The following is a 57671-nucleotide window of genomic DNA, read 5'->3' on the forward strand; positions in this document are numbered from 1 at the left end:
TGGTATCCGCCGAGATAATCCGGCAGGGCCAACGACATCGAGAATATCTCGGCCTCGGTCTTGCCGTTGAACGCGCTACCCTGGATCGCCTCGTTGACGATCCGCTTCGGGACGTCGAGGGACCACCAATAGAACGGCAGCGAGCCGACCACGAAGGCCAGCACGAAGATCTGTTCGCGCCGGCTGTGGCGCCAGACATATCGGAAGAAGCTGCCGTACAATCCGCTTTGCGCCTTTCAAGCCGCGCGAGCCGTAGTAAAAGTAGTCTTCTGCTCGCGCTTATTCAAACTCGGGCGGGACGGCGGCTGTCCGTACGGCACATAGGGGGGGTGAATGTCTTACGCGATGTCGGTGCGCCGGTCCGCGGCGGCCCTGTTGATTTCTGTCTTTTCTTCCGCGACGGCGCTGGCTGAGGATACATCTCAGCTCAAGCTCTACGATAGCCTCCAAGGCAGCGATTTTGCGCCGGAAGGTGGGCTCTTCTACAAGAAGAACGAGGAGCAAAGCGCCGGCACGGTCACTTTTCAGAGCGAGGCCGACGGGCATAAGGCGCTGAAACTTTCCGTGGAAGCCAAATGCGTGACCGAGAAGAAGTCGTGCAGCGAGCGGGCCGAAGTCTGGGAAAAGCCTGCGGTCCTGGCGCTCTACGACAAACCGCTTTGGTACGCATTTTCCATGATGCTGGATCGTCCTGTTCCGACCGTCCGGCACCGCTATGTCATGGCGCAATGGAAGCGGGAGATCATCCCGGGGGCGGAGGGTGATTACAGTCCCTTTCTCGGCCTGCGCCTTCTCGAAGGTCGCCTCCTGATGACCGTCGATACCGACGAGGCGTCATATGAGCCGATCGGCACGCCGGAGCGTCCCGATGGCTGCAAGCCCGGCGAAGCGCTCGCATCTGAACCGGACGACTATAACCAGGTCAGAATTCTCGCAGTCGCCGGACCCATCCCCGGCAATCCGCCGGTGCGCGGCTACAATGGTTGCACGGCCGATCTGCAAGTGACGCTGCGCGGCAACGAACTGCCGCCCGCGGATGCCGGTTGGATCGACTTCGTCTTCATGGTGAAGCCGGGCCCTTCGGGTGACGGCCACATCGAGATCGCGGCGAACGGAAAGTGGATCGCAACTGTGAAAGGTCATGTCGGCCATCAGGGGCCGGGCCTCGACGAGCATCAATATTTCAAGTTCGGCCCTTATCGCGCGGGCCAGTCCGTACCGTGGACGATTTTCTACCGGGATTTCAAACGCGGGCCGCAATGCGCCGATGTCGCCGGACCTGAGCTCTGCGGCACGATTCGTTGACCCGCGCGTCATAGCGCGCGCTGGACCTCGCACGGCGCTTTGTTACAAGAGCGTCATGGATACTTGGGACGAGCAATATCGCGCCGGGCGCTGGGAACATTTGAGGGCGATCAAAGAGGTAGCCCGCTTCGGCATCGTCTCGGGCTACGTCCACCACTTCCTCGAAAACGGGAGCGTGCTTGACGCTGGTTGCGGCGAGGGCCTTCTCCTGCCGTTCCTCGATCGATCGCGGGTCGGCCGCTATGTCGGCTTCGACATCTCTCCGAGCGCTCTCGCCAAGGCGCCCGTAGACCGGACGCGCGACGAACTCGCGGAAGGCAGCCTCGAATCGTACCGCACCGACGAGCAGTTCGACGCGGTTGTCTTCAACGAAGTCCTGTTCTTCGCCGAGAGCCCCGCCGCAACGGTCGACCGCTTCCGGGCCAACCTCAAACCGGACGGCGTGATGATCGTGTCGATGTATCAGAAGCACAGGCCGGAGGGCGGCCTCGGCGGCATGACGCGACAGCTCTGGGATCATTTCGACGCCGGCTGGGACGTCCTCGACGAGGTCGAACTGACGAATGTCGTCAAGGACATCGTCTGGCGCCTGCGCGTCGTGCGCTGATCGGCAACGGGCTGATTCGGTTATTCAGCGATCAACAGAGAGAATTGGTGGAGCCAATCGGAATCGAACCGACGACCTCTTGAATGCCATTCAAGCGCTCTCCCAACTGAGCTATGGCCCCACACTGGGCGCCGGTGTCGGGAAGACCGGCGCGTGATCCGTTCCGAACTCAGCGACGAAGCACCGGCCCGGAACGGAGCGCTCTAGAACCACAGATCGCGTGGAACCTCAAGCCTCTTCATCGTCGGCGATGTCGGCGTCCAGAAGATCCTCGACTCCGACGTTCTCGTCCTCTTCCTCGAGGAAGGTATCGTCGTCATCATCGGCGGCGATCTCCTCGTCCTCGATCTCGAGGTCTTCGTCGGCCGCGACCTGCTTCTTGCCCGAGGCGTTCTCGTCCTCGTCGGCATCTTCCAGGCTGATCAGCTCGACATCGCCGGCCTCGGCGTCGAGCAGTTCCTCGCCCGCATCCGGCCGCGTATCGGCCGGGGTTGCAGCCGCGGCAACGCCGCGACCACGCGATACGGCCACTGCCGCCAGCGGGACCACCATGCCGGTATACGGCGAGATGATCGGGTCCTTGTTCAGATCGTAGAACTTGCGGCCTGTCGTCGGACAGACTCGCTTGGTTCCGAGTTCGGGTTTAGCCACGAGCAACACCGCTATGTGAATTGAAGGGGCGCTTCCTGACGCGCCGGGTCTGGGCTGTCAAGTAGAGAGACTGCGGATCGAGGGCAAGAGTCAAAAGCGCCTTCCAAAGCATAGCGGGGATGACAGGCCTGTGATAGACGCAGCCGCCTCCCCTGAACCAAGGCCGACGCCGTGTCCCATTCCGCTGCGCCCACCCCCCTCACCGCCCGCCCCTCGGGTCCGCTGAAGGGCAGGGTCCGGGTGCCTGGGGACAAGTCGATCTCCCACCGCGCGATGATTTTTGGCCTGCTTTCGGTTGGCGAGACCCAGGTCGAGGGCCTTCTGGAAGGCGAGGACGTACTGGCCACTGGTCGTGCCTGCGCCGCACTCGGCGCAAAGATCCAGCGCCATGGCGAGGGTTCATGGACCGTTTCCGGCGTCGGCGTCGGCTCATTGCTTGAGCCGCGTGAACCTCTCGATTTCGGCAATGCCGGCACGGGCTCGCGCCTGATGATGGGCGTCGTCGCCGGCCACGGCATTTCCGCGACCTTCGACGGCGACGCCAGCCTCCGCAAACGGCCGATGCGCCGCGTCCTCGACCCGCTTGTCCGGATGGGCGCGGAGGTCACGGTGCAGGCGGAGGGCGGCCGCCTGCCGCTGACGCTCAGGGGCACGCAGGACCCGCTGCCCATCTCGTATGAAACCCCAGTGCCATCCGCACAGGTGAAGTCCGCCGTCCTGCTTGCGGCCCTCAACTCGCCGGGCCGCACCACGGTCATCGAGCGCGAGGCGACCCGCGATCATACCGAAAAGATGATGGCTCATTTCGGCGCCGACATCGAAGTCACGCCTTCAGGCGAGCATGGCCGCCGCATCGTCCTCGGCGGCCGCCCGGAACTCCGCGCAAGCCGCATCGTCGTTCCGGCGGACCCCTCTTCGGCGGCGTTCCCGCTGGTCGCGGCATTGATCGTGCCGGGCTCGGACGTCGTCATCGAAGGCATGATGGACAACCCGCTCCGCACCGGCCTCCTGACGACCCTCCTCGAAATGGGCGCCGACATCGAAGTGCTCGACCGTCGCTCGGAAGGCGGCGAGGACGTGGTCGATCTCCGCGTTCGCGGTTCCGAGCTTCACGGCGTCGACGTTCCGCCGGAACGCGCACCGTCGATGATCGACGAATATCCCGTGCTCGCGGTCGCCGCCTCCTTCGCCCGGGGCACGACCCGGATGAAAGGGCTCGCCGAGCTCCGCGTGAAGGAAAGCGACCGTCTCGCCGCGATCGCGGACGGCCTGCTCGTCTGCGGGGCGGACGCGGTCATTTCGGGAGACGATCTCACCGTCGAAGGCCGCACCAGGGTTACCGGCGGCGGTCCGGTCGCGACCCATCTCGATCATCGTATCGCGATGAGCTTCCTCGTCATGGGTCTTGCGACAGAGGATCCGGTCACGATCGATGACGCAAATATGATCGCGACCAGTTTCCCGGCCTTCACCGGCCTGATGACCGGCCTCGGAGCCAAGATCGGCGCATGATCATCGCGATCGACGGACCGGCGGCGTCAGGAAAGGGCACGCTCGGAAAGCGCCTCGCCGCCCATTATGGCATGGCCCATCTGGATACCGGCCTTCTCTACCGCGCGGTCGCCAAGGCGCTCCTCGATGCCGGCCTGCCGCTTTCCGACGAAGACCATGCGGTCGAAGCCGCGCGGACGCTCGATCCCGACAGACTCGACGAAAAAGCGTTGCGCGGCGCGGCGATGGGCGAGGCCGCCTCTGTCGTCGCGGTGTTGAAGCCGGTCCGCGCGGCGCTCATCGACCTGCAGCGGAACTTCGCCGCTCGGCCGCAGGGGGCAGTTCTCGACGGCCGCGACATCGGCACCGTCATCTGCCCGCATGCCGACGTGAAGGTGTTTGTCACCGCTTCGGCCGAGGAGCGCGCGCGCCGCCGCTACACCGAGCTTGCGGGCCGCGGCGTCAACACCACATACGAAGATGTTCTGGCCGATATCCGGCAACGGGACGACCGCGACATGCATCGCGCGGTCGCGCCCCTGCGTCTCGCAGAGGACGCGCGCTTGCTCGATACCACGGAACTCGATATAGACGCCGCGTTCCGCGCGGCTATCGCCATTGTCGATGCCGTGGGCAAATAGCCAGGGCTCAAGGCCCGGCATTCGCCATCCGGAACTGACCACGCGTCCCGATCCGCCGTCTGAGCGCCGGCCCGCCCGCCTTCAAGGCAGCGGTCCATGTTTGGGCGGACCGGGGCGTATCGCAACACAAACCGCCGGTGCTGAAGGACAACCACACCACATGAACGCAACTGCTACCGCCACCCGTAACCCGAGCCGCGAGGATTTCGCCGCTCTCCTCGAAGCGAGCTTCGCCGACAACGACATGTCGGAGGGTTCGGTCATCAAGGGAACCGTCACCGCCATCGAGAAGGATGTCGCGGTCATTGACGTGGGCCTGAAGACCGAGGGACGTGTTGCACTCCGTGAATTCGGCGGCCACGGCCGCGATCACGGCCTGAGCGTCGGCGACGAAGTCGAAGTTTACCTGGAGCGCATCGAAAATGCGCTCGGTGAAGCCGTCATCAGCCGCGACAAGGCCCGCCGCGAAGAGAGCTGGGTCAAGCTCGAAGTGGCCTTCAACGCCAACGAAAAGGTCGAAGGCGTCATCTTCAACCAGGTCAAGGGCGGCTATACCGTCGACCTCGACGGCGCCGTGGCGTTCCTGCCGCGCTCGCAGGTCGACATCCGTCCGGTCCGCGACGTCGGTCCGCTGATGGGCATTCCGCAGCCGTTCCAGATCCTCAAGATGGACCGCCGCCGCGGCAATATCGTCGTCTCGCGCCGCACGGTTCTCGAAGAGACCCGCGCCGAGCAGCGTCAGGAGTTGGTGCAGAACCTCGAAGAGGGTCAGGTCATCGACGGTGTCGTCAAGAACATCACCGATTACGGTGCGTTCGTGGATCTCGGCGGCATCGACGGCCTGCTGCACGTCACCGACATTGCGTGGCGCCGCGTGAACCACCCGACCGAAGTTCTGAACATCGGCCAGACGGTCAAGGTCAAGATCATCAAGATCAACCACGAGACCCACCGCATCTCGCTCGGCATGAAGCAGCTGCTCGCCGATCCGTGGGAGGGCATCGAGGCCAAGTATCCGGTCGGCGCACGCCTCACCGGCCGTGTGACCAACATCACCGACTACGGCGCGTTCGTGGAACTGGAGCCGGGCATCGAAGGCCTGATCCACGTCTCCGAAATGTCGTGGACCAAGAAGAACGTGCACCCTGGCAAGATCGTCTCCTCGTCGCAGGAAGTCGAAGTGCAGGTGCTCGAGGTCGACGCTTCCAAGCGCCGCATCTCGCTCGGCCTCAAGCAGACCCTGCAGAATCCGTGGGAAGCTTTCGCCGAGAAGTTCAAGCCCGGCACCGAGGTCGAGGGTGAGGTCAAGAACAAGACCGAGTTCGGTTTGTTCCTGGGTCTCGAAGGCGACGTCGACGGCATGGTCCATCTGTCGGACCTCGACTGGAACCGTCCGGGCGAGCAGGCGATCGAGGACTACAAGAAGGGCGACATGGTCAAGGCCGTGGTCCTCGACGTGGATGTCGAGAAGGAGCGCATCTCGCTCGGCGTGAAGCAGCTTGGCGGCAATCCGTTCGACGAGGCTTCGACCGGCGAAGTGAAGAAGGGCGCCATCGTCACCGCCGAGGTGATCGAGGTCCAGGACGGCGGCATCGAGGTCAGGCTCGTCGACGGCGGCCTGCAGGCTTTCATCCGTCGCGCCGATCTCGCCCGCGACCGTGCCGATCAGCGCCCCGAGCGCTTCTCGGTCGGCCAGAAGGTCGATGCCCGCGTGACCCTGTTCGACCGCAAGGCGTCCAAGATCTCGCTCTCGATCAAGGCGATGGAAGTCGCCCAGGAGAAGGAAGCGATCGCACAGTACGGCTCGACCGACTCCGGTGCTTCGCTCGGTGACATTCTCGGCGCCGCCCTCAAGCAGCGCGCCGAGTCGTCCGACGAGGAGTGAGGTGGTCGCCCCTGGCTTGACCAGAGGATGACAAAAGAATGCAGGCTCGCCGGGTTTTCCCGGCGAGCCTTTTTTCGTTAGAATAATCCGCTGGTTCGGAGGTGCGTGATGCCGGTGGATGTTGATCAGATCGTCGAACGCAGGCGCCTTCGCCGCCGGGTCTCCTTCTGGCGGATCGCCGCGCTTGTCCTGCTTGCGGTCGCCGTTATTGCTGTCGGCTGGCAGGTTACCGGCATCGGCGCGACCAAGACCTCGACCCATGTTGCCCGGGTCAATCTCAACGGCATGATCCTCGGCTCGGACAAGCGCGAGAAGATGTTCGAGGAGATCGGCAAGAGCGGCGCGACCGCCGTGCTGATCGAGATCGACAGTCCCGGCGGCGGCGTCACCGCGTCCGAAGAGCTCTACGATGATATCCGCGCGCTCTCGGCCAAGAAGCCGGTCGTTGCCGTCATCGGCTCGGTCGCCGCTTCCGGCGGCTATATCGCCGCCCTCGCCGCCGATCGCATCATTGCCCGCCAGACTTCGCTGACCGGCTCCATCGGCGTGCTCGCCCAGTATCCGGAGGTCTCCGGTCTGCTGGGCAATCTCGGCATCAAGGTCGAGGAGGTGAAGAGTGCGCCTCTCAAGGCTGCGCCGAACATGACATCTCCGACCACGCCGGAAGCCCGCGCCGCTCTCGAATCTTTGATCATGGACTCGTTCGCCTGGTTCAAGGGCATCGTCTCTGAGCGCCGGAACCTGAATGGCGAAGCGCTGGACAAGGTCGCCGACGGCCGTGCCTTCACCGGCCGGCAGGCGCTGGAGCTTGGGCTGATCGACCAGATCGGCGGCGACACAGAGGCGCGCGCCTGGCTGCAGCAGACGAGAGGCATCTCGACCTCGCTTCCAGTGCGGGACTGGGCGCCTTCCGGCGGCACGCTAAGCGACCTCGGTTTCGCGCGCAGCGCCATCGCCGGACTGGCCGACGCGCTCGGTTTTCCCGTGCTCGCACAGCAGCTTCGTGGCTCGATGGACCTTCACGCGCTTGACGGCCTAGTCGCTATCTGGCACCCTTCGCTTTATCGGTAAAAACATTAACAATATCCGCAACTTAGGGCAGGCAACGTGATCAAATCAGAGCTCGTCGGCCGTGTCGCCGCCGCAAACCCGCATCTCTATCAACGCGACATCGAAAATGTTGTGAACGCCATTCTGGACACGATCTCCGAAGCACTGTCGCATGGGGACCGGGTCGAACTGCGTGGCTTCGGCGCGTTTTCTGTGAAAAGCCGCCCCGCCCGCATGGGCCGGAACCCGCGTACCGGCGCGCATGTTTCGGTCTCGGAAAAGGCCGTTCCCTTCTTTAAAAGCGGCAAGGAAATGCGGCAGCGGCTCAATCGCGAGTCCGCTAGCTAAGCCAAACCAGGACTCACCCGCGTGCGTAATCTGTTGACGGCCATCGTCGTGATCCCGCTCGCGGGCATTCTGATCCTGCTTGCGGTCGCCAACCGCACGCCGGTCACGCTTTCGCTCGATCCGTTCACGCCGGACGTCTCGGCGTATTCGATCCAGCTTCCGTTGTTTCTCGTCATCCTGTTGGCGATCATGCTGGGCGTGATCGTCGGCGGTATCGCCGACTGGGTGCGACAGGGCCGCTACCGTCGGGAGGCGCGGCATGGCAGGAGCGAGGTCCGTCGGCTGGAAAAGGAAGCCGCCGAACTTCGCCGCACCTCGGGCAATGCGGACAATCTGCCCGCACCCTATATGCGCGGGAACGGCCGCTAAGGGTCTCTCCCGATCGCGGCGCACATGGACAAAGCCCGGCGTCCATGTGAGAGGTTCCGCCATGTCAGTCGAAGTCAAAATCTGCGGACTGAGCACGCTCAAAACGCTCGACGCCGCCCTCGACGCGGGGGCGGACTATGTCGGCTTCGTCTTCTTCGAGAAGAGCCCGCGCAACGTCGAGATCGATCGTGCCACGACACTCGTCGCTCACGCGAAGGGTAGCGCCACGACCGTCGCCCTCGTGGTCGATCCGGACTGGCCCCGCCTTGACGAGATCATGGGCAAGGTCGCGCCGGACGCGCTGCAGTTCCATGGTTCGGAGAGCCCGGATTTTCTGAGGCAGGTCCACGCGCGCTATCCGGACACCGAGATCTGGAAGGCGCTTCCAATCGCCTCGCAGGATGATCTTGGCCAGCTTGCGCTCTATCTCTCGCTGACGGATCGCATTTTGTTCGACGCGAAGCCACCGAAAGGCGCCGACCGGCCGGGCGGACACGGACGGTCGTTCGACTGGAGTCTCTTGCGCGATCTTGACCCGGAACTCGGCTTTATGCTTTCCGGGGGTCTCGATCCCGACAACGTGGCCGATGCGATCCGCATGACCCATGCGATGGCGGTCGATGTATCGTCGGGGGTCGAGAGCGCGCCCGGCGTGAAAGACACGGATAAGATACGCGCCTTCATCGCGGCCGCGCGCGCGGTGCGGCGGGAGAGAGCCCTGTGAACGTTCAGCAGCCGAATTCCTACCGCACGGGGCCCGACGAGAACGGCCGCTTCGGCATCTATGGCGGACGGTTCGTCGCCGAGACCCTGATGCCGCTTATTCTCGATCTCGAAAAGGCCTATGCCGACGCGAAGGCGGACCCGGCCTATTACGCCGAGATGAACGGCCACCTGACCCATTATGTCGGTCGACCGAGCCCGCTCTATTTCGCCGAGCGGCTGACAGAGCATTTCGGCGGCGCCAAGATCTACCTGAAGCGCGAGGAGCTGAACCATACCGGCTCCCACAAGGTGAACAATGTGCTCGGCCAGATCCTGCTGGCTAGGCGCATGGGCAAGCCGCGCGTCATCGCCGAGACGGGGGCCGGTCAGCACGGCGTTGCCACGGCGACGCTCTGCGCGCGCTTCGGTCTGAAATGCGTAGTCTACATGGGCGCGGTCGACGTCGCACGTCAGGCGCCGAACGTGTTCCGCATGAAGATGCTCGGCGCCGAGGTGGTGCCGGTCCAGTCGGGAGCGAAGACGTTGAAGGACGCCATGAACGAGGCGCTCCGCGACTGGGTCACCAACGTCCACGACACCTTCTACTGCATCGGAACGGTCGCCGGCCCGCATCCCTATCCGGGCATGGTCCGCGACTTTCAGTCGATCATCGGCCGCGAGACCCGCGAGCAGATGCAGGAAGCCGAAGGCCGCCTGCCGGACAGCCTGATCGCCTGCGTCGGCGGCGGCTCGAACGCGATGGGCCTGTTCCACCCGTTCCTCGACGACCCTTCCGTCGAGATCTATGGCGTCGAAGCGGCCGGGCATGGCTTGGACAAGCTGCACGCAGCATCGATCAACGGCGGACGGCCGGGCGTCCTGCACGGCAATCGCACTTATCTCCTGATGGACGGCGACGGCCAGATCGAGGAAGGCCATTCGATTTCAGCGGGCCTCGATTATCCGGGCATCGGGCCGGAGCATTCTTGGCTGGCGGATACCGGACGCGCGAAATACCTCACCGCGACCGATGACGAGGCGCTTGAGGCCTTTGGCCTTCTCTCACGCCTCGAAGGCATCATTCCGGCGCTCGAAAGCGCCCACGCGCTGGCCAAGGTGGCCGACCTCGCCCCAACGAAGCCGAAGGATCACCTGATGGTGGTGAACCTGTCCGGACGCGGCGACAAGGATGTACCGCAGGTCGCCGAGATCATGGGGACGAAGCTGTGACGACCCGCATCGACAGCCGCTTCGCGGCCCTCAAGGCCGAAGGCCGTTCCGCGCTCGTCACTTTCGTCATGGCGGGCGACCCCGGTTACGAGACCTCGCTCGCCATCCTGAAGGCACTGCCAGATGCCGGTGCCGATGTCATCGAACTCGGAATGCCGTTCTCCGACCCGATGGCCGATGGCCCGCCTATCCAGGCGGCTGGGCTCCGGGCGCTGAAGGGTGGCCAGACACTTAGGAAAACGCTCGACCTCGTCGCCGCCTTCCGCCAGGGCGATCGCGACACGCCGATCGTCCTGATGGGCTATTACAATCCGATCTACATCTACGGCGTCGACCGCTTCCTGAAGGATGCACTCGACGCCGGCGTCGACGGCCTGATCGTCGTGGACCTGCCGCCGGAAGAGGACGCCGAGTTGTGCCTGCCCGCGCTCAGAGCAGGCCTGAACTTCATCCGCCTCGCGACGCCGACGACCGATGACAGACGCCTGCCGACCGTGCTCGGCAACACGTCCGGCTTCGTCTATTATGTCTCCGTCACCGGCATCACCGGCGTAGCCACCCCGGACTTCGATGCCGTTGCGACGGCGGTCGCCCGCATCAAGCGGCACACGGAACTTCCGGTCGCGGTTGGCTTTGGTGTGAAAACGACCGAACATGCCCGCGCCGTTGCAGAAGGCGCCGATGGCGTGGTTGTTGGCTCGGCGCTTGTGGAAGCGGTAAGAACAACCCTCGATGCGGACGGCCGTGCCACGGAAAAGACGGTTTCAACCGTCACGGAACTCGTTTCGTCACTGGCCGCCGGGGTGCGGGCGGCCCGGGCCATCGCAGCCGAATAAGAGGGCTAGGGAGTGAGTGAAGCCATGAACTGGATCACCAACGTCGTCCGGCCTCGCATCAAGGGCCTGCTTACGCGACGCGAAGTCCCCGAGAATCTCTGGATCAAATGTCCGGATACGGGACAGCTCGTCTTCCATAAGGATGTCGAGGCGAATCTCTGGGTCATCCCCGGCTCCGGCTATCACATGCGAATGGGCGCCGAGCAGCGCCTGAAGAGCATGTTCGACAATGGCGAATGGGACGAGCTGTCGTTCCGCGACGTCGTCCCGGACCCGCTGAAGTTCCGCGACGAGAAGAAATACGTCGACCGTCTCAAGGACGCCCGCACCAAGACCTCGATGAAGGACGCCGTGCGCGCGGGCGTTGGCGATCTCGACGGCCTTGAAGTCGTCATCGCCGTCCAGGACTTCGAATTCATGGGCGGGTCGCTCGGCATGGCCGCCGGCGAGGCACTGATCGCGAGCCTCGAAGAAGCTGCTCGCCGCGGCGCGCCGTTCATCCTGTTCGCGGCCTCCGGCGGCGCCCGTATGCAAGAGGGCATCCTGTCCCTCATGCAGATGCCGCGCGTGACCGTGGCCGTGCAGATGCTGCGCGAGGCGAAGAAGCCCTACATCGTCGTTCTGACCAATCCGACGACCGGCGGCGTCACCGCGTCCTACGCAATGCTAGGCGACGTTCAGATCGCCGAGCCGGGCGCGTTGATCGGCTTCGCCGGCCCGCGTGTTATCGAGCAGACGATCCGCGAAAAGCTTCCCGAGGGCTTCCAGCGCTCGGAATATCTCAAGGATCACGGCATGGTCGACATGGTCGTGCATCGCCACGAAATCCGCCCGACACTCGCTCGCCTCTGCCGTATCCTGACCAAGGCACCGGCGCTTCAGGTTGCAGAACCGATCCGCGATACCGATGTCGTGACCGAGGAAGAGCTGCCTGAACTCGAGGCGCGCGCCGCCGAGTGAATCTCCAGTTCAGCCTCATCCTGAGCCGGACGCGGTACGCGTCCGCGCCGAAGGATGGCGACAGGCTCCAAATTCTTGACCATCCTTCGACACGGGCCTTCGGCCCGGCTCAGGATGAGGCTTTGATCCCGAAATGAACGACAGCAACGCCATTCTCGCGCGGTTGCTGACCCTGCATCCGCGTGTAATCGACCTTTCGCTCGGCCGGATGACCCGCCTCCTGGATGCCCTCGGCAATCCGGAGCGGAGCCTGCCGCCGGTCATCCATGTCGCCGGCACCAACGGCAAGGGATCGACCGTCGCTTTCCTGCGCGCAATGCTGGAAGCCTCGGGCAAGAGCGTCCACGTCTACACCTCGCCCCATCTCGTTCGCTTCCACGAGCGCATCCGCCTCAATGGCAAGCTGGTGGACGAGGAGGCGCTCGTGGCCACGCTCGAAGAGGTCGAGCGGATCAATAACGGCGAGGCGATCACCCAGTTCGAGATCACAACGGCGGCGGCCTTCGTTCTTTTCGCGAGGCGCCCCGCCGATGTGCTCCTGCTGGAAGTCGGCCTTGGCGGCCGACTCGACGCCACCAACGTCGTCGATAGACCATTGGCGTCGATCATCACGCCGGTGTCGATGGATCATTCGAGCTATCTCGGCGAGACCGTTGAGGCGATCGCCATCGAGAAGGCGGGCGTCCTGAAGCGTGGCGTCCCCGCCATCATCGCCGCGCAGATACCGTCGGTCCGCGACACGATCGAGGCCTGCGCCGGCGTCGCCCGGTCACCGTTGCTGATTTCTGGCCAGGACTGGCAATCGCGTGAGGAACGCGGACGCCTCGTCTTCGAGGACGAACGCGGTCTGCTCGACCTGCCGTTGCCGCGCCTGCGCGGCCGCCATCAATATGAGAACGCCGGTGCCGCTATCGCGACCCTCCGCGCCCTGCCAGAGCTCGGCATCACCGGGGCGCATATCGAGGCGGGCCTGCTGAATGTCGACTGGCCGGCGCGCCTGCAGCGCCTGACCAAAGGTAATCTGCTCGACCTGCTCCCCCCGGAGACCGAGCTTTGGCTCGATGGCGGCCATAATCCCGATGGCGGCCGCGCCGTCGCGGCGACCATGGGCGAGCTGGAAGAGCGCGTCGGCCGCCCGCTGATCCTGGTGGCGGGCATGCTCAACACCAAGGATTCCGAGGGCTTTTTCGAACCCTTCCGGGGGCTTGCCGCGGGCGTCCATGCAGTGCCGATCACGTCGAGCGATGCCGGCCGCAGCCCCGCCGAAGTCGCCGAAGCTGCCGACTGGGCAGGGCTGCCGGCGCGACCTCACGATTCAATTGAGGACGCGCTCCGGTCGGTGATAGTCGAGGAAGGCCATCTGCCGCCTCGCGTCCTCATCACCGGATCGCTCTACCTCGCGGGCGAGGTCCTCGCCCTGAACGGAACGCCACCGGTCTGATGACAAAAAGGCCGGCGAAACGCCGGCCTTTTCTTCTTTTTGGCGTTCCCGGCGATCAAACCGCGCTGTCGATCCACTGCTGGAGGCGAGCCTTCGGGGCAGCGCCGACGTGGTCGGAAACCTTCTGGCCGTTCTTGAAGACCATCAGGGCCGGGATCGAACGGATGCCGAACTGGGCCGCGATGGCCTGATTCTCATCAACGTTGACCTTGGCGACCTTGACCTTGCCGGCCATTTCGCCCGCGATCTCCTCGAGCGCCGGACCGATCATGCGGCAGGGACCGCACCATTCAGCCCAGAAGTCGACGACGACGGGAATGTCCGACTTGAGTACGTCAGCCTCGAAGCTGGAATCGGTAACTTTCACGGTTGCCATGATCTGAAAACCTCATTTGGCCGAGAATCTCGGCGAAGTTGAACGAAAGGTAGGAAGCCGTCATTCGAGCGTCAAGGAATGCGGTGCATGCGCAGTACGCCGTCCAGTGCTGCGTCCAAACGGTTTGTGCCGAGCACATCGAGGCGGCGCGTCTTGGTCCAGAGTAGCGCCGCCTCGATGACCTTGCCGGGGAAAACCTTTGCCAGCACAGCGCGATAAAGCGCGAGCTGGGCGACATAGGATTCCGGCGGAGCGGCGGGCACGGGACGGTCGCTCTTGAAATCGAGGATCAGCACGCGCTCGGGTTCGATGACGAGTCGGTCGATGCGCCCCGAGACGAGCACTGGCGGGCGACCAAACCGGGCGATCTCGCCCGCGACCGGCACTTCCGAGCGGCCCGGACCAGTGAACAGAGGCAGCAGGGTGAGATCGGAGACGATCTCCAAAGCTTCGTTCATCAGCGCCAGCCGGTCGGCCTGGGGCCAATCGCCCGCATCCCGGGCAAGATAGCGCTCCGCCGCCGGGGTGCGGTCGTTCGGCGAAAGCCTGGGCAGTTCTTCGAGCAGACGATGCAGCAGGGTGCCCCGGTTGCGAGCGGGGCTCGCGGCGGCTTCCACCTCGACCTCGAAGAGATGCGGCAGCGCACGCGACGGCGCCAGCCATTCGGCCACGGGTCGCTCGGCCGCCAATGGCCGTTTTAGCCACCCGGGCAGGTCGATCGCCGGTTTTTCAGGGACAGCGGAACGCGCCGCGACTGCTCGTTCGGGCGTCTTGCGGAATATCCGGATATCGCCGTCGAAGGCCGGAACATGGATCGGTTCGCTGACCTCTTCGAGACCCGATCGGATCAGCGCGTACCAAGAGCCTTCGGGAGCTTCTTTCTTTCTGGGATCGCCGAGATGACCGGTGACGATCAACCGATCCGCGGCACGGGTCATGGCCACATAGAGCAGCCGGCGATGCTCACCCTGCTCGCGAATATCCTCTGCCTCGCGCGCCGCCTGAAGCGCAGGTGGATCGTCCGCCTTCTTCCCAGCCCACAATGGCAGGTCATCTACATGGAACACGGCCGGAGCGAGGCTCGCGGCGCGCGGCTTCCCGAGATCGGCCAGTACGACGAGGCGCGCTTCGAGACCCTTGGCGCCATGCACAGTCATGACCCGAACTTCGCTGCCGCCGGTATCGAGATCGCGCTTGATGACTGCCGGCGCCTCGCGCATCCAGGCGGCGAAGCCCGAGAGCGTCGCCGTCTCCGTCTCGCCATAGGTCATCGCAAGACGCAGGAACTCGTCGAGCACGTCGTCGACCTCACCGCCGAGCCGTGCGCGGAAATCGCGGCGACCGCTTTCCGCGCCGAGGATCGCGGCGTAGAAATCGAACGGTCGGAGATGCCGCGCCGACGCGGTCCAGCGATCCAGTCTTTCACCCGCAATCGCGAACTTCGCCTCCGCCGATATGCGGAGCGCCTGTCGCAAGCTGCCTATGCGTCCTGGAGCGAGGCGCATGAGATCGTCATCGTCGAAGCCGAACAGCGGGCTCTTCAGCACACAGGCCAGCGCCAGATCATCCTCGGCGAGTAGCACCGCATCAGCCAGAGCGAGAAGGTCGAGTACCGCAATATGCTTGCCGACGTCCAGGCGGTCGGCGCCGGCGACCGGCACGCCGGCATTCTTCAACGCCCGCAGGATCGCTTCGAACAGGGTTCCACGGCTGCGAACCAGAACAAGGATTTCCCCTGGCGGAACCGGGGTGCACGGCCCGGCAACATCGCGCCCCGCGATCCAGCCCTGCACCGAAGTCGCGATGCGGTCCGCCAACCGGGCCACCGGGCTCCGCTCCGACACGGCGTCGAATGGCGCGTCCCAGGCGCGGTCGCTGTCGACACGCTCGTCGGCGAGGACCAAAGGCCAGAGATCGACCCGCCCCGGCGCATCAGGACGGGCCGTCTCGTGGACAGTCTCGACCTCGTCGAACGAAAGACCACGGTAGGCTGCCGGCTGAGCGAAGACGAGATCGACCGCGCCGAGCACGTCGGCCGTCGAACGGAAGCTCTGAGTCAGCTCGACCGCGTGGAAGTCCATGCCCGCCGCCTGATAGGCGGTCGAATAGAACCGCCGCGTGCCGACGAATTCCTGCGGAGCCGCGCCCTGGAAGCCGAAGATTGACTGCTTCTCGTCGCCGACTGCGAACACAGTCCTGACGACATTCCGTGCCCCCTGCCCCGCCGTGAATTCCTGCGTCAGCCCGCGCACGATCTCCCATTGCTCTGGCGAGGTGTCCTGCGCCTCGTCGATCAGGACATGGTCGATGCCCTGGTCGAGCTTGAAATGCACCCAGGCCGCGCCGGCGTTACGGATCAGCGCGCCGGTCTTGGTGATGAGATCGGAGAAGTCAAGCGCGCCGCGTCGCGCTTTCTCGACCGTGTATTGGTGCCAGATCGCGTCGGCGATGGTCAGCAGCGCCTCGGTGCGTTCACGGACGGTGGCGGCGTTGCGGCGTTCGAGCAGGCCCGCCAACCGCTCGAATTCGTCGTCGATCCGTTGCGCCAGATCAGGCCTCGACGCGCGGAGCGCCTTGGTGACCAGCGCATTTCGCGAACGTAGGGTCTTTCCCTTGGTCAGGCAGAGACCGAGATAGACGGCGCGGCGCGCGTCATCATCGCTCGCTGCCTGAGCCGCGCGAAAGCAATCGGCCAATTTGTTGTCGTTCGGGCCGCCGCCTGACAGCCAGAAGATGATCTCGGACCACGACGCGATCTCGATCGCCTCGTCGAGGACGCGTGCGTTTATCGTCTCGCAGTTCTCGTTGTCGCCGAGCCCTAGCGCCAGAGCCAGCCGCCGCGAGACGCGCGCCGAAGCATCCTCGCCGTTCGGCCGCATCAGTTCAGTCAGGCCTTCGCCGTCACGCAGCACCGCATCGAGCGCCTTCGCGAGCGAACCGTCACTGGTTTCGACAATCAGTCGCGACAATGCCCGGCCGATCGGTCCATCCCCGTCGGCGGCTCGGCTCAGCATGTCGTGCCTCGCCACAGCGACAAGCTCCGCCTGCTGGCGATCGTCGAGCACCGTGAACGCTGCTGGTACGCCGGCCTCGAACGGAAACTGATGCAGCACGCTTTCACAAAAGGCGTGGATGGTCAGCACCTTCAGCCCACCGGGGGTCTCCAGCGCACGAGCGAACAGCCGCCGCGCCCGGCGACGAAGCGAGGGGCTTCCGGCCGGTTCGCCGATATCCCGCAGCGCCTTGTCCAAGGCTTCGTCGGAAGCCGTCGCCCATTCCGAGAGGACGCCGAAGACACGGTTCGACATGTTCGCCGCCGCCGCCTTTGTGAAGGTCAGGCAGAGGATCTTCGATGGTTCGACGTCGTGGAGCAGGAGCCTGATGACACGGTTGGACAGCACCCGGGTCTTGCCAGAGCCGGCATTGGCCGCGACCCAGGCCGAAGCGCCTGGATCGGAGGCGCGTCGCTGCCGCTCCTGCGTCAGCTGGGTTGGCTGGAGCCGCTCGTTCACTCGCTACCCTCGTCCGCATCGGGCGCGAGCGACCATTCCGCGAGACGTGCGAGATGGTCGTAATCGCCATTCGGGCGTCGCTTGAATTTCGGATGCGTGCCGGAGCGATAGGGCTGCATCGGGTCTTCGAAGCGGTCGATCAGCGTCTTGAGTTCCGCCAGAGCTTCGTCCGCAACCTCGGCTGCGGTCTTATCCTTGACCGCGACTGACCGGGACTTGCCTGGCTCAGCCTGCCCCGAAAGCTGGACATAGATCAGATCAGCCGTGCCGCCCGCCGGAGTATCATCGAAGGCGCCCGCCGCGAGCATCGCCGCTTCCAGCGGCAGTTGCGGCGCGAACCCGCTGCCGACCTCCTTGTCGGTCGGCGCGCGGCCGGTCTTGTAGTCCAGCACCGCATAGCCGCCGTGAACGCTATCTATGCGGTCGGCGCGTCCACTGAGCGTGAATTCCCGCTTGGCGGAGGTCGTCCACGTTATCTTGCCGCTGCGTTCAAGGAACGTGCCGGATATCTTCCTCCGTCGTTCGCGCTCCCAGTCGACGAACCAGCGGGCGATGCGCTCAAAGCGCGGCCACCACAGCGCGCGGACATCGGGATAGTCCCAGATCGGCTCGAACGCCTCGCGGCCAATGGCACAGAGGCGCTCGACCGCGTCGGGTGCAAACGGGTCTTCCTTCTCGACGTACTCGGCCAGCGCGCCGTGCACGATCGTGCCGCGATCCGACGCTTCCGGGCCGGTGCCGACGGGGTCGAGCGGGCGCAGTTTCAGTACGTGGCGGGCGTAGATCGCATAGGGGTCGCGGATCAGGGTCTCGATCTCGGTCACCGAAAGCCGCTTCGGCCGAAGCTCAGTCGGCGGGCAAGGGGCCGGGGCGCCGATACGTTTCGTCTCCGCCTCGTCCAGCGCCGAGGCATAGGCAAGCAGCGTCTCGCCGCGTGCCTTCACCGGCTTCCACGCCTCGCCCGAAACCGCCGCCAACCTTTGCAACCAGCGTGCGGCGACGGTCGGCGCGCCGCCCGCCTTCAGTGCCCGCGTCACCACGACATCGCCACCACCGAGCGCCTGTTCGAAATCGTGTGCCGACAGACCGACGCGCCATTCCGGCGGCGGCAGGCCGAGCGCGCCTCGCATCGGCCGGGAGAGGAAGGCGTCATTGCGCGTCTGCGGCGGCCAGACGCCTTCGATAAGTCCGCCGAGCACGGTGCGGTCGAAGCCGAGCAGGCGCGCTTCGAGCGTACCGAGAATGCGCAGGCGCGGATGACCGGGACGGCGAGGCCGCGAGGTCCGCCCGCGCAGCATGGTCTTGAAGACGGCCGGATAATCGACAAGGCGCAGCCGCATCCGGGTGGACGCCGCGAGAGCCTCGTCGAAAAACGCGCCGAGCGCCAGGCGATCCGGATCGACCTCCGCCTCCTCCGCTTTTGTCGCAACGGCGGCCAGCGCCTCGCGGTGCGCCGAGAGGAAATCGACCAGCAGCGTTTCCCTGCCGCCCCGGCCGAGCGCGCAAAGGGGTTCGAGCGCCTGTTCCAGGCGCGCCACCAGATCCTCGGCCAGGGTCCAGCTTTCGGCCGCGAGCTCACGGCGACTCTGGTGCATGTGCCGGTCTTCGCCGGCCGGCAGCCGCGCGAGTGCAATCGCCTCGCGCAAACCCTTTGCACCAGGCGGGGGCGCGGGTCCGCGCAGAACGCCGATTTCCAGCACACCCGCCGCACGATGGCGGGCCTTGCCGTCCATGCCGAAGCAGGCGTCGGGGTGCTTCAACAGCGCCAGCAGTTCCGCAGGTCCGAGATCGCCGACGGCCGTCTCGACCACGAGGCGAGCGAGGATGCCGGCCTGGCTGTCGGCGAGCGGCCGGCCGGCGCTGTCCTCGGCGTGGATATCCCAGCGCTTCAGTTCCGCGACGACCCGACGGGCCAAAGTCCGATCGGGGGTGATGAGCGCGACCGTCCTGTCCGGCTCCTCCAACGTCTCGCGCAGAGCCAGCGCGATCGCGAGGGCCTCCTCCCGCTCGTTGGCCGCCTCGATCAGCGTCACTGCATCGAGCGCCGGTCCCAAAGGCAGCGGACTATTCGCCCATTCGTCGGTGCGGTCGGCCGGCAGCAGCGCGCGGGACACCAGCGCACGGCGGGCGTCGCGGGCTCTGTCTTCCTTACCGAGAACACCGACCTCACCACGCTGCACGTCGAGTTTTTCGAGCAGGCGATGGAAACCGTATTGCGGGTGTGTCCATGTCTGCGGCAGCACCGGGCCGGCATCCCGTTTGCCACCGATCTCCTTCCAGATGTCGTCGCTCGCCTCGGTATCGAGACCCTGCAGCACGACCGCTCCGAGCGGGAGATGCGCGACGGCTTTCATCAGTTCCGCCGTCGCGGGATTGGAGCCGGTAGAGCCGGCGATGATGAACGGTGTCGAAGGCGGGTTCTCCGCCAGCCGCGAGGCAAGCGCGGTAAGTTGCTTGTTCCGCCGGGCCGCGCCACCGATGAGGCCGCGCTCCGCCAGACGCGCCGGCCAGACCTCAGCCGCTATGTTCAGGAACCGCGTGGTCAGTTCCCAGATCCTGTCATGCTCCGGCGGCACGAGGCCGGCCAGCTTCTCCCAAGCCACGCCCTCGGTTTCGAAGCTGTCGATCAACCCGCCGAGTTCGATCGCGAGCGACATCGCCTCCGACGGCGAGGTCGAAATCAGCTCCACCTCGCTCGCATCGCCCCGGAGCGCACCAGAAATGCTCCGCGCCCATGCCCGGATCAGGTCGGCAAGGGCCAGCCGCCGCTCCGTCTCGCTGATGGCGGCCTGCGGTCCCGGCAATCCGTCCGCGTCACTATCAAACGGGTCGTCCTCTTCGCCAAAATCGCCCAGCGCCGCAACGCGCGGCAGGATCGCCGCGCCGCCAAGCCGCTCGGTGAAGATCGCCTCAAGTTCACGGACAGCACGGCGGGTCGGGAGATAAATTGCGACATCGGCGAGGCCGAGCGGATCGACATCGAGCCTGACGCCCGGCAACAGCCCGCCCCGCAGAAGATCGTCGGCGATCGTCTCCAGGAACGGGACGCCAGCCGGAACCGTCAGGACGTTCGCCCGGCTGCGCGCGTCAGGCGACGCTTTCGACATAGCAGGTCTCCGCCTCGGCAATGGCCTCGGGCGTTCCGACATGCATCCACAAGCCGTCCAGGCGCAAGCCGAACAGGCGGCCCTGCTCGATTGCCCTGTCGAAAAGCAGGTTCAGCGAGAATGGGCCGTCCGGCGTATTGGCGAAGAGTTCGGGCCGGAACACAGCCGCGCCGGCATAGACGAAAGGGGTCACCAGCCGCTCGGTGCGCCTTTCCAGGCGGCCTTCGGGATCGACGAGGAAGTCGCCGCGCCCGTCATAGCCGCAACTCGTCGCGGTCGAAGCGAGAAGCAGTAGACCGTCCATGCGCTCGGGATCGAAATAATCGGCGAGCCGCAGGAGATTCGGCTTGAACCCCTCGATCCAGATCGTATCCGCATTGATCGAAAGGAACGGGTCCTTGCCGAGCAGGGGCAGCGCCTTCTTCAGACCGCCGCCGGAGTCCAGCAGAGCGCCCCTCTCGTCGGAGACGACGATCTTCGGCTTCCTGCGGCCTTTCAGGTGCTTTTCCAGCAGGTCGGCGTGGTGGTGGACATTGACCACGGCCGTCTCGACTCGAGCTTCCACAAGCCGGTCCAGCACATGATCGACAAGCGGCTTTCCGGCGACTTCAACCAGTGCTTTCGGCTTCGTCAGCGTCAGCGGTCTCATCCGTGTGCCGAGCCCGGCGGCAAGAACCATCGCTTTACGGATCATGACGTCTTCACATCGAACGAGCCGAGGGCGGCCAGATACCAGTCGCGCAGATCCGCCATGGTGGGATGGGAAAGATCGCGGTCGAGATAGGCCATTATTCTCGGAATGTGACGAAGATAGCCCTGCTTGCCGTCGCGGGCGGCGAGGCGGACGAAGATGCCGAGGATCTTCGTCGCGCGCTGTGCGCCGAGTACGGCATAGGCACGGGCGAACTGGGTCGGCTCGAACGCGGGATCGAGGCCCAGACGATCGCCGATATACCGCGAGAGCAGCGACATTTCGAGCTGCTCGGGCACGTCGACCCGCGCATCCTGAAGGAGCGAGACGAGATCGTAGGCCGGATGGCCGATGACAGCGTCCTGAAAGTCGAGAAGGCCGATCTTCCTCAGACCGTCGCGGTCGGGCAACCACATCAGGTTCGGCGAATGGTAGTCGCGCAGGGTCCAGGTTGCGGGTTCTTCCGTCACCGGCGCAAGGACGGCCCGCCAGAGATCGAGAAAGCCCGCACGGGTCGAAGCAGAAATGCTTCGGCCTATATGCGGCAGATACCAGTCGACAAGAAGCTCGGTCTCGACGAGCAGCGCTTCGAGATCGTAATCCGGGATCGTGTAGAAATCGTCCTCGACCGGCAAATCACGCGGCAGATCGGCGACGTGGAGCTCGACCAGGACGTCGGTTGCGACCTGCATCCGCTCCGGCACGTGCATACCGGCGATCAGCATCGTCTCATGGCCGAGGTCCTCCACCAGCAGGAGACCGCGATCGAGGTCCTGGGCCAGGATCTTCGGAGCGGAGAAGCCCTGCCTGATCAGCCCGTTCGCCATCGCGACGAACGGCACGACATCCTCGGCAAGCCTGGCGATCCGGCTGTAAGGCAGGCCATTGCGGATCGCCGGTCCGTCGGGACGGCGCGGCGAGTCCATCAGGATGGCTGAACGGCCATGGTCGATCAGTTGCTCGTAACGCCGCGACGACGCATCGCCCTGCCGGTAGATGCGACGCGCGCCGGACCAGCCGGCGGCATCGAGGAATCCCGCGATCTCGAGCGCCCGCTGGATACGCTGCGGCCAACGACCATAGGGTTCGATAGTGACGTAACGGCTGCGGTTGGGATCGCTCGGGTTGAGTTCGAAGCGCAGCGCCAGGCGCTCGCCGGACAATTCCCCCCCCGCCCGCTCGGGCCATTCGACGAGCAGGATCGAGGTCGCGCCCGCCTCGTCCCAGCCGATCTCGGCCAATTCGCTGACATCGCCGACGCGATAAAGGTCGGCGTGAACGACGAGGCCGCGCGCCGCCTCATAGGTCTGAATGATGCTGAAGGTCGGACTCGGGACGTCGAGATCCGGATCGGCGGCGAGGAGGCGGATTACCTCGCGGGCGAAGGTCGTCTTGCCGGAGCCGAGATCGCCGGACAAAGTGACGAGGTCGCCGGGAGCGAGCAGCGGCGCCAAAGCGGCCGCGAGCCGTGCGGTCGCCCGCTCATCGGCCAGCACCACCCGGTGCGCTCCTTCCTCCACCTCGACCATCACCTCATTCCGCAGCGACGCGCGCCGCACCGCCACCCAATGGGAACACGCAGGTCACGGTCGTGCCGCGACCGAGCGCGCTGTCGATCGAAACCGTACCGCCATGCAGTTCCACGAAGGAACGCACGATCGAGAGGCCAAGCCCGACGCCACGATGGTTCGCGCCTTCGGTATGACTCTCGAACCGGTCGAATACCTTTTCGACCATTTCGGGAGACATGCCGCTGCCGCGGTCGACAACCTGGAACACGATCGCATCCGCCTCGCGCCTGGCGACGAGCGTCACGGGCGAACCCTCCGGGCTGAAGCCGATCGCGTTCGACAGCAGATTGAACAGCACCTGCCGGATGCGCTTCTCGTCGGCGACGAAAGAACCGATCTGCGGCGGAACTTCGAGATTGAGTGCGATGCCGCTCTCGGTCACACGATCGCGCACGCCCTCGACTGCCGCATTGATGGCCGCCGGGATGTTCACGATCCCAAGATCGAGTTCCATATTGCCGGCATCGATCGTCGCGAGATCAAGGATGTCGTTGATGATCGCATAGAGCGCGGTCGAGCTGTCGAGCACATGCCCGGTGTATTCGCGCTGGCGGTCGGTCAGTGGTCCGGTCGACGGATCGGCAAGCAGCTGGCTGAAGCCGATGATGTTCGTCAGCGGCGCGCGAAGCTCATAGGAGACGTGCTTGACGAAGTCCGACTTCAGCCGCGACGCGGTTTCCAGCGCCTCGTTGCGGTCAGTCAGCGCGCGCTCGACCGAAACGCTGGCGGTCACGTCCGAGAAGGTGACGAGCGTTGCGCCGTCCGGCAGCGGCACGGTCGCCATGTCGATCGTCGACTGGTCCACACGCTCGATGCGGCCCGAAACCGGAACGCGGCTCTCGGGAATGGCGGTGATCGCCGTCTTGAGGAGGTCCCAGGGCTCCTGCGGCTCGTGCAGAACGCGGCACAGCGAGAACACCCGATCCGCATGCGGCTTGGTGTTGAGCTCCGATGGCGGCAGCTTCCACATCTGGACGAAGGCGGGGTTATGGAGCGTCAACCGCCCATCCGAACCGAACACCGCCACCGCGTCGCGAAGATTGTCGAGCGTCTCGCGCTGGACGCTGGTCAGGGCATTGAAGCGGCTTTCGAGATCGATGCGTTCGGAGACGTCGTCGAAGAGATAGGTGACACCGCCCTCGGGATTGGGCGTCTGCACCACGCGCATCGTGCGGCCGTCCGGCAGATGCCACCAATGCTCGCGCGGCGTGGTCGCGCGGTAGGCTTCCTGAAGCTGCGCCTTCCAGGCTCGGAAGTCGGCGGGCACCGGAAGCGCCTCTTCGGCGCGCAGCCGGTCGAGGATCGTGGAATCCGTCGGCTGCGCGTCGAGGAAGGCGTGGTCGAGCCGCCAGAGCTTGCCGAATGCCTGGTTATGGAAAACAAGCGTTCCGTCCGCCTGGAAGATCGCGACTCCGGTCGCAAGCTCATCGAGCGTCTTGCGGTGGCTTTCGACACGGCGGACGAGATCGCCGCGCAGCCCGGCGAGTTCGCTCATGTCGGTGGCGATGCCCGCGCTGCCGGCTGTCTGCGGCACTTCGACGACGTCAAAAAGCTTCTTCTGGCCGCCGCTGACCAGCGGAACATTGGCGTGGAACAGCTTGCCCGAGGCGAGCGCGTCGAAGGCATCTCGCTTGGTGGGATTGTCGAGAAGGTCGACCCCCGCAGTCACGGCCTCTTCGCCGGACGGGCGATCGAAAGCCTTGCCATAGGCGGCGTTCGCCCAGGAAATCTTGCCATGAGTGTCGCGCAGCCAGACCGGCTGCGGCGCTCGTTCCAGCAGCGATTTGAAGCGGCCGAATTCGCGCTGCATTTCCGCATGGCGGGCGGAAAGTTCGGCAAGCTGCAGGGCATGCCCTTCGAGACAGCGAATGCGAAGCACCGCCTGACCGCCAACGGCGCGACCGTCGATCGCGACATGCTCGCCCTGCCGGGTCTCGACCGTCATCTCGAAAGCCTCGCCCCGAATGCGCAACCTCGCGACGTGCTCCTCGAGTTCCGTCGCCTGACCGGCTGGCATCCAGCTTCCGAACCCCAACACGCGGCGCCCGGCGGGAACGGGCGCGTCGGTCGGCAGCAAGCCGGATATTTCGGGCTCCTCGCCAGGCCCGCCAAACGTGACGAGGAGCTGATTGCTGGAGGAGACCAGAACTTCGGCGCGGTCGAGCTTCGAGCGGAGCTCGGCGACCATTCCCCGGAGCGTCGCTTCCGCCACTCCCGCGCGGCTGCGGACGCGGGCCAGCAGGAAACCGCAGGACAGGGTGACGAGCAGAAGACCGAGCGAGACGGCATATGAGCCGAACGTCGGCGACGCCGAGACCGGCCCAGCCCATGCGGCTGTCGAGGACAGAAGCGCAGGCGCGAGCATCAAGCCCGTCACCGCGCGATCTCCCCGAGACCGGTCTGCCATAAAATCCCCTCATCGACCGGAAGCGCATCCCGCCGTGACGCCCCGAATCAGCTCAATCTACCCGCATCGTGACTCGCGCCCAATGGTGTGGGAGTCACGGAGTCAACAAAAAGAACGGGCCCGGTATTTCCGGGCCCGTTCCTGTGGATAGCTTGTTTTCTTCGCGCGACGCGGAGTCTTTCCGCTCAGTAGCGGTAGTGCTCGGGCTTGAACGGGCCCTGCTGCGGCACGTTGATGTAGGCCGACTGCTTGTCCGACAGCTTGGTCAGCCTGGCGCCGACCTTGTCGAGATGCAGTGCCGCGACCTTCTCGTCGAGGTGCTTCGGCAGCACGTAGACGCCGATCGGATACTTGCCCGGGTTCGAGTAGATCTCGATCTGGGCCAGCGTCTGGTTGGTGAACGAGGCCGACATCACGAAGCTCGGATGGCCGGTCGCGTTGCCGAGGTTCACCAGGCGGCCTTCCGACAGCAGGATGATGCGCTTGCCATCGCCGAACTCGATCTCGTCGACCTGCGGCTTCACATTGTGCCACTTGAAGTTCTTCAGGCCGGCGACCTGAATTTCGGAATCGAAGTGACCGATATTGCAGACGATCGCTCGGTCCTTCATCGCCCGCATGTGGTCGACGGTAATGACGTCGAGATTGCCGGTCGCGGTGACGAAGATGTCGGCGCGCGGTGCGGCGTCTTCCATCGTCACGACCTCATAGCCTTCCATCGCGGCCTGCAGCGCGCAGATCGGATCGATCTCGGAGACCAGGACGCGGCAGCCGGCATTGCGGAGCGAGGCGGCCGAACCCTTGCCGACATCGCCGAAGCCCGCGACCATCGCGACCTTGCCGGCCATCATGACGTCGGTGCCGCGACGGATGCCGTCGACCAGCGATTCCTTGCAGCCGTAGAGATTGTCGAACTTCGACTTGGTGACCGAGTCGTTGACGTTGATCGCCGGCCACAGGAGCTCGCCGCGCTTCTGCATCTCGTAGAGGCGATGCACGCCCGTCGTGGTCTCCTCGGTGACGCCTTTGATCGCCTCGGCGCATTTCGTGTAGAAGCCCGGATTCGACTTCAGCCGGCCCTTGATGGCGGCGAACAGGACTTCCTCTTCCTCATTGGTCGCGCCTTCGAGGAAGGCGACATCGCCGGTTTCCGCGCGCTTGCCGAGATGGATGAGGAGCGTGGCGTCGCCGCCGTCGTCGAGGATCATGTTCGGCACGCCGCCGTCGTGCCATTCGAAGATCCTGTGGGTGTATTCCCAATAGTCGACAAGGCTTTCGCCCTTTATGGCGAAGACAGGGGTCCCGGTCGCGGCGATCGCCGCGGCGGCATGATCCTGCGTCGAATAGATGTTGCACGAGGCCCAGCGGACATCGGCGCCGAGCGCCTTCAGCGTCTCGATCAGGACGCCGGTCTGGATGGTCATGTGCAGCGAACCCGCGATGCGCGCGCCCTTCAGCACCTGCGCCGGACCGTATTCCGCGCGAGTGGCCATCAGGCCCGGCATTTCGGTTTCGGCGATGGTGAGTTCCTTGCGCCCCCAATCGGCAAGCTTGATGTCGGCGACGGCGTAATCGTTCTGGGCGGCCGCGAGGGCGGTGTTGACGGTCATACGGGCTCTCTCCGTGGATTTGGCGGCTGTCTAGCACGCTCGGAAGCCCGGAGCAACCGCATATAAAGATGTCTTTATGTGCTCTAAACTGGAGCCTTTCCCGCAAAAGCCGCCGCAACCTCCGCCCGCGACCTGCGTTCTCCTCACCTGTTCAAACCGGAGGAGCCGCGATGGCTGAGATGAGCATGTCCGATCTGTCGGAGAAAATGCGCGATATCGATTTCTGCATCCTCGCCACCCATGGCGATGGCGGGCAGATCGCTGGGCGGCCGATGAGCAACAACCGCGAGGTCGACTATGGCGGCGACAGCTTCTTCTTCACCTGGGAGAAGGCGCGCATGATCTCCGAGATCGAGCGCGATCCGAAGGTCGCCCTGTCCTATCAGGGTTCGTCCGGCATTCTCGGCCAGCGGCCTTTCATGGCGCATATCGAGGGTCAGGCGGAGCTCGTCCGCGACAAGGGCCGCTTTGCCGAGCACTGGACGAGCGATCTCGACCGCTGGTTCGAGCAGGGGGTCGATACGCCCGGCGTCGTGATGATCAAGGTCCATGCCGCTCGCGTCCATTACTGGGACGGCATGGACGAGGGTGAGATCGCGGTCTGACGCCGTGATCACGGCACCCGCGCGGAAGCCGGGCCGCCATATTGGTTGGTGCCCTCGTCGCCTTTCTTGATCATCCAGTAGAGCAGCACGATCCAGCCGATCAGCGGGATGAAGACGATGAGGACCCACCAGCCCGAATAGCCGGTATCGTGCAGGCGGCGCACGGTGACGGCGAGGCCGGGCAGAAACAGCGCGAGCGAGACGAGCAGCGTGAGGAGCTGAACCGATCCCTCGTCGACGCCGAAAATGACGGCATCGACGACCGAGGTCGCGATCTGCAGCAGGATCAAGAACAAGGTCCACCACCAATATTCCGAGCGCAGCGCGCGGCCGGAAAACGTGGCGTATTTCGATAGCACGGCGCGGATTGCATCCCCAAAGCCCATTGCCCTCTCCTCGTTTCTTTCCGCGCTTGGCGCCGACGATATGGAGCCCGGGAAACCTTGCGTAAGCCAGAGGGTTGGTCGCGCTGTCCACGGCGAAGGTTTGCGCAGGAGTGAATTGGGCGGGATGCGTTCACGCACGGACGATATACGCGATTACAGACCGGGTAGGTTTCAGTCCATTACGGTTCCTGGTCTGCTGTCCTCGTACATTAGCTCGCGGAACTCCAAAGGCAGCCAAGCACGTTGCAATCCATCTATGACCTCGTGGCGTCGAAGGATCAGACCCATTTCGGGAGCCGAAAGCTCACCGTGCTGACTAACGTCCACACCAACAAAAATCTGCCATTCGGGAAATAGATCGAGCAGTTTCCTTAGCCCTTGCATGATTGTCGGCTGCAGGAGGAACAGATTCGAAACAACTATCTGCTGGGAAGGAAATCCATAGTCATCCTCAAGGATCCAATAATCTTGATCCTCGTCATAGCCCCGATTAGAAAAATATAACTGGATAGAATCAAAGAGCAGCTGCCATTCATGGAGGCGCGTTGATTCAAGGCAATCTTCACGCCCGAAGCACTCATCGCCAGATTCCAATTATCCACCTCGGAATCAAGGACGGCTTACGCCAAGTAAGCGCATAATATCAGCGAACCCTCGTTCTGAACATATGCATAAACCGACGCATGATGGCTCGACGATTGAAATCGCGGATCTTTGGATTTTCGGATCGCTGAATCTCCCGGATGAAATCTTCAGCCTCTTCGGTCGTCATCAGTTCCATGACTATGCCTCTCCGACGAATAAAGTCCTTAAACAGCTCCTCCACGGCATCGCTATATTCCTTGTGCGCTTGGCTCCAACCATGCCCCGGGAACGCTCCCGTCGTAGCCAATCGAAAAATCTTCTTGGCGGCTTTGCTCAAAGGCAATTTTTTGAACTTGCCCACGGGGAAAAAGTGATGGCCGACCGCGGCAAGGAGAAAGTTCTCGTCTTCGATACTTAGCTCGTCCTCCCCCTCAAAAAAGCGATCTAGCCAAGGACGAGACGGCTCCTTCTCAATCGTCACCCGTAGCGGCGGCTGATCTCCCGAATTCGGCGGAGTTTCCGAGCTCGCCCGACCTGTCTGCAGGGGTCCTCCAGTTCCACCTGCCCTACCGCCCGTATCCGTCCATTGCCCGCCGTCGGCATTGCCTCTCGGCACGCGCGGCTGGTTGGGGTCGAAGTTCGCCTTGCCGTGCAGTGCGTCGAGCGCGTTCCAGAGGTCGCGGGTCGCGGCCTTGAGTTGGCGGCTTCCTGCGTCGTGAAGCTCGGCCAGGCTCGGAGGCGGTGGATTCCGGCGCGTGTCTGCGAGAAGGGCGCGTATCCCAAGGCGGAGCAGCAGGAGCTTTTCGTGAACCTCGGATAACTGCCCCATCTGCCCCTCATCTCCATGTCATCGGTTTATTTTCCTATTACGGGATCGGGAAACCTGTCAAGGATTATATGCCTAAATCATGCAGGACGGGTGAGGGGCACGGGAGCGGTGACGAAGCACCGGGCGATCTGGAGGTGCCTCACAGCCCTCACCCGGTTCGGCTTCGCCGACTCGACCTCTCCCATGAATGGGAGAGGCTGCGCGCGCCTCCGACACGCTCCGCCTTGGCTTTTTCGTCATCCTCCGGCTTGGCCGCACGATCCATGCCACTCGGCGGGCGCCCTATGGGTCCTCCGATCGAGTCGGAGGACGACGACGGTGGGGAGGAGAGGCACCGGCGCGCTTCATCCTCGCCTGCCCAAAACAACGATGTCGGAAAGGTCGCCCCTCGGAGGGGCGGGGGATGCGGTCGCATCCTCTGAATGGTTTGTGTGTTGACGCGATCCGCATCCCCACGCACGGCGTTTCTGTCCGGAGGAGGCGGGCGCTTCCACAGCCGATGGCCGTCGAAGGTTTGAGAGCCTTCGAAGACCACGGCTCGTCCCCAGTGCAAGGCACGGACGGGTCATGGTGCCCGACGGGCCCGCTCGTCGGACGCCTCGCGGCCGTCCTACATCCTCCGGCCTCCCGGGAGCGGGGTTCCGGACCCCGCCCGCAGGCGCCGCTCCTCATCCCACGCCGGCCGGCCGGTACCTGGCAAGCGCCCCTCGCAGGGTGAGGATGAGCGGAGGATAAGCAGATGATAGGAATATTGTCAAGAGTCGAGTGCCGCGGCGCAACCCAGACGATTGTTTTGGTTAGATCGGACAAACCTTCGGATGGTTCAACGGGCATCCCCCCGAGCCTAAGTTTTTACTCAAGCACGGTTTCCCCGCCGTCCGGGGAATGACCCTGTGAACCGAGACCTTCGGCGACCTCCCGCCCTGCGGGATGGCACTCAAGGGGAACCGACATGAACCCGACACCAGAGCAGGGCCGAATACTCACCATCCTCCAGAGGGCCAACGGGCGCTGGGTTTCCATGCGGTGGCTGGACACCACCCCCCTGCTTTTCGAGGACGATTTCCCGGTCGTTCCCAGCCTGATCGAGAACGGATGGGCGCAGCACAAGCTCCGCTCGATCCAGATCACGCCGGAAGGGATCGAAGCGCTGGAGCGCGCCAGCGCGCCCGTTCAGCGCGATTGGCCGCCGAACGTGGGCGGACTTGATTAGTCCGCCGTCGGAATTTCCCTCGGCACTCGCGGCTGGTCAGGTCGATTTTTTCCTTCACTTCGTCATGCCAAGGCTTGGCCTTGGCATCCACGAGTCACAGCGTGGTCGAGAGGAAAAGGACGTGGATGGCAGGGTGGATCCCCGGATCAAGTCCGGGGACTGCCATGTCGGAGCGTGGCTCCCTCAAATCGTCGCCTTGATGCTGCAGGTCATCTGCGGCTTGCCGGGCATGGTCAAAGTGGCCTCGGGGCCCTTCTGCCAGAACTCAGCGGTGCCTGCGGCCGTGGTCGCGGTGTAGCGCGCGCCCGAGCCGGACTGGGCTTGGGTGAAGACCAGCGAATTGCCCGGCCACGAGAGATAGGCATACATCGGATCGATGTTGATGAAGCTCGCCGCGATGTCGGCGTCGATGCCGGGGCAGCGCATGGCGAACGGGCCGACGCTGGCGCCCATGGCGTCGCCGGAGAGTACATCGGGATAATCCTGCCTGAGCTCGCTGATCCGGGTGACGTAGGCCGTGATCACGCAGGCGCGCTTGTCGTCCGCCTTCGAGCAATCGTCGCGCCCCTTGATGAAGCCGCGCTCGATGGCGACCAGTTCCTTGCGCTTGTCGGGCGTGAGGCTCGCCCCGTCTCGCGCCAGCCGGAACAGCCGTTCGGTCTCCCGATCGAGCGCGGCGAGCTGGTCGTCCTTGCAGATCATCTCCTCGGCGGCATTGGCCGGCTTGTCGCAATTGAAGCTGGGCTGGGCCGCGACGGCGGGCAGCGGGACGGCCGCGATGGCGGCGAGGAGGGTCAGACTGGCCAGGATGCGTGTGGTGGACATGGTTTCCTCCCGGTGCCGCTCTCGGCGGCGGTTATTGTCTCGGCGCCATCCGTTCCAGCGTGTAGGCCAGATCTTCCGGCTGCAGGCTGTGGGCGCCTCGGAACGGCTGGTCGAGCACGGCGACCATGTAGATGACGAGGCCGATGAAGAGGGACAGCACCCCGCCGATGATGAAATGGGTGAGGCGCTTCAGGTCGAACAGCCAGAGCACCAGGATGTTGAGGCCGGCGCCGATGAGCACGACGTACCACATGATGGTCGGGATGGAGGTGCGCGCCGCCTGGATTCGGGTGCGGCGGGCATCGACGAAATCGCCGAACCGCGTCAGCACCTGGGCGTGCAACACGTCCTGCCCCTTGTCGCGGTCGGGGCTGAAGCGGAGCAGTGCGTGGCCGATGCGGTCGACGATTGCGCTGCTTGCGGGAGAGGTTTCGCCCCGGTTCTGCGACGCCCAGCCGGGGCCGCTCTCCTCCCTGGCGTAATCGCGAAGGAGGTTCGTAACCTCGACGCGCAGCGGCTCTGGATAGCCGTCGACGAGCCGGTAGAGCGTGAACAGGCCGGCGGCCTCGCGGCCGGCGACGTCCTCCGCATCGAGGTAATTGCCGTAGACGGCGATCGACAGCAGCGCGAGCAGGACGCCGTAATAGAGCGAGAAGGTGGAGAGGAGCAGACCGAGCGAATCGTTCGGATTGCGCTCCTGGTGCACCATGCGCGCAACCGTCGGCTGGAGCAGCACCGTGCCGACGAGCGTCGGGATGACGAAGCATGCCGCGACCAGCGCGGCGCCGGGCAGGATCGGCAAGGTGTGCAGCCAGTCGATCACGCCGCCCTCCCCGCGTGTGATGCGCGGCGAGACTAGCAACCAATGCGGGTGAGTGCGAGCGATGCCTCTCCCCCACGAACTCGGCTGTTGCCGAGTTCGTATGATGGCCAGGTCGAGAACACCCGACTTGGCGGGAGAAGGTCGACTCGCTGCGGCACGCAGCGAGCGGGTTGAGGGGAGCCAGGCTATACCGTGTTTCGGAACGCCTTCGGCGTCCCCCACTCGGCTCGGCCGGTCGCCGAGTCCGCTCTCTCCCTCGTTGGGGAGAGAGAAAGCACGCGGTCATGCCCTAGCCAAGCACCGCCGTCATCAGCCCCGGAAACCTTTCGTCCAGTTCCTTGCGCCGGAGCGCGTTCATATGCGTCACACCCTCGACGCGGGTGTGGACCAGGCCGGCGTCGCGCAGGACGCGGAAATGGTGGGAGACGGTGGATTTCGGGCGGCCGCCATCGAGGGCCGAACAGGTCTGGTCTCCCTCGCGATGGAGCTGGCGGACGATGCCGAGACGCACCGGATCGCTCAGGGCGTGGAAGATCTCTTCCATGGTGACGTCGTCGATCGAGGGATGCTTGTAAGCGCGCATGACGCATATCTAGCATTCCGCATGCAGGATTGCGATAGTTCGTAAAATATCGAACTATGGAACTTGAACCTGGCCGGACCCGGCTTAGATGCCGCCCGAGCCAAATCTTTCAAGCTTCCGAAAGGCATAAGCATGCCCATCGCCGTCTATGCGCTGACCGCCGGGGCCTTCGGCATCGGCACCACCGAATTCATCATCATGGGCCTGTTGCTGCAGGTCTCGGCCGATCTCGGCGTCTCCGTCTCGACGGCGGGGCTGCTTCTGTCCGGTTATGCGCTCGGCGTGTTCGTCGGCGCGCCGATCCTGACGCTTTCGACCCGCAAGCTGCCGAGGAAGACCGTGCTGATCGCGTTGATGGCGATCTTCACCGTCGGCAATCTCGCCTGTGCGCTGGCGCCCGACTATTGGAGTCTGATGGCGGCGCGGGTCGTGACCTCGCTCGCTCACGGCACCTTCTTCGGCGTCGGCTCGGTGGTGGCGACCGGGCTCGTCGCGGCCGACCGCAAGGCAAGCGCGATCTCGGTGATGTTCACCGGCCTGACCGCCGCGACGCTGCTGGGCGTGCCGTTCGGCGCCTGGATGGGCTTGAACTGGGGCTGGCGCGCGCCGTTCTACGCGGTGGCCGCGATCGGCGTGCTGGCGATGATCATCCTCGCGGTATTCGTGCCGTCGGTGAAGGAGAAGGCCGAGCCGGTGGCGCTCGGCGACGAGGTGGCGGTGCTGAAGGACCCGCAAGTGCTGCTGGGCCTCCTGATGACCGTGCTCGGCTTTGCCGGCGTGTTCGCCTTCTTCACCTATGTGCAGCCGATCCTTACCCGCATCACCGGCTTCTCGGAGGCTGCGGTCTCGCCCATCCTGCTCGTCTTCGGCGGCGGTCTCGCGATCGGCAACCTCCTCGGCGGCAAGCTCGCCGACAAGGGGCTGGTGCGGTCGCTGTTCCTCACCGTGGGTGGGCTCGCTTTGGTGCTCGCCGCCTCAGCGGTGGCGGTGGAGAGCGAGATCGCGGCGGTGGTCGCGGTCGGGCTGATCGGCATCGCCGGCTTCGCGACGGTGGCGCCGCTGCAGATGCGGGTGCTGGAGAAGGCCGGAAGCGCCGGCCAGAACCTGGCATCGAGCCTCAACATCGCGGCGTTCAACCTCGGCAATGCGCTCGGCGCCTGGGCCGGCGGCTTCACCATCGACCATGGTCCGGGCTTGCAGGCGGTGCCGCTGACTGCGGCGGCGATCACCGTTGTGGGGCTGATCGTGGTGTTCTGGAGCGTGCGGCTGGACGGGCCGCGCGGGAAGCTGGCGCCGAGATTGGGGTGAAGCGTTCCGAAGCGGGAGAGGGTCGAGTCGTCGTCAGACGATCGGGGTGAGGGCAAGCACGATGCTCGTTGCTGCAATCATGCCCTCACCCGCTCGCCTTGCGAGTCGACCTCTCCCGTAAACGGGAGAGGCAAAGCTCACTCCGCAGGCGCCGCCGCGAGCGGTCCCTCGCCTTCCAGCGCGGAGGGGATCGGCACCGTGATAGCCGCCGCGCGGGGCATGCGGTTCCAGGCGTCGAGGGCGGCGATCTTGTAGGCCTCGGCGAGCGTCGGATAGTTGAAGGTGTTCTCGATGAAATATTCGAGCGTACCGCCGAGGTTCAGCACCGCCTGACCGATATGGATCAGCTCGGTCGCGCCCTCGCCGATGATGTGGACGCCGAGCAGCTTCCGGCTGTCGATCGCGAAGATCATCTTCATCAACCCGGCATTGAGACCCATGATGTGGCCGCGCGAGGTCTCGCGGAAGCGGGCGATGCCGCATTCGTAGGCGAAGCCCTTGTCGCGCGCCTCCTGCTCGCTCATCCCGATCGTCGAGATCTCCGGCACCGCGTAGATGCCGTAGGGGAAATATTGTGGCGCGGGCGGCAGCGGCAGGTTGAAGGCGTGGCAGGCGGCGATGCGGCCCTGCTCCATCGAGGTCGAGGCGAGCGAGGGAAAGCCGATCACGTCGCCGGCAGCATAGATGTGCGGCACCTCGGTCTGGAAGGTCTTTGGATCGACCGCGATGCGGCCGCGCTTGTCGGTCGAGATGCCGGCCTTGTCGAGGCCGAGATCGGCCGTCGCGCCCATACGGCCGGCGGCGTAGAGCAGCATTTCGGTGCGGATGCGGCGGCCGTCGGCGAGCTCGGTGACGACCCAGTTCTGGTCGTCGAGCATGACCCGGGTGACCGGCGTGCCGAGGCGGATGGTGACGCCGCGGTCGCGGAGCTGGTGGACGAAGTCGTCGATGATCTCGCGGTCGATGAAATCGAGAAAGCTGTCGCGCGGCTCGATCAAAGTCACCGGAACGTCGAGCGCGGAGAAGATCGTCGCGTATTCGATGCCGATGACGCCGGCGCCGACGACCGTGATCGAGCGCGGCACGCGTGGCGTTTCGATGACCGCGTCGGAATCGACGATGTGTTCGCCGTCGAATGGAACGTTCGAGGGATGGAACGGCACCGTGCCGGTGGCGATGACGATACGCTCGGCCGTAACCGGCTGTTCGCGGCCGTCCGGGCACGAGACGATCATGCGGTGGGGATCGATGAAGCGCGCGAGCCCGGCGAGGCAGCGGACGCCGTTCCGCTGGAACTGGTGCTCGAGGATCTCGACCTCGTGCTCCAGGGTCATGGTCAGGCGGTCGCCGAGGTCCGAGCCGTCGATGTTCTGCTTCACCCGGTAGGAGCGGCCGTAGAAGCCGCGCTCGCGCCAGCCGGTGAGGTTGAGCACGGTCTCGCGGAGCGTCTTGGAGGGGATCGTGCCGGTATGGACAGAGACGCCGCCGACGCGGCGCCTGTTCTCGACCACCAGAACCGATTTGCCGAGCTTCGCGCCCTGGACGGCGGCGCGGCGACCAGCGGGCCCGCTACCAATGACGACGAGATCGTAGGCTTCCATCGGCATATCCCCCGCCCGAGCTTTGCAGGAGCTATGCCAACAGGCAAATGACGGGGATGTGTCAGGGTCCCCTCTCCTGCGAAGCGGGAGAGGGTCGAGTTGCCATCAGGCAACCGGGGTGAGGGCCAGCACGATGCTTGTTGCCGTCGTCCTCCGGCTTGACCGAAGGACCCATAGGAGGCCTGCCGTTTGGCGTGGATCTTCCGGTCAAGCCGGAGATGACGAGCGCTGCGGCTGCCCTCACCCGCTCGCTTCGCGAGTCGACCTCTCCCGTGAACGGGAGAGGCAGGAACGCCTTCGGCGCCCGCCTCACTCGGCTCGGTCGTTCCGACCGAGTCCGCTCTCTCCCACCAAGTCGGATGTTTCCGACTTGGTCATGCTTAGTCCCAACTCGGCAACAGCCGGGTTGGGGTGGGAGAGAGTCAGGGCGTCGCGTCCATCCTCTCGTCGGCCGGGCGGCCGATGACGTGCTGGATGATCGCCGCCGCGATCTCGCGCTCGCCCATGATGACCCGCGTCGCGCCTGCCTTGAGGAGATGGTCGACCTCCTCGTCCGAATGGGCGCGGGCGACGACGTCGAGCGCGGGGTTCGCCTCGCGCGCGGTCTCGATCAGGCTGCCGGATTCGAACGGGTTCGGGATGGCGCTGACGAACCAGCGTGCCGCCTTGAGATTGGTCGCCCCCAGCATTCCCGGCTCGTTGGCATTGCCGGTGAGCGCGGGTATGCCGCGATTGCGAAGCTCGTCCACCGCTTCTGTCCGCTCGTCGCTGACGATCAGGGGGATGCCGGCCTCGATGAACGCGTCGACGACCAGTCGGCCGACGCGGCCATAACCGATGACGACGGCGTGACCGGTGAGCGTCGTGTCCGGGATGTCGCCGTTCTGGACGTCGGAGAGGGCCGCTTCGGCGGGCACCGCCTCAGGCTCGGCGGGCTGCTTCGGTTTCGCCTTCTGTTCCGGCGGCGCGATCTTGTCGAGCACGGCGAAGAAGACCGGATTGAGCAGGATCGAGATGATCGCGCCGGCGAGGATGAGGTCGCGCCCCTCCTCCGGCAGCAATTCGAGCCCGACGCCGAGCCCGCCGAGGATGAACGAGAATTCGCCGATCTGCGCGAGGCTCGCGGCGATCGTCAGTGCGGTCGGGCGATCGTGACCGAAGGCACGCACGATGAAATAGGCCGCGACCGATTTGCCGGCGATGATGATCAGCACCGTGACCAGCACCGCGATCGGGTGGCTGACGAGGATGTTCGGGTCGAACAGCATGCCGGCCGACACGAAGAATAGGACGGCGAAGGCGTCGCGGAGCGGCAGCGTCTCCTGTGCCGCCTGATGCGATAGCCGGCTTTCGGCGAGGATCATGCCCGCGAAGAACGCGCCGAGCGCGAAGGAGACGCCGAACAGGGAGGCCGCGCCGAAGGCGATGCCGAGCGCGATGGCGAGGACCGCGAGACGGAAGAGTTCGCGAGAGCCGGTATGGGCGATGTAGTGCAGGATCCACGGGATCAGCCGCCGACCGACGACGATCATCAGGGAAACGAAAACGAAAAGCTTCAGGGCGGTGACGCCGAGCATCTGCCACAGATTGAGCGGGCCGAGACCGAGCATCGCGACGAGACCGGCGCCTTCATCTGCCGGAGCCTTGCCGCCGAGGACGCCGGAGAGCGCCGGCAGAACGACGAGCGCGAGGACCATTGCGAGATCCTCGACAATCAGCCAGCCAACCGCGATGCGGCCGCGTTCTGTCTGGACGAGGCGGCGATCCTGCAAAGCCTTCAGAAGAACCACGGTCGACGCGACCGACAGCGCGAGACCAAGGACGAGGCCGGCTCCGAGACCCCAGCCCAGCGCCCAGGCCAGACCCATGCCCATGAGCGTCGCAATGGCGATCTGGCCGATCGCGCCCGGAATGGCGATGGCGCGGACGGAGAGTAGATCGCCGAGGGAGAAGTGCAGCCCAACGCCGAACATTAGCAGGATGACGCCGATCTCGGCGAGTTCCAGGGCCAGCTCCTGGTCCGCCACATAGCCGGGCGTGAAGGGTCCGATCAGCACGCCCGCCAGAAGATATCCCGCAAGGGGCGGCAGTTTCAGCCGCTGGGCGAGCGTGCCGAGTATGAAAGCGATACCGAGACCGGCGACAATGGTGGCGATGAGCGGCGTGTGATGCGGCATGGGCTCCGGCGGGATGAGGAAGTTTGCCCTACCCTAAAAGGTAGGGTCCACCGGTGAAAGTCGTAAGAGCCCTCATCCCGAGCCGAGCCGAAGGCTCGCGTCGAAGGATGGCAGCAAGTTCAGCGCTCGTGACAATCCTTCGACACGGACGCTGCGCGTCCGGCTCAGGATGAGGCCGTTACTCCTCCTCGCCGAATTTCTCGGCGAGCAGACCTTCGAGCGCGTCGAGGCATTCGCGGGCTTCCAGGCCCTTGGCCGTCACTGTGATGGTGGAACCGGGGCCGGCCGCCAGCATCATCAGGCCCATGATCGACGTGCCGCCGACCGTCTCGCCACCGCGCGTCACCTTGATCTCGGCTTCGAACAGCTCGACGCACTGGACGAACTTGGCCGAGGCCCGGGCGTGAAGGCCGCGTTTGTTGATGATGGGAAATTCGCGGCTGATGATGCCGTCCTCCGCGGTGCCGGCAGGCCAGCCAAGCGGATCGATCATTTGCCTGCCAGAACGCTGCTGGCGACGGAAATGTATTTCCTGCCCGCATCCTGCGCCTGGGTCACGGCCTCGACCAGGCCGAGTTCGTGGCGGACGGAAGCGAGCTTGATCAGCATCGGCAGATTGATGCCGGCGACAACCTCGATCTTCTTGCCGTTCATACAGGAGATCGCAAGGTTCGAGGGCGTACCGCCGAACATGTCGGTGCAGACCACCACGCCGTCGCCGGTATCCACCCGGCAACAGGCGTCCATGATGTCCTGCCGACGACTTTCCATATCGTCTTCAGGGCCAATCATGATTGTTTCGATTTGCTGCTGAGGACCCACGACGTGTTCAAGCGCCGAGCGAAACTCGCAGGCGAGACGCCCATGGGTCACTAATACTATGCCGATCATTAATTCCTCGGGCCGCCGTCTATATGTCGGCGTGCCGGACCCGGCTTCAAGGTTGCTTACTCTTTCCATCTTGATGCAAGGGCGCAAGAGGCTCGTGACAATCGATGACGGCACCAGCCTGTCCAAACATAGTTAATAATATGTCTAAGCCGCGTTCAGGTGTCGCCGCAAAAGCTCGCGGCATTGTGACGCCAGCGATTTCCGTAGTCAGGAGAATGGGTTCTGGAAGGCGCGGCAACTCGCTGGGCGGAACCAGGTCGATGACTACTCCAAGACACACGTCCTGCAGATTCGGCATATGAGCTATGCCCAGTCCGCGTATCTCCAAGAGACCCTTGAGGTTGTCCGGAGCGGAAGCACGCACTTCCCCGCCGTACCGCTCCAGCAAAACCCGGTCGTCGGCGACGAGGATCGCCTCGCGTCCGTAGAGCGGCGCGCGGAGAATGATCATATGCGCGAGCTGCGATTTGCCGGCTCCTGATGCGCCCCGGATCAGCACGCCCTTGCCGTCGAGCACGACGCAGGAGGCGTGGATGGAGCTCACCGGACTGCGGCGGGCAGGCGCACGACGAAGCGAGCGCCGATGATCTTCGGTTGGCCGTCCTCGTCCTTCTCGCTGCGCGAGACCCGGTTCTCGGCCCAGATGCGTCCCTTGTGCGCCTCGACGATCTGCTTGGAGATCGAGAGACCGAGACCGGAATTCTGGCCGAAGCCCTCGCTCGGGCGGTCGGTGTAGAAGCGTTCGAACACACGCTCCACCGCATCCGGCCGGATGCCTGGGCCTTCGTCCTCGACCGCGATCTCGATCTCGTTCTTCAGGCGACGGCAGATGACGCGGACTTCCGAACCCTGCTCCGAGAACGAGCGGGCATTGTCGACGAGGTTGGTGATGACCTGGCCGAGACGGGAATCGTGACCGAAGACGAGCAGCCTGTCCTTGCCCTTGGCGTTATCCGCGATGATCAGGCGGAGCGGGACGCCGGATTCAGAGCGGATCTCGTTCTGCAGGCCGACGACGGCGGTCAGCAGACGGCCGACATCGATCGGGTCGCGTTCCTGAAGCTGAAGTTCGGCATCGAGGCGCGAGGCATCGGAGATGTCGGAGATCAGCCGGTCGAGGCGGCGGATATCGTGCTCGATGACTTCGAGCAGGCGTTTCCGCGTCGCCTCCGTCTTCGCCAGCGGCAATGTCTCGACGGCGGAGCGGAGCGAGGTCAGCGGGTTCTTGAGCTCGTGCGCAACATCTGCGGCGAAGGCTTCGATCGCCTCCATGCGATTGTAGAGCGCGTCGGTCATCTCGCGGAATGCCTTCGAGAGATGGCCGATCTCGTCGCTACGGTCGGAGAAGTCCGGCAATTCGGTGCGGCTGTTGATGCGGTTCCGCACCCGCTCGGCGGCATTGGCGAGGCGGCGCACCGGTCCCGCGATCGTACCCGCGAGCAGGATCGACAGCACGATCATCACCACGGCCGCCACGAGGAAGACGCGGACGATGGCCATGCGCTCGTTCTGGACGATCTTGTCGATGTCGCCGCCGAGCGTGGACAGCAGCAGAACCCCCGCGACCGACTGGAAGCGCTGGATCGGCACCGCGACCGAGACGATCATCTCGCCCTTCTGATTGCGGCGGACCTCGGAGGCGGGAGCGCCCGCCAGCGCCCGGACGATCTCCGGATAGTCCTGTACGCCGGCCAGCTCCTTGTAGGGCGGCACGTCGCTCCAGAAGATCCAGCCGCGCACCGTATCGAACAGCCGGCCGAGCAGCGTCATCTCCTGCGGGGTCGGCGGCGGCGGCAGGTCGAAGCGGAGGATGTCGCCGCGGTTGTAGAGGCTTTGGGAGTCGAGCAGGAGAGCGCCGTAGGAATCGTAGATGCGTGCGCGGGTGCGCGTGGGGCTGACGAGGCGGCGGAGAAGCGGCGCGACGCGCTCCGGATTGATCGGAAATTCGAGATTGTCGATCGTGTCGCCGCGCTGGGAGAACATCTCCCCGGGCGAGATGTTCATCAGCTTGTCGGGATCGACCCAGACCGAGGAATTGTCCGCCGTGCCGGAGGCCGCGATCGCGCCGGCGATGATCTCGCCCTGGATCAGCATGCTCTGCGTGCGTGCCTCGATGAGGCCGGCGCGGAACTGGTTCAGATAGAGGATGCCGCAGAGGAGCGCGACGAGGCCGGCGAGGTTGAGGACGACGATGCGCCGGGTCAGGCTCGATCCGAACGGGCCGAACAGGCGAGACAACCGGAAGCCGCGGCCATGCTCCTCGGCGGAGCTGTCCGCGTCGCCGTCCAGATAGACGTCGGAGCGATCGGTCTCAGCGGTCATGGCGTGCGAAATTGCGCCCGCGGGCGCGCAACGTCAAACCCGGCTCACACTTCCTTGAAGCGGTAGCCGACACCGTAAAGCGTCTCGATCATGTCGAAATCGTCGTCGGCGACCTTGAACTTCTTGCGAAGCCGCTTGATGTGGCTGTCGATCGTGCGGTCGTCGACATAGACCTGATCGTCGTAGGCCGCGTCCATCAGCGCGTTGCGGCTCTTCACGACGCCCGGACGCGTGGCGAGCGCCTGCAGGATCAGGAACTCGGTGACGGTGAGCGTCACCGCCTCGCCCTTCCAGGTGCAGGTGTGGCGCTCGGAATCCATCACGAGGTTGCCGCGCTCCAGCGCCTTGCCGGCGCTCTCGCCGACCTTCGGCTGGCCGGTGCCGTCCCGCGAAGCGGCGCGGCGAAGCACGGCCTTCACGCGCTCGACCAGGAGGCGTTGCGAGAACGGCTTCTTGATGAAGTCGTCGGCGCCCATCTTCAGGCCGAACAGCTCGTCGATCTCCTCGTCCTTCGACGTCAGGAAGATGACCGGCAGCTCGGACTTCTGGCGCAGACGGCGCAAGAGTTCCATGCCGTCCATGCGCGGCATCTTGATATCGAAGATCGCAAGATCAGGCGGATTGGCCTTCAACCCTTCCAGCGCGGCGGCGCCGTCGGTATAGGTCGAGATGCGATAGCCCTCGGTCTCAAGAGCGATCGAGACGGAGGTAAGAATGTTGCGGTCGTCATCGACCAGCGCGATCGTGGGCATCGAAGATTCTTCTGCCTCGGTTCGAGTTGCGGCCTTGAACGCGGCGCAGATGGCCGAAATAAGGCCGACTCCCTTGAAGGATCATGGAGCGGTTGGTGTCAGAAGTCACCTCTCGTCCGAGAAAATCAAGGGTTGTGGAACACTATTCTTCGGAAAGGGAAGGTTTTGCTGAACTCCTCCGGCGACTTCGATGCCGCATCTGTGGCGCGAGAACTGCTTCGAAAAGCACGCAAAGGTGCGCTGGCGACAAATGACCGCGACTCGCATGCACCCTATGCCTCGCTCGTTGCGGTTGCAACCGACGCCGACGGCTCGCCGCTACTGCTTTTGTCCAACCTGGCCAAGCACACGATGAACGTCGACGCCGATCCGCGCGTCTCGCTGATGGTCGAGGACGCCTGGGCGGGCGATCCGCTCGCCGGTGCTCGCGTCAGTCTCTGGGGCCGGATCGAGAGGACCGACGAGCCGCGCTGCAAGGCCCGTTTCCTGGCCCGCTATCCCTCTGCGAAGGGTTATGCCGAATTCGCCGATTTCAGCTTCTTCAGGATCGAGATCGAGGGGGCCCACCTCGTCGCCGGGTTCGGACGCATCCAGACGCTCGCTCGCGAGGCGGTCGTGACCGATGTGGTCGACGCCGACGACCTCGTGGCCTCGGAAGCAGGCGCGACCGCGCATATGAACGAGGATCATGCGGACGCGATCGCGCTCTATGCGACGAACCTTCTCGGCGCTCCTGCCGGCGCGTGGCGGATGGACGGCTTCGATCCCGAGGGCGCCGAACTGAGCCTCGGCCGCCAAACCCTCTACCTCCGCTTCCCCGAGCGCGTGACGACCCCGGGAACGCTGCGGAGGATGCTCGTCGACCTCGCAGCGGAGGCGCGACAAAAAAGCCCAGCCTGACATGTGGTCGACCACATTCCAGCAGTCGAACCAGCACTGTAACGATTGAGACCAGTTCTCGCTGGTCAACCAACCGTTAAGAGGCGAAACGGGCATGAATTCGCGCGAAGACGTTTCATGTCCGTTTCATGTCAATATTTTGATCTGCAAAATGAACGATTTTCTGCTTTGAATGTTGTCTTGCGGCGATTTGAAATCCCGCTTCAACTCGCCTGCCCATGCTTGCGAGGACGACATGCTTATCGACGGTCAGGCGGATAAAACCGCGTCTAAAGTGGCTTTCCTAGCCCGCGTAACGAGCAATCTTCTGGACACCCAGCTCATCGAGCAGGCGGTACGGCGCGGCGAGGCCATGCTGACCAAGCACGGTGCGCTGGCGGCAGACACCGGCGCGCATACCGGGCGCAGCCCGAAGGACAAGTTCATCGTCCGCGACGGCCATACCGAGAGCCAGATCTGGTGGGAGAACAATGCGGAGATCGCACCGCAGAAGTTCGATCTACTTCACCAGGACTTCCTCGACCACCTGAAAGGCAAGGAACTCTTCTCGCAGGATCTATACGGCGGCGCCGATCCGAAGCACCGCATCAAGGTCCGCGTCTTCACCGAATATGCGTGGCACTCGCATTTCATCCGCACCATGCTGATCCGTCCTCCGCGCGAGGACCTCGCCGGCTTTGTGCCGGAGATCACCATCATCGACCTGCCGAGCTTCAAGGCTGACCCGGAACGCCACGGCGTGCGCTCCGAGACGGTGATCGCGGTCGATCTCACGCGCGGCATCGTCCTCGTCGGCAATTCCGCCTATGCTGGAGAGATGAAGAAGTCGGTGTTCGGCGCGCTGAACTTCCTCCTCCCTCCGAAGGGCGTCCTGCCGATGCATTGCTCGGCCAATGTCGGCGACAATGGCGAGAGCGCGCTGTTCTTCGGCCTGTCCGGCACCGGCAAGACCACGCTTTCCGCCGATCCCGAGCGCACCCTCCTCGGCGACGACGAGCATGGCTGGGGCCAGGACGGCATCTTCAACTTCGAGGGCGGCTGCTACGCCAAGACGATCAACCTGTCGGAGGAGGCGGAGCCGGAAATCTTCGCGACCACCCGCCGTTTCGGCACGCTGCTCGAAAACGTCATGGTCGACGAGGAGACGCGGCTTCCGGACTTCGACGACGTGTCGAAAACGGAGAACGGGCGCTGCGCCTACCCTCTCGACTACATCCCGAATGCGAGCCTCATCGGCCGCGCCGGGCATCCGAAGAACATCATGATGCTGACCGCCGACGCTTTCGGCGTGATGCCGCCGATCGCGCGGCTGACCCCGGCGCAGGCGATGTACCATTTCCTGTCCGGCTACACGGCGAAAGTCGCCGGCACCGAGCGCGGCGTGACCGAGCCGCAGGCGACGTTCTCGACCTGCTTCGGCGCCCCGTTCATGCCGCGCCATCCGTCCGAATACGGCGAGTTGCTGCGTGCTTTCATCGGCCGGCACAAGGCAACCTGCTGGCTGGTCTCGACCGGCTGGACGGGGGGCGCTTACGGCGCGGGACAACGGATGCCGATCAAGGCGACGCGCGCGCTGCTCTCGGCGGCTCTGTCGGGGCAGTTGCAGAAAGTCGATTTCCGCATCGACCCGGTGTTCGGCTTCGAAGTGCCCGTCGCGGTTCCGGGCGTGGATTCCGCGTTGCTCGACCCGCGTTCGACCTGGGCCGATCCGCGCGCATATGATGACCAGGCCGACAAGCTCGCGGGCATGTTCGTCGAGAACTTCAAGCGCTTCGAGAAACACGTCGCCAGCGACGTGCTCGGCTCGGCTCCACGCGTCAGGACGGCGGCCTGATCTGCGCCATCCTCCAGGCGATCGCATGGCCGATCGCCACCAGGACGAGGCCGACCGCGTAGAAGAACAGGACTATCCCGGCCAGGTTGAGCATGACCTGGCCGAGGCCATCTTTCGGCACGTTGAAGAACGGGTACGGATAGAAACCCGATAGCGGCCCATGCAGCAGCGTGTAGAGGCCGTAGATCAGCGGCGCGATCAGGAGCTTCCAGGCGTCGCTCCACCGCAATTTGCCCTTCCCGCGCGAGACCAGCCAGTCGAACAGATAGAGTGCGGGCGTAACCCGGTGCAGGACCGTGTTGGCGACGAGATTTGCACCCTCGTGCGGGGGCTCGAGCGGCGCGAGGATGACGGCGTAGATCACGACCATCACGACCGCGTAGGCGGCGACGGCCATGCGGACCGCCGGACGTTCGAACAGAGTCCCGGGCCTGAAGAGGGGCAGAGCGAACGCCAGCGCTATCAGCGTGTTCGTCAGGATCGTGAAGAAGCTGACGAACTTGAAGGTCATCCACAGAAACAGGTCCGGCGAAGTGGCGACCAAGACGCCGTACTGTAGGACGAGCCCGAAGATCGCGACGAGAGCGGCGACACCGCGAAACACCCTCATCGCAATACCTCCGTCAATCGAAGCCGAAGAACACCCAGGTCAGAAGCAGGAAGCTAGGCACCAGGATAGCGACGGACCACAGCACATAGCCAAAGAAGGTCGGCATTTTGATGCCTCTGTTCTTTGCGATGGCCAGCACCATGAAGTTCGGTGCATTGCCTATATAGGTCAGCGCGCCCATGAACACCGCGCCGCCTGAGATCGCGGCCAGGATAGACGCGTTCGGTCCCATGAGGTTTTCGACATCGCCGCCTGCGAGGTTGAAGAAGACGAGATAGGTGGGTGCGTTGTCGAGCACGCCCGACAGGACACCCGTCATCCAGAAATACATCTGGTCAATCGGCTGGCCGTCAGATGTCGTCACGAGATCGACGAGCGGCGCCGCCGCGCCGTCGGAGCCCGCGCGCAGGATCGCGATCACCGGAATGATCGTGGTGAAGATGCCGGCGAAGAGCTTGGCGACCTCCTTGATCGGCTCCCAGTCGAATTCATTGCGCGCGCGGATGTCCTTGGGCGTCAGCACGAGGGACAGGATCGCGAGGACGATGATGATCACGTCGCGGAGCAGGTTCTGGCCCTCGACCCAGGTGCCCAATATCTCGACGCCGAAAGCGGGCTTCCAGAGGCCGCTCATCAGGATGGCCGCGACCACACCGAGCAACAGCGGAATGTTGATGAGCCCCAGTAAACCGATGCGCGGCGTGTCCGGCGTCGGATCCTTGGGACGCGGCGACCCTTCCCTGGCGTAGAGGAAGCAGTCCATCGCGTAGAACAGAACGAGCAGGATGACGACCAGGAGAAGCGTCTCCGGGGCGAGATGCGTGGTCGTCCAGAAGAACTCGACGCCTTGCAGGAAGCCGAGGAACAGCGGCGGATCGCCGAGCGGCGTCAACGATCCGCCTATGTTCGATACAAGGAAGATAAAGAATATAACCGTATGTACATTGTACTTACGATCGTCGTTCGCGCGGAGCAGCGGTCGAATGAGAACCATGCTGGCGCCGGTCGTGCCGATGAAGCTCGCAAGGAAGGTGCCGGTAGCGAGGAGCGCGGTGTTGGTGCCCGGGCTGCCATGAATGTTACCGATGACGAGCAGTCCACCGGAGATCGTGAACAGCGCGAACAACAGGATGATGAACGGCAGATATTCGAGCAGTGCCGTGTGCATCAGATCCGTCGATGCGGTGCGGATACCGAAGGTCGCGGCGTAGGGCACAAGGAATGTGAGGGCCCAGAAGGCTGCGATCTTGCCGTAATGGTGATGCCAGAAATGATTGGCCGCGAGCGGGAAGATCGCGATCGACAGCAGCATGCCGGCGAAAGGCAGGCCCCATAGCAGCGAAAGATCGCCGCCGTAGACCTCGTGTCCCTCGGTCGTCTCAGCGAATGCGGGCGTCGCGCAGATCGCAAGAACGATCGCCGGAATGAAACGAAGCATGCTCCCCCACGGTCTCGCTCCCGATCGGAGCGTCCAAACAATATTGCCCAGGATCTTTCGGACGAACCGGAGGACGAGGCCTAGGCAACCGCCTCCAACACTTCACGAATTTTCTGCGCCAGCTGCGGCAGCGTGAACGGCTTCGGGATCAGGTTCACACCCGGATCCAGCACGCCGTTATGCACCACGGCATTCCGCGTATAACCGGTGGTGAACAGGACTTTCAATTCCGGACGCCTACGGAGGGCCTCGTCGGCGAGCTTGCGGCCGTTGACCTCGGGCATGACGACGTCGGTGAAAAGCAAGGCGACATTCGGCGTTCCATCGAGCAGGCGCAGCGCCGTGGCCGCCCCCTCCGCCTCAAGGACGGTGTAGCCGAGCTCGCGCAGCGTCTCGGCATTGACCTTGCGGACACTTTCCTCGTCCTCGACCAGCAGGATCGTCTCCTGGCCGGTCGGAACGGACTCCATGGCCGCGAGGGCCGCATTGGCCTCGGCGGGACCGAAGAAGCGCGGCAGGTAGATCTTCACCGTCGTGCCCTGGTTGGGCTCGCTGTAGATCTTCACATGGCCGCCCGACTGGCGGACGAAGCCGTAGACCTGGCTGAGGCCAAGCCCGGTGCCCTTGCCTGGCTCCTTGGTGGTGAAGAACGGCTCGAAGGCGCGGCCGATCGTGCCGGGCGTCATGCCGGTGCCGGTATCGGTGACGGCGACCAGGACGTACTGCCCCATCCGCATCTGGTGCTCGGCGGCGTAGGTCTCGTCGATATGCGCGTTGGCGGTCTCGATCGTCAGCTTTCCGCCATCCTCCATCGCGTCGCGGGCATTCACCGCGAGATTGAGGAGCGCGTTTTCGAGCTGGTTGTTGTCGGCATGGGTGCGCCACAGACCGCCCGCGAGCACGGTCTCGATCTCGATCCCCTCGCCGAGAGAGCGATGGATCAGGTCGGACATCCCGCCGACGAGCTTGTTGACGTCGATTGGCTCCGGCATCAGCGGCTGCTGGCGCGAGAAGGCGAGCAGGCGATGCGTCAGCACCGCGCCGCGATTGGCGGCTTCCAGTGCGTTCTCAGCGAAGCGCTCGACGTCGCCACGCTTGTCGCGCAGGCGGCGTAGCAGGAGATCGAGATTGCCGGTGACGATGGCGAGCAGGTTGTTGAAGTCGTGCGCGATGCCGCCGGTGAGCTGGCCGACTGCCTCCATCTTCTGCGCCTGTCGAAGCTGTCCCTCGATGCGCTCGCGCTGTTCGGCCTCCGCGATGAGGCGACGGTTGACCTCGACGAGTTCGGCGGTGCGTTCCTCGACCTGATGTTCCAGGCCGACATTGAACTCTCGAAGCTCGTCCTCGCGTTTGCGGAGTTCGGTCGATGCGTCCGCGAGCGCGGCACCGATGAGTTGCGCCTCGCGGATGTTGGACGGCAGCGGTTCTACCGGCTCGCCGCGCCCGAGCGCTTCCGCGTTACGGGCCAGGCGCTCGAACGGAACGATGATCCGGCGCGCATAGAACGAGGCGAAGACGAGTGACAGGCCGGCGAGGCCGAGACCCACGGTCGCGAACACCAGGAGCGACCGCCAGAGCGGCGCCTCCAGCACCTCCTGCGGCATGCCGACGACGACGCGCCAGCCGGGCCCCTTGGTCCGCGAATAGGTGCCGAAGATGATCCGGCCGTCGATCGTATTGCCGGTCCACGATCCTTCCTGCCCGCCGGTATTGGCGAGGAGGTCCGCCGACGCCGTGCGACCGACGAATTCCGCCGTCCGGCGGCTGCGGGCGAGGATCTTGTCGCTGCGGTCGATGACAGCGACGTTGGCCTCCTCGCCGGGATTCTCGCGGGCGAGGATGTCGCTGATCCGCTGGGCCGGCAGGCTCGCGCTGAGGAGATATTTGAGCCGGCCGTCGATCATGATCGGGACCGTGAGCACGAATTGCGGCTCGCGCGACATCGCCCCGATGAACATGTCCGAGATGAAGTCGCGTCCGTTCTCGGCGGCGTCGATCTCGCCCGGCAGAAGGCTCTTCGGGAGCTGGGAGCCATAGGGCATGCGCGCATTGACCAATTGCTGGCCAGTCAGGTCGCGCAGGACGACGCCCAGGCCTTCCCGCTGCCGCACATCCTCAAGAAACCCGTGGAAAGACTGGAGATTCTCGGCAAGCAGCGAGCGCGACACCGCGAGCACGTCGAGCGCGGTCGTCAGGCTGTTCAGTTCCTGATCGACCAGAGTCGCGATGCGGCGCGCGCTCTGCTGCGCATCCTGCTCCACACGGGCGCGTTCGCGCACGGCGAACTCGAAGAGGACGAAACCGACGAAAGCAAGGATCGGGATGAGCAGCGCGAGCCCGAAAAACGACAGATGCCGCCGCATGTCAGAACCCGCCTCGGAGAGGCGTCTGGCAGTCCGTGCAGGCTGGTCGCGCGGTCGTGCTCACGGCGAGCGAAGGAATAGCGAAGCCGGCTGATTTGCAAGTGAATCCCGCATGGGGAAAGGTCGCTCGCGTGACATTTGGTCCGTCGATTGCACGACGGACTTTGATTTGTGACGCACGCGTGGTTCTACTCATTTCGGTGCCGACCGTGCGGGGCGGCGCGAAGGCTTGAAAGCGGACCGTCCTCCCGGTCCCGCGGAGCGAATATCAATGCTGGACGAAGCTACGCGCGTGACCACGACCGCCCGTTCCAAGGTTGCCGATCTTCTCGCGCTGACCGAGACCGAGCGCAAACGCGCCGTTGAGGACCCGTTCGCCAATCCGGTGCTCGCAACGGCACGCACCATCCTGCGCCAGCTCGAACGCGGCGACCTGACCGAAGCCCAGGTCGACGAGGTGATCTCCGAGCTTCGCGACGAGGCGTTCCGCGACCGCGCGAAGCGCCTGGCCGCCTATGTCGGCGGCACCGATCCGGCGGCGTCCGAGGCGAGCTACGACCGCATCGCGGACACGCTGACGACGCTCACCGGCAGCTTCGAGGAAGCGGAAGCGGAATATGCCCGCACGCGCTTCGCCGCCGTCTTCACCGCGCACCCGACCTTCTCGGCGCCGCCCGAGGTGTTCGAGAACCTGGCCGCCCGCGCCTCGGGCCACGATCCCGAGCCTTACGTCGGCTCGCACCGGCCGAAGACACCGACGCTCGAGGACGAATTCAACCAGGCCATGGTCGCGATCAGGAACGGCCGCGACGCGATCGACCGGCTGAACGGCTCGCTCCTCGCCGGCGCCGCGAAGGTCTGGCCGGGCGACTGGACGAAGCTCGTGCCGCAACCGGTCATCCTGGCGAGTTGGGTCGGCTACGACACCGACGGCCGCGTCGACATCAACTGGTGGGATACGCTTCGCCTGCGCCTGCGGATGAAACGCCTTCAGCTCACCCGCCTCGAAGATGCCGTATCGCAATACCCGGCCGCGCACGATCTCGCCGAGCGCATCGACCGCGCCATCGGCTGCATCGACCGCCAGATCGCCTCGGTTCCGACCAAGGGCGATCCGGAGACCGTGGCCGAATTCGCGGCCGAACTGATCGAGCACCGCGAGGACGCGCTGCCGACGATCGAGCCGCTAATGGACCTGTTCGCGGACGCGATCGAGAACGCGCCCGAGAGCGACAAGCTTCCCCTCGCCGTCGCCCGTGCCGGCCTCGCCTCGCACGGAATGTCGCTGGCGCATACGCATGTCCGGCTGAATGCGGCGCAGGTACATAACGCCGTGCGTCTGCGGCTGGGCCTGCAGGATCCGCCGGCCGACCCGTTCCGCCGCCGTGTCCTCCTCGGTGCGATCAACAATGCGCTCGACAAGGTGCAGGCCGTTCCGGTCGATTTTGGCGCGATCCTCGCCGAACAGGCCTCCGCGACCCGCCTGATGATGACGATGGCGCAGATCGCCAAGCACATCGACGGCGACGCGCCGATCCGCTTCCTGATCGCCGAGACCGAGAGCGGCTACACGCTCCTCTCCGTGCTCTGGCTGGCGAAGCTGTTCGGCGTCGAGAAGCATATCGAGATCTCGCCGCTGTTCGAGACGGCGGACGCGCTGGAGCAAGGGTCGCGCGCGATCGAGGAGGCGCTGCGGAGCCCGCACTATCGCGCTTATCTGCGCGAGACCGGCAAGCTCGCCATCGAGTTCGGCTATTCCGATTCCGGCCGCTATGTCGGACAGCTCGACGCGACCTTCCTGATCGAGCGCCTGCGCCTGAAGCTCGCCGACCTGATGAAGAAGCACGGGCTGACGGATATCGAGCTGATCCTGTTCGACACCCACGGCGACTCGATCGGCCGCGGCGCGCATCCCTATTCGCTGACCGACCGGCTGAAATACCTCTCGCCCTCTCCTGCTCGCAAGGTCTTCGCCGATTATGGCATCAGGACGCGCGACGAGAGCTCGTTCCAGGGCGGCGACGGGTACCTCCTGTTCGACACGCCGGAACTGGCGATGGCCTCGATCGCGCGCATCGCCGAGCAGGCATTCGATCAGCCGCCGAAGAACACCGATCCGATCTACGAGGAAGCCGACTTCGCCGCTGATTTCTTCGCGACGATTGGCGCCTCGATGCACGAACTGACCGAGGACCCGGGCTACGCCTCGCTTCTCGGCGCGTTCGGCCCGGCTCTGCTCGACCCGACAGGCTCGCGGCCGCCGATGCGCCAGAGCGACGGCATCACAGGCCCGACCGTCATCAAACACCCGCGCGAACTCCGCGCGATCCTCAACAACGCCATCCTGCAGCAGCTCGGCTGGTGCGCGAACACACTCCAGGGCATCGGCGCGGCCGCCGCCCGCCAGCCCGAACTGTTCTCCGATCTTCGCGAGCGGAGCCCGCGCTTCCGCCGCGCGCTCGATTTTGCCCATCGCGCGCTTGAGCATTCGGATATCGACGTCCTGCGCGCCGGCATCGCTTTGCTCGATCCCGGCTCCTGGCTCGACCGGGCGGCGCATGTCGACCCGCTCCGCGCCCGCCAGCTCGTCGGCGTCGCCGAGGCGCTGAACACGCTGAACCTCTGGGCGCCGGTGCAGGCCATGTTCCGCCGCATCCAGACCGATTACGTCCAGCTTCGCTCGGCCTGGCCGAACGCGCCGCAGATGCAGACGCGCGAGCTCCTGCTGCACGCGCTCCGCATCGCGCTGATCCAGCGCATCTGGCTGATGGCTGTGGCGATCCCGGACTTCTCGCCGCGCCATGGCGTGACCCGGCAGGCATTGCAGATGCGACTGCTCCAGCTCGACGTGCCGGCGGCGCTGTCGCTCCTTGCGGAAGTCTTCCCGAACGAGGCCGACCCGACGGCCGGCCGCGATTTCGGCGAGCCGCACGGCCCGCGCGCCTCGGTCTCCTACGCCACCGAGCACGAGCAGATCTTCGATCCGATCGGCCGGATGTTCGCGCAGGTTCGTGAGATCGGCACGGCGATCACGCACGAGCTGGGGGCGTTCGGGTGAGTGGCCCCTACCTCTCCCGTTTACGGGAGAGGCCGACTCGCGCAGCGAGCGGGTGAGGGCAAACCACGCACTCCATCATCCTCCGGCTTGACCGGAGAATCCCACCTCACGGCGGGCCCAATAGGTTCTTCGGTCAAGCCGGAGGACGACGGCCACTAGCATCGTGCTTGCCCTCACCCCGGTGCGTTGACACGCACTCGACCCTCTCCCGCTTCGCAGGAGAGGAGACAAAGCGCGGCTCCTCTTCGCTTTTTCCGCCCCTGAGCCTTTCAGCGAAAGACTCCATCAACCTTCTTCGCACATCACTAGCCCGTCGCGTATCGACGCTTGTGTGTGAGTAGAAGAGTGGTTGCGTATCTCGTTCCGCCGCGGCTGCGTACCGTCCGCGGCATCGCGACAGCCGTCGCGCTCTGCCTGCTCATGGCTGGCTGCGCGACGGCACCTCGCAGCAAGACCGGTTACATCCCGCGCGGCATGAGCGATCGCGAATGCCTGGCGCGCGCGATGTATTTCGAGTCCAACCGCTCAAGCGAGGACGGCATGCTCGCCGTCGGCTCCGTCGTCATGAACCGCTATGAGGCCGGCAAATACGGCAAGACGGTCTGTGCCGTGGTCGGCGCACCGCGCCAGTTCGCGCCCGGCGTTCTGCAACGGCAGATGACCGAACCGAAGAGCCGCGAACGCGCGATGCGGGTCTCGGGCGACGTGCTGAACGGCAAGCGCCACCCCACCGTCGGCAAGGCCGAATTCTTCCATACGCAGGGCTACGAGCCCGGCTACAACAATATGCGCTACGTCACCATCGAGGGCGGCAACGCCTTCTACGAGAAGGTGAAGAAGGGCGAGAGCACCGGCGATCTCGTTCGCGTCGCCCGACGCGGCCCGGCCGATATCGACGACCTGATCGCCATCAACCAGCGCACCGTCGTCGGGCAGAAACCGGTTCCGAAGCTTGCTCCGGTCGAGGAAGCCGAAGGCATCTACCAGCCGCCGGTCTACGCCCCGCCGCGCATGGTCGCGCAGCGTCCGTCGGCGCCGAGAGATACGCCACGCCGCGACACCGCCCGCTACCGGAGCGGCAAGACGCCGACACCGTCGGCGCCCTACCAGCCGCCGCCTCCGCCGGCCTATGAGCCGCAGATGGCCGCGGAACCTGTCGTGCCGGGACCGGCGCTCGGATGGCAGACCGGCCCGTCGGGGCATATCTACTAAACCGTCGTCCTCCGGCTTGACCGGAGGACCCATAGGGCGCTTACGGGTGGATGCTCCGGTCGAGCCGGAGCATGACGGCTACGCGCCGAACCCGGCGCGCTTCAGCCGCACCACGGCCTGATCGAGCGCCGACAGGAACGCCGAGCGATCCTTCGGCGAGAACGGCTTCGGGCCGCGTGTCGTCTGTCCGGCCGAGCGGAGCTCGTCCATCAGGTTTCGCGTCGCGAGCGCCATGCCGATCGAGGCCGTGGTGTAGGCGCGGCCGGTATTGCCGATCACCTCCGCGCCCGCCTTGATGCAGCGGTCCGCGAGCGGGACATCCTGCGTGATGACGATGGAACCCGGTGCGGCGCGCTCGGCGATCCAGTCGTCGGCGACGTCCGGACCGGCAGGCACGATGACCCGCTCGATCATCGGCTCTTTCGGGACGTTGATGAAGCCATTTGCGACGACGAACACCTTCAGCCCGTAGCGTCCGGCGACGCGATAGACTTCGTCCTTCACCGGGCAGGCATCGGCATCGACAAAGATAGTAATCGGCGTCGTCATGGGCCTCCGAAATGAGAAAGGCCATCCTTTCGGATGGCCTTTCCATTGTCATACCGCGGCACGGATCCAACCGTGCTTGCGCAGCTTACGCGGCTGAAAAATCCGAAGAGGAAACCCAGCTCGCGATGACCAGCGACCGCGGAGTAAGACAATGAGACACTGGATCACCTCCTTTCGATTGTGTTGAACACAACAAAAGATTGGGGCGCGTCCGGCTGCGTCGCACCTGCGCGTTTTGACGCAGGCAGACGGACCTCTCTCTGGGAGGGGTTCTGCAATTGTCTCCATTGTGACGCGCTTGCATCAGCTTTTGCCTCTCCCGTTTACGGGAGAGGTCGACTCGCCGATAGGCGAGCGGGTGAGGGCTACACGGTGCCCAATGTGTGGGAAATCACAGTCAGCACACCTTCCCGGTTCCGGAGCATGTCGTTGTTCCAGAAGCGGAGAACCGTCCAGCCCGCACTCTTCAGATACGCATCCCGGATTTCATCACGCGCACTCTCGGAATGCTGCCCGCCATCCAGTTCGATGACGAGCTTCGCATCCAGGCAGACGAAATCGGCGATGTACGGACCTATCGGGACCTGACGGCGGAATTTGCGACCGGCGAATCTCCGACTTCGAAGTTCGCGCCACAGGATGCGTTCGCAATCGGTGAGTTCCGCGCGGAGCTGGCGCGCAAGATTGGTTTTCTGACCGTCACGCAGCATTGCCCTCACCCGCGCGCCTGTCGGCGAGTCGACCTCTCCCATAAAATGGGAGAGGCAAGGAACGAGCCGCTACGCCGCTGGCCTTTGCGGTCCCGTGTTGACGTGGAAGTCCGGGCCGTTCGTCGTCGCCGCGACATAGCCGCGACGAATGACGAAGTCGGAGAAGTGTTCGCCGGGCGTCTTCGCCTTGGAATAATCGGTGATGATCGGCTCGAGCGCATCGAGGATCTCGGTCTCGTTGACGTCCTCGAGGTAGAGCTTCGACAGCCGCTCCCCGTTGAAGGCAGCGCCGAGATAGAGGTTGTAGCGGCCGGGACCCTTGCCGACGAAACCGATCTCGGCGAGATACGGACGGGCGCAGCCGTTCGGGCAGCCGGTCATCCGCACCACGATCTCCTCCTCGGCGAGACCGTGGCGGGCGACCATTTCTTCCAGCTTGGTGACGAGGGACGGCAGGTATCGCTCGCTCTCGGCCAGCGCGAGGCCGCAGGTCGGCAGCGCGACGCAGGCCATCGCGTTACGGCGGATGGCGGACGCCTGCGATGTCAGGCCGTATTCGACGACCATGGCCTCGATCTTCTTGCGGTTCTTCTTCGAGACGTTCGACACGATGACGTTCTGGTTCGACGTCATGCGGAATTCGCCGTCATGGATCTTCGCGATCTCGCGCAGGCCGGTCATCATCTGCGGCCCGCCGGGAACGTCCTTGATGCGGCCGTTCTCGATGAAGAGCGTCAGGTGCGAACGGCCGTTCTCGCCGTCTGTCCAGCCATAGCGGTCACCGGTGCCGGTGAACTTGAACGGGCGCGGCGCGGCGAGCGCGACGCCGATGCGCTTGCCGACCTCGGCGCGCCAGGCGTCCACACCGCGATCCTCTACCGTGTACTTGACGCGGGCATGGGCGCGGTTCGTCCGGTCGCCCCAGTCGCGCTGGGTCGTCAGCACGGCTTCCGCCGCCTTCAGCGCATGTTCGGGACGGACAAAGCCGAGCACGTTCGCCGTGCGGGGATAAGTCTTGGTGTCGCCATGGGTCATGCCCATGCCGCCGCCGACGGTGACGTTCCAGCCCTCGATCGCACCCTTGTCGTCGAGAATGGCGATGAAACCCAGATCGTGGGCGTAGATGTCGACGTCGTTCTGCGGCGGCACCGCGACGACCGTCTTGAACTTACGCGGCAGATAGGTCTTGCCGTAGATCGGCTCGACGACTTCCGCCGTCTCCTCGCCGCCGGCGATCTTCTCGCCGTCGATCCAGATCTCGCGATATGCGCCGGTGCGCGGCAGGAGATGATCGGAGATGTTCTTCGCCAGATCATAGGCCGCCTGATGGGCGCCCGACTGGTGCGGGTTGGAGGCCGACAGCACGTTGCGGTTGACGTCGCCGCAGGCGGCGATGGTGTCGAGCAGCACCGAATCCAGCTTGCGGATGGCGGCGCGCGAATTCGACTTGATGACGCCGTGGAATTGGAACGTCTCGCGGGTTGTCAGGCGCAGCGTGCCGTTGGCGTAGACACGGCCGATCTCGTCCATCGCGAGCCATTGCGCGGGCGTGGTGACGCCACCCGGAATGCGCACGCGGATCATGAAGGAGAACGCCTTCTCCATCTTCTTCCGCGAGCGCTCGGCGCGGAGGTCGCGCTCGTCCTGCAGATACATTCCGTGGAATTTGACGAGTTGCTGGTCGTCCTCCGAGATCTCGCCGGTGATCTCGTTGGCGAGGCCCTCGTTCAGCGTGCCGCGCAGATAGCGGCTCGCATCCTTCAGATATTCGTTACGTGCCAACTTGTCGGTCATATCCGTCGTCCTCCGGCTTGACCGGAGGACCCATTTCCGGGTCCACAGCGATCCTCCGGTCAAGCCGGAGGATGACGAGTCCTAATACACGTCCGTCAGGTAGCGCTTCTCGTTCTCGATGGCGCGTACGGCGGCTTCGGCGTTCTCGGGCGTCAGCGCCTTCACGTCGGCATAGGCTTTGACGAGCGTCGAGCGCACGTCCTTGGCCATGTTCTTGGCATCGCCGCAGACATAGAACTTAGCGCCGCCGTCGAGCCAGTCGACGAGGTCCCGGCGCTTCTCCCACATCTTGTCCTGCACGTAGATCTTCTCCGGCGCATCGCGCGAGAAGGCGACGTCCATGCGGGTCAGCACGCCGTCCGCCTTCGCGTCCTGCCATTCGAGTTGGTACAGGAAGTCGTGTGTGAACTGGCGGTCGCCGAAGAAGAGCCAGTTGCGGCCCTGCGCACCGATCGCACGGCGCTCCTGAATGAAGGCACGGAACGGCGCGACTCCGGTACCGGGACCGACCATGATCACGTCGCGATCGGGCTCGGGCAGGCGGAAATGCTTGTTCGGCTTCAGCTTGACGCGAAGGTTCGCGCCCTTCTTCACCCGGTCGGCGATGAAGGACGAGGCGACGCCCATGCGCTGGCGGCCGAAGCTCTCGTAACGCACCGCCGAGACAAGGATATGCACCTCGTCCTCGAACTCGCGGCGCGAGGAGGCGATCGAATAGGCGCGCGGCGCGAGCGGGCGCGTGATGTCGAAAATCTGCTCGATCGAGAGCTTCGATGGATAGGCTGCGAGCAGGTCGATGAGCTGGCGGCCGGTCAGCCAGTCGCGGACATGGCCGCCGTCGATCATCGCCTTGACCTCGGCATTGCCGGTCGCGGCGACGAACTTCTCCAGCGTCTTCGGCGAGAGCGTGGTGATGTCGCGGTCTCGGATCAGGTCGCCGCGCAGTGCCTCGTTTCCGGAATGGCCGGTGAGGTCGAGGACTTCGGCGACAAGCGCCGGATCGTTCTCGGCATAGACGTCGAGCGCATCGCCCGGCTCGTACGGGATCGAGCCGTTCTCGAAGCCGAGGGCGACGTGGAACGTCTCCTTCGCCGAGCGCGAGGAATTGAGGTTGATGTGGTCGACGACCTCGGCCGTCACCGGTGAATCGGGAACGACGGCCTGGCGGGCGCCGAAATCGACCTCGATGACGTGGCCGCCGCCGGCTGCCGGAGCGGGCGCGATGGTGTCGAGCGTGGCCTCGATCCAGCCGGAGGCCGGAGCCTGGTAGTCGAGATCGCAATCGACGCGGTCGACGACGCGCTTGCCGCCGAGAGCTTCGAGGCGCTCGTCGATCTTGCGGCCGGTGCCGCAGAAATCGACATAGGCGGTGTCGCCGAGCGCGAGCACGCTGAACTCGACGCCGTCGAGCTTCGGGGCGGCGTCGCTCATCAGCTCTTCATAGGCGCGGACGGCGCGCGACGGCGGATCGCCCTCGCCCCAGGTCGCGGCGATGACGAGGAGCTTCTTC

General features: G+C 64.8%; 49 protein-coding genes and 1 tRNA gene (2 of these 50 running past the window's edge). 20 read left to right on the forward strand and 30 right to left on the reverse strand.

Features of this window, described 5'->3' with window-relative positions; genetic code table 11:
- Positions 1-221 carry the start of an ABC transporter transmembrane domain-containing protein gene (locus tag ACFPFW_RS06315; protein WP_114958400.1) on the reverse strand. The gene continues 2494 nt to the left of window position 1, outside the view, so the window shows 221 of its 2715 coding nt (coding positions 1-221); its start codon is at positions 219-221; the stop codon falls past the left edge of the window.
- Positions 222-333: 112 nt separating this feature from the next.
- Here ACFPFW_RS06315 and ACFPFW_RS06320 point away from each other — a divergent pair, with 112 nt between their 5' ends.
- Both ACFPFW_RS06320 and ACFPFW_RS06325 read left to right on the forward strand, forming a co-directional pair.
- Entirely contained in the window at positions 334-1305 is a 972-nt protein-coding gene (locus ACFPFW_RS06320) for a heparin lyase I family protein (RefSeq protein WP_379769887.1), read from the forward strand.
- A 55-nt stretch (positions 1306-1360) separates the two neighbouring features.
- On the forward strand, positions 1361-1912 hold the full coding sequence (locus tag ACFPFW_RS06325) for a class I SAM-dependent methyltransferase (RefSeq protein WP_162799779.1): 552 nt from the start codon (positions 1361-1363) through the stop codon (positions 1910-1912).
- A 45-nt stretch (positions 1913-1957) separates the two neighbouring features.
- Here the strand turns inward: ACFPFW_RS06325 and ACFPFW_RS06330 are convergent.
- Together ACFPFW_RS06330 and ACFPFW_RS06335 are read right to left on the reverse strand one after the other, a co-directional pair.
- Positions 1958-2033 (reverse strand) — tRNA-Ala (locus ACFPFW_RS06330).
- Between the two features lie 107 nt (positions 2034-2140).
- Positions 2141-2563, reverse strand: coding sequence for a TIGR02300 family protein (locus ACFPFW_RS06335; protein ID WP_114958427.1), 423 nt, complete (start codon positions 2561-2563; stop codon positions 2141-2143).
- A gap of 171 nt (positions 2564-2734) precedes the next feature.
- Between ACFPFW_RS06335 and aroA the strand changes: the two genes are divergently transcribed.
- The 11 genes from aroA to ACFPFW_RS06390 all read left to right on the forward strand — a co-directional run bounded on the left by aroA (position 2735) and on the right by ACFPFW_RS06390 (position 13519).
- Positions 2735-4075 (forward strand): 3-phosphoshikimate 1-carboxyvinyltransferase, encoded by a 1341-nt coding sequence (gene aroA, locus ACFPFW_RS06340; RefSeq protein WP_114958402.1) that lies wholly within the window; start codon positions 2735-2737, stop codon positions 4073-4075.
- The gene (gene cmk, locus ACFPFW_RS06345; RefSeq protein ID WP_114958403.1) at positions 4072-4695 is read left to right on the forward strand and encodes a (d)CMP kinase; all 624 of its coding nucleotides are present in this window, start codon (positions 4072-4074) and stop codon (positions 4693-4695) included. Before aroA ends, cmk begins: the two co-directional genes overlap by 4 nt.
- 160 nt (positions 4696-4855) lie before the next feature.
- Positions 4856-6580, forward strand: coding sequence for a 30S ribosomal protein S1 (rpsA, locus tag ACFPFW_RS06350; RefSeq protein WP_114958404.1), 1725 nt, complete (start codon positions 4856-4858; stop codon positions 6578-6580).
- Positions 6581-6688: 108 nt separating this feature from the next.
- Positions 6689-7651 carry a signal peptide peptidase SppA gene (sppA, locus tag ACFPFW_RS06355; RefSeq protein WP_114958405.1) on the forward strand — a complete coding sequence of 321 codons (963 nt, stop codon included), beginning with the start codon at positions 6689-6691 and terminating at the stop codon, positions 7649-7651.
- Positions 7652-7687: 36 nt separating this feature from the next.
- On the forward strand, positions 7688-7978 hold the full coding sequence (locus tag ACFPFW_RS06360; RefSeq protein ID WP_114958406.1) for an integration host factor subunit beta: 291 nt from the start codon (positions 7688-7690) through the stop codon (positions 7976-7978).
- Between the two features lie 21 nt (positions 7979-7999).
- Entirely contained in the window at positions 8000-8347 is a 348-nt protein-coding gene (locus tag ACFPFW_RS06365) for a LapA family protein (RefSeq protein ID WP_114958407.1), read from the forward strand.
- A 61-nt stretch (positions 8348-8408) separates the two neighbouring features.
- Positions 8409-9071 (forward strand): phosphoribosylanthranilate isomerase, encoded by a 663-nt coding sequence (locus ACFPFW_RS06370; RefSeq protein WP_114958408.1) that lies wholly within the window; start codon positions 8409-8411, stop codon positions 9069-9071.
- Positions 9068-10282, forward strand: coding sequence for a tryptophan synthase subunit beta (gene trpB / locus ACFPFW_RS06375; RefSeq protein WP_114958409.1), 1215 nt, complete (start codon positions 9068-9070; stop codon positions 10280-10282). The genes ACFPFW_RS06370 and trpB overlap by 4 nt, the downstream gene beginning before the upstream one ends.
- Positions 10279-11118, forward strand: coding sequence for a tryptophan synthase subunit alpha (gene trpA, locus ACFPFW_RS06380; protein ID WP_114958410.1), 840 nt, complete (start codon positions 10279-10281; stop codon positions 11116-11118). The genes trpB and trpA overlap by 4 nt, the downstream gene beginning before the upstream one ends.
- A gap of 24 nt (positions 11119-11142) precedes the next feature.
- Positions 11143-12078 carry an acetyl-CoA carboxylase, carboxyltransferase subunit beta gene (accD, locus tag ACFPFW_RS06385; RefSeq protein WP_114958411.1) on the forward strand — a complete coding sequence of 312 codons (936 nt, stop codon included), beginning with the start codon at positions 11143-11145 and terminating at the stop codon, positions 12076-12078.
- 133 nt (positions 12079-12211) lie between these two features.
- Complete coding sequence (locus ACFPFW_RS06390) at positions 12212-13519, forward strand: bifunctional folylpolyglutamate synthase/dihydrofolate synthase (RefSeq protein ID WP_114958412.1); 1308 nt, start codon at positions 12212-12214, stop codon at positions 13517-13519.
- Positions 13520-13574: 55 nt separating this feature from the next.
- On the opposite strand, the gene trxA is transcribed toward ACFPFW_RS06390, so the two are convergent.
- From trxA to ahcY, 7 genes are all read right to left on the reverse strand, one after another.
- Entirely contained in the window at positions 13575-13895 is a 321-nt protein-coding gene (gene trxA / locus ACFPFW_RS06395; RefSeq protein WP_114958413.1) for a thioredoxin, read from the reverse strand.
- 71 nt (positions 13896-13966) lie between these two features.
- On the reverse strand, positions 13967-17407 hold the full coding sequence (gene addA, locus ACFPFW_RS06400; protein ID WP_114958414.1) for a double-strand break repair helicase AddA: 3441 nt from the start codon (positions 17405-17407) through the stop codon (positions 13967-13969).
- Complete coding sequence (gene addB, locus ACFPFW_RS06405; RefSeq protein ID WP_162799780.1) at positions 17404-20514, reverse strand: double-strand break repair protein AddB; 3111 nt, start codon at positions 20512-20514, stop codon at positions 17404-17406. The genes addA and addB overlap by 4 nt, the downstream gene beginning before the upstream one ends.
- Positions 20495-21208 (reverse strand): nucleotidyltransferase family protein, encoded by a 714-nt coding sequence (locus ACFPFW_RS06410; protein WP_379769902.1) that lies wholly within the window; start codon positions 21206-21208, stop codon positions 20495-20497. Before ACFPFW_RS06410 ends, addB begins: the two co-directional genes overlap by 20 nt.
- Positions 21205-22734 carry a tRNA (adenosine(37)-N6)-threonylcarbamoyltransferase complex ATPase subunit type 1 TsaE gene (gene tsaE / locus ACFPFW_RS06415; protein ID WP_114958429.1) on the reverse strand — a complete coding sequence of 510 codons (1530 nt, stop codon included), beginning with the start codon at positions 22732-22734 and terminating at the stop codon, positions 21205-21207. The genes ACFPFW_RS06410 and tsaE overlap by 4 nt, the downstream gene beginning before the upstream one ends.
- Positions 22735-22738: 4 nt before the next feature.
- Positions 22739-25153 carry a PAS domain-containing sensor histidine kinase gene (locus tag ACFPFW_RS06420; protein ID WP_379769906.1) on the reverse strand — a complete coding sequence of 805 codons (2415 nt, stop codon included), beginning with the start codon at positions 25151-25153 and terminating at the stop codon, positions 22739-22741.
- 215 nt (positions 25154-25368) lie between these two features.
- Complete coding sequence (gene ahcY, locus ACFPFW_RS06425; RefSeq protein ID WP_114958417.1) at positions 25369-26793, reverse strand: adenosylhomocysteinase; 1425 nt, start codon at positions 26791-26793, stop codon at positions 25369-25371.
- A gap of 170 nt (positions 26794-26963) precedes the next feature.
- On the opposite strand from ahcY, the gene ACFPFW_RS06430 reads away from it, so the two are divergent.
- Positions 26964-27398, forward strand: a complete 435-nt coding sequence (locus tag ACFPFW_RS06430) for a pyridoxamine 5'-phosphate oxidase family protein (RefSeq protein ID WP_114958418.1) — start codon at positions 26964-26966, stop codon at positions 27396-27398.
- 8 nt (positions 27399-27406) lie between these two features.
- On the opposite strand, the gene ACFPFW_RS06435 is transcribed toward ACFPFW_RS06430, so the two are convergent.
- The 3 genes from ACFPFW_RS06435 to ACFPFW_RS06445 form a co-directional block, all read right to left on the reverse strand.
- Positions 27407-27784 (reverse strand): DUF805 domain-containing protein, encoded by a 378-nt coding sequence (locus ACFPFW_RS06435; RefSeq protein WP_114958419.1) that lies wholly within the window; start codon positions 27782-27784, stop codon positions 27407-27409.
- Between the two features lie 171 nt (positions 27785-27955).
- On the reverse strand, positions 27956-28378 hold the full coding sequence (locus ACFPFW_RS06440) for a hypothetical protein (protein ID WP_114958420.1): 423 nt from the start codon (positions 28376-28378) through the stop codon (positions 27956-27958).
- Between the two features lie 49 nt (positions 28379-28427).
- Positions 28428-29198, reverse strand: coding sequence for a hypothetical protein (locus tag ACFPFW_RS06445; protein ID WP_114958421.1), 771 nt, complete (start codon positions 29196-29198; stop codon positions 28428-28430).
- A gap of 952 nt (positions 29199-30150) precedes the next feature.
- Between ACFPFW_RS06445 and ACFPFW_RS06450 the strand changes: the two genes are divergently transcribed.
- Entirely contained in the window at positions 30151-30411 is a 261-nt protein-coding gene (locus ACFPFW_RS06450; protein ID WP_162799753.1) for a hypothetical protein, read from the forward strand.
- Positions 30412-30594: 183 nt separating this feature from the next.
- Here the strand turns inward: ACFPFW_RS06450 and ACFPFW_RS06455 are convergent, their stop codons facing one another.
- From ACFPFW_RS06455 to ACFPFW_RS06465, 3 genes are all read right to left on the reverse strand, one after another.
- Entirely contained in the window at positions 30595-31236 is a 642-nt protein-coding gene (locus tag ACFPFW_RS06455) for an MliC family protein (RefSeq protein WP_114958111.1), read from the reverse strand.
- A gap of 31 nt (positions 31237-31267) precedes the next feature.
- Entirely contained in the window at positions 31268-32059 is a 792-nt protein-coding gene (locus ACFPFW_RS06460; protein WP_114958112.1) for a bestrophin-like domain, read from the reverse strand.
- Positions 32060-32348: 289 nt separating this feature from the next.
- On the reverse strand, positions 32349-32642 hold the full coding sequence (locus ACFPFW_RS06465) for an ArsR/SmtB family transcription factor (protein WP_114958113.1): 294 nt from the start codon (positions 32640-32642) through the stop codon (positions 32349-32351).
- 132 nt (positions 32643-32774) lie between these two features.
- Here ACFPFW_RS06465 and ACFPFW_RS06470 point away from each other — a divergent pair, with 132 nt between their 5' ends.
- Entirely contained in the window at positions 32775-33950 is a 1176-nt protein-coding gene (locus ACFPFW_RS06470; RefSeq protein WP_114958114.1) for an MFS transporter, read from the forward strand.
- Positions 33951-34087: 137 nt separating this feature from the next.
- Here the strand turns inward: ACFPFW_RS06470 and sthA are convergent, their stop codons facing one another.
- From sthA to ACFPFW_RS06505, 7 genes are all read right to left on the reverse strand, one after another.
- Positions 34088-35551, reverse strand: a complete 1464-nt coding sequence (sthA, locus tag ACFPFW_RS06475; protein WP_114958115.1) for a Si-specific NAD(P)(+) transhydrogenase — start codon at positions 35549-35551, stop codon at positions 34088-34090.
- Between the two features lie 422 nt (positions 35552-35973).
- On the reverse strand, positions 35974-37728 hold the full coding sequence (ybaL, locus tag ACFPFW_RS06480) for a YbaL family putative K(+) efflux transporter (protein WP_114958116.1): 1755 nt from the start codon (positions 37726-37728) through the stop codon (positions 35974-35976).
- 178 nt (positions 37729-37906) lie between these two features.
- On the reverse strand, positions 37907-38221 hold the full coding sequence (locus ACFPFW_RS06485) for an HPr family phosphocarrier protein (RefSeq protein WP_114958117.1): 315 nt from the start codon (positions 38219-38221) through the stop codon (positions 37907-37909).
- Positions 38218-38619: a PTS sugar transporter subunit IIA gene (locus ACFPFW_RS06490; protein WP_114958118.1), complete on the reverse strand. Its 402-nt coding sequence runs from the start codon at positions 38617-38619 to the stop codon at positions 38218-38220. Before ACFPFW_RS06490 ends, ACFPFW_RS06485 begins: the two co-directional genes overlap by 4 nt.
- Before the next feature lie 46 nt (positions 38620-38665).
- Positions 38666-39163 carry an HPr kinase/phosphorylase gene (locus ACFPFW_RS06495; RefSeq protein WP_162799754.1) on the reverse strand — a complete coding sequence of 166 codons (498 nt, stop codon included), beginning with the start codon at positions 39161-39163 and terminating at the stop codon, positions 38666-38668.
- A complete protein-coding gene (locus ACFPFW_RS06500) occupies positions 39160-40941 on the reverse strand; it encodes a stimulus-sensing domain-containing protein (RefSeq protein WP_114958120.1) in 1782 nt (593 codons plus the stop codon). The genes ACFPFW_RS06495 and ACFPFW_RS06500 overlap by 4 nt, the downstream gene beginning before the upstream one ends.
- 44 nt (positions 40942-40985) lie before the next feature.
- Entirely contained in the window at positions 40986-41693 is a 708-nt protein-coding gene (locus ACFPFW_RS06505) for a response regulator transcription factor (protein ID WP_114958121.1), read from the reverse strand.
- Positions 41694-41858: 165 nt separating this feature from the next.
- Between ACFPFW_RS06505 and ACFPFW_RS06510 the strand changes: the two genes are divergently transcribed.
- Positions 41859-42593, forward strand: a complete 735-nt coding sequence (locus ACFPFW_RS06510) for a HugZ family pyridoxamine 5'-phosphate oxidase (protein WP_379769919.1) — start codon at positions 41859-41861, stop codon at positions 42591-42593.
- A 235-nt stretch (positions 42594-42828) separates the two neighbouring features.
- Complete coding sequence (locus tag ACFPFW_RS06515) at positions 42829-44427, forward strand: phosphoenolpyruvate carboxykinase (protein ID WP_114958122.1); 1599 nt, start codon at positions 42829-42831, stop codon at positions 44425-44427.
- Here the strand turns inward: ACFPFW_RS06515 and ACFPFW_RS06520 are convergent.
- The 3 genes from ACFPFW_RS06520 to ACFPFW_RS06530 all read right to left on the reverse strand — a co-directional run bounded on the left by ACFPFW_RS06520 (position 44411) and on the right by ACFPFW_RS06530 (position 48838).
- Complete coding sequence (locus ACFPFW_RS06520) at positions 44411-45037, reverse strand: Pr6Pr family membrane protein (protein ID WP_114958123.1); 627 nt, start codon at positions 45035-45037, stop codon at positions 44411-44413. The two genes, ACFPFW_RS06515 and ACFPFW_RS06520, sit on opposite strands and share 17 nt — an antisense overlap.
- Before the next feature lie 13 nt (positions 45038-45050).
- The gene (locus tag ACFPFW_RS06525; RefSeq protein ID WP_114958124.1) at positions 45051-46475 is read right to left on the reverse strand and encodes a sodium:proton antiporter; all 1425 of its coding nucleotides are present in this window, start codon (positions 46473-46475) and stop codon (positions 45051-45053) included.
- Positions 46476-46555: 80 nt separating this feature from the next.
- Positions 46556-48838 (reverse strand): hybrid sensor histidine kinase/response regulator, encoded by a 2283-nt coding sequence (locus ACFPFW_RS06530; protein WP_114958125.1) that lies wholly within the window; start codon positions 48836-48838, stop codon positions 46556-46558.
- A 271-nt stretch (positions 48839-49109) separates the two neighbouring features.
- Here ACFPFW_RS06530 and ACFPFW_RS06535 point away from each other — a divergent pair, with 271 nt between their 5' ends.
- Both ACFPFW_RS06535 and ACFPFW_RS06540 read left to right on the forward strand, forming a co-directional pair.
- Positions 49110-51896, forward strand: a complete 2787-nt coding sequence (locus ACFPFW_RS06535) for a phosphoenolpyruvate carboxylase (RefSeq protein ID WP_114958126.1) — start codon at positions 49110-49112, stop codon at positions 51894-51896.
- Positions 51897-52241: 345 nt separating this feature from the next.
- A complete protein-coding gene (locus tag ACFPFW_RS06540; protein ID WP_379769925.1) occupies positions 52242-53108 on the forward strand; it encodes a cell wall hydrolase in 867 nt (288 codons plus the stop codon).
- 78 nt (positions 53109-53186) lie between these two features.
- Here the strand turns inward: ACFPFW_RS06540 and ACFPFW_RS06545 are convergent, their stop codons facing one another.
- From ACFPFW_RS06545 to ACFPFW_RS06560, 4 genes are all read right to left on the reverse strand, one after another.
- Complete coding sequence (locus ACFPFW_RS06545) at positions 53187-53657, reverse strand: YaiI/YqxD family protein (protein ID WP_114958127.1); 471 nt, start codon at positions 53655-53657, stop codon at positions 53187-53189.
- Between the two features lie 365 nt (positions 53658-54022).
- On the reverse strand, positions 54023-54367 hold the full coding sequence (locus ACFPFW_RS06550; RefSeq protein ID WP_114958129.1) for an endonuclease domain-containing protein: 345 nt from the start codon (positions 54365-54367) through the stop codon (positions 54023-54025).
- A 69-nt stretch (positions 54368-54436) separates the two neighbouring features.
- Positions 54437-56161: an NADPH-dependent assimilatory sulfite reductase hemoprotein subunit gene (locus ACFPFW_RS06555; RefSeq protein WP_114958130.1), complete on the reverse strand. Its 1725-nt coding sequence runs from the start codon at positions 56159-56161 to the stop codon at positions 54437-54439.
- A gap of 81 nt (positions 56162-56242) precedes the next feature.
- On the reverse strand, positions 56243-57671 hold the 3' portion of the coding sequence (locus ACFPFW_RS06560) for a diflavin oxidoreductase (RefSeq protein ID WP_379769930.1). 326 nt of this gene lie beyond the right edge of the window; the window shows 1429 of its 1755 coding nt (coding positions 327-1755); its start codon lies off the right edge, out of view; the stop codon is at positions 56243-56245.

The sequence above is a fragment of the Flaviflagellibacter deserti genome, from assembly GCF_042652085.1.
Lineage (GTDB): Bacteria > Pseudomonadota > Alphaproteobacteria > Rhizobiales > Methylopilaceae > Flaviflagellibacter > Flaviflagellibacter deserti.

Coding starts and splice junctions, on each gene's coding strand:
- ACFPFW_RS06470 (WP_114958114.1), top strand. CDS start 32,775: ATGCCCATCGCCGTCTATGCGCTGACCGCCGGGGCCTTCGGCATCGGC.
- ACFPFW_RS06430 (WP_114958418.1), top strand. CDS start 26,964: ATGGCTGAGATGAGCATGTCCGATCTGTCGGAGAAAATGCGCGATATC.
- ybaL (WP_114958116.1), bottom strand. CDS start 37,728: ATGCCGCATCACACGCCGCTCATCGCCACCATTGTCGCCGGTCTCGGT.
- ACFPFW_RS06530 (WP_114958125.1), bottom strand. CDS start 48,838: ATGCGGCGGCATCTGTCGTTTTTCGGGCTCGCGCTGCTCATCCCGATC.
- sthA (WP_114958115.1), bottom strand. CDS start 35,551: ATGGAAGCCTACGATCTCGTCGTCATTGGTAGCGGGCCCGCTGGTCGC.
- ACFPFW_RS06410 (WP_379769902.1), bottom strand. CDS start 21,208: ATGATCCGTAAAGCGATGGTTCTTGCCGCCGGGCTCGGCACACGGATG.
- ACFPFW_RS06455 (WP_114958111.1), bottom strand. CDS start 31,236: ATGTCCACCACACGCATCCTGGCCAGTCTGACCCTCCTCGCCGCCATC.
- tsaE (WP_114958429.1), bottom strand. CDS start 22,734: ATGGTCGAGGTGGAGGAAGGAGCGCACCGGGTGGTGCTGGCCGATGAG.
- ACFPFW_RS06370 (WP_114958408.1), top strand. CDS start 8,409: ATGTCAGTCGAAGTCAAAATCTGCGGACTGAGCACGCTCAAAACGCTC.
- ACFPFW_RS06490 (WP_114958118.1), bottom strand. CDS start 38,619: ATGATCGGCATAGTATTAGTGACCCATGGGCGTCTCGCCTGCGAGTTT.
- ACFPFW_RS06325 (WP_162799779.1), top strand. CDS start 1,361: ATGGATACTTGGGACGAGCAATATCGCGCCGGGCGCTGGGAACATTTG.
- rpsA (WP_114958404.1), top strand. CDS start 4,856: ATGAACGCAACTGCTACCGCCACCCGTAACCCGAGCCGCGAGGATTTC.
- ACFPFW_RS06520 (WP_114958123.1), bottom strand. CDS start 45,037: ATGAGGGTGTTTCGCGGTGTCGCCGCTCTCGTCGCGATCTTCGGGCTC.
- trxA (WP_114958413.1), bottom strand. CDS start 13,895: ATGGCAACCGTGAAAGTTACCGATTCCAGCTTCGAGGCTGACGTACTC.
- ACFPFW_RS06515 (WP_114958122.1), top strand. CDS start 42,829: ATGCTTATCGACGGTCAGGCGGATAAAACCGCGTCTAAAGTGGCTTTC.
- ACFPFW_RS06450 (WP_162799753.1), top strand. CDS start 30,151: ATGAACCCGACACCAGAGCAGGGCCGAATACTCACCATCCTCCAGAGG.
- ACFPFW_RS06320 (WP_379769887.1), top strand. CDS start 334: ATGTCTTACGCGATGTCGGTGCGCCGGTCCGCGGCGGCCCTGTTGATT.
- ACFPFW_RS06435 (WP_114958419.1), bottom strand. CDS start 27,784: ATGGGCTTTGGGGATGCAATCCGCGCCGTGCTATCGAAATACGCCACG.
- ACFPFW_RS06525 (WP_114958124.1), bottom strand. CDS start 46,475: ATGCTTCGTTTCATTCCGGCGATCGTTCTTGCGATCTGCGCGACGCCC.
- sppA (WP_114958405.1), top strand. CDS start 6,689: ATGCCGGTGGATGTTGATCAGATCGTCGAACGCAGGCGCCTTCGCCGC.
- ACFPFW_RS06550 (WP_114958129.1), bottom strand. CDS start 54,367: ATGCTGCGTGACGGTCAGAAAACCAATCTTGCGCGCCAGCTCCGCGCG.
- ahcY (WP_114958417.1), bottom strand. CDS start 26,793: ATGACCGTCAACACCGCCCTCGCGGCCGCCCAGAACGATTACGCCGTC.
- ACFPFW_RS06445 (WP_114958421.1), bottom strand. CDS start 29,198: ATGGGGCAGTTATCCGAGGTTCACGAAAAGCTCCTGCTGCTCCGCCTT.
- ACFPFW_RS06545 (WP_114958127.1), bottom strand. CDS start 53,657: ATGACGACGCCGATTACTATCTTTGTCGATGCCGATGCCTGCCCGGTG.
- addB (WP_162799780.1), bottom strand. CDS start 20,514: ATGTCGAAAGCGTCGCCTGACGCGCGCAGCCGGGCGAACGTCCTGACG.
- ACFPFW_RS06465 (WP_114958113.1), bottom strand. CDS start 32,642: ATGCGCGCTTACAAGCATCCCTCGATCGACGACGTCACCATGGAAGAG.
- ACFPFW_RS06390 (WP_114958412.1), top strand. CDS start 12,212: ATGAACGACAGCAACGCCATTCTCGCGCGGTTGCTGACCCTGCATCCG.
- ACFPFW_RS06535 (WP_114958126.1), top strand. CDS start 49,110: ATGCTGGACGAAGCTACGCGCGTGACCACGACCGCCCGTTCCAAGGTT.
- ACFPFW_RS06505 (WP_114958121.1), bottom strand. CDS start 41,693: ATGCCCACGATCGCGCTGGTCGATGACGACCGCAACATTCTTACCTCC.
- ACFPFW_RS06500 (WP_114958120.1), bottom strand. CDS start 40,941: ATGACCGCTGAGACCGATCGCTCCGACGTCTATCTGGACGGCGACGCG.
- ACFPFW_RS06555 (WP_114958130.1), bottom strand. CDS start 56,161: ATGACCGACAAGTTGGCACGTAACGAATATCTGAAGGATGCGAGCCGC.
- ACFPFW_RS06485 (WP_114958117.1), bottom strand. CDS start 38,221: ATGATCGATCCGCTTGGCTGGCCTGCCGGCACCGCGGAGGACGGCATC.
- cmk (WP_114958403.1), top strand. CDS start 4,072: ATGATCATCGCGATCGACGGACCGGCGGCGTCAGGAAAGGGCACGCTC.
- accD (WP_114958411.1), top strand. CDS start 11,143: ATGAACTGGATCACCAACGTCGTCCGGCCTCGCATCAAGGGCCTGCTT.